The 43,829-nt window shown below is 60.3% G+C and carries 42 protein-coding genes and 1 pseudogene (1 of these 43 only partly in view); 27 read left to right on the top strand and 16 right to left on the bottom strand.

Translation table 11 applies throughout. From position 1 onward, the window contains the following. A partial coding sequence (locus Q5Y75_RS19995) for a substrate-binding domain-containing protein (protein WP_306200905.1) occupies nucleotides 1-470 on the top strand: 470 nt, incomplete at its 5' end. Nucleotides 471-476: 6 nt separating this feature from the next. Here Q5Y75_RS19995 and Q5Y75_RS19990 read toward each other — a convergent pair. From Q5Y75_RS19990 to Q5Y75_RS19975, 4 genes are all read right to left on the bottom strand, one after another. Continuing rightward, on the bottom strand, nucleotides 477-1,529 hold the full coding sequence (locus Q5Y75_RS19990) for a hypothetical protein (RefSeq protein ID WP_306200903.1): 1,053 nt from the start codon (nucleotides 1,527-1,529) through the stop codon (nucleotides 477-479). A 55-nt stretch (nucleotides 1,530-1,584) separates the two neighbouring features. Then, nucleotides 1,585-1,896, bottom strand: coding sequence for a MocE family 2Fe-2S type ferredoxin (locus Q5Y75_RS19985; RefSeq protein ID WP_306200901.1), 312 nt, complete (start codon nucleotides 1,894-1,896; stop codon nucleotides 1,585-1,587). A gap of 29 nt (nucleotides 1,897-1,925) precedes the next feature. Beyond that, nucleotides 1,926-3,059 (bottom strand): fatty acid desaturase family protein, encoded by a 1,134-nt coding sequence (locus Q5Y75_RS19980; protein WP_306200899.1) that lies wholly within the window; start codon nucleotides 3,057-3,059, stop codon nucleotides 1,926-1,928. A gap of 193 nt (nucleotides 3,060-3,252) precedes the next feature. Then, nucleotides 3,253-4,278, bottom strand: coding sequence for a LacI family DNA-binding transcriptional regulator (locus tag Q5Y75_RS19975; RefSeq protein ID WP_306200897.1), 1,026 nt, complete (start codon nucleotides 4,276-4,278; stop codon nucleotides 3,253-3,255). A gap of 183 nt (nucleotides 4,279-4,461) precedes the next feature. Here Q5Y75_RS19975 and Q5Y75_RS19970 point away from each other — a divergent pair, with 183 nt between their 5' ends. The 9 genes from Q5Y75_RS19970 (at nucleotide 4,462) to Q5Y75_RS19930 (ending at nucleotide 14,077) form a co-directional block, all read left to right on the top strand. Further along, nucleotides 4,462-5,190, top strand: a complete 729-nt coding sequence (locus tag Q5Y75_RS19970) for an SDR family NAD(P)-dependent oxidoreductase (RefSeq protein ID WP_306200895.1) — start codon at nucleotides 4,462-4,464, stop codon at nucleotides 5,188-5,190. A gap of 12 nt (nucleotides 5,191-5,202) precedes the next feature. After that, a complete protein-coding gene (locus Q5Y75_RS19965) occupies nucleotides 5,203-6,366 on the top strand; it encodes a Gfo/Idh/MocA family protein (protein WP_306200893.1) in 1,164 nt (387 codons plus the stop codon). 1 nt (nucleotide 6,367) lies between these two features. Next, the gene (locus Q5Y75_RS19960; protein WP_306200891.1) at nucleotides 6,368-7,282 is read left to right on the top strand and encodes a sugar phosphate isomerase/epimerase family protein; all 915 of its coding nucleotides are present in this window, start codon (nucleotides 6,368-6,370) and stop codon (nucleotides 7,280-7,282) included. Nucleotides 7,283-7,338: 56 nt separating this feature from the next. Continuing rightward, nucleotides 7,339-8,376 carry an ABC transporter substrate-binding protein gene (locus Q5Y75_RS19955; protein WP_306200889.1) on the top strand — a complete coding sequence of 346 codons (1,038 nt, stop codon included), beginning with the start codon at nucleotides 7,339-7,341 and terminating at the stop codon, nucleotides 8,374-8,376. Nucleotides 8,377-8,449: 73 nt separating this feature from the next. Beyond that, a complete protein-coding gene (locus Q5Y75_RS19950) occupies nucleotides 8,450-9,934 on the top strand; it encodes a sugar ABC transporter ATP-binding protein (RefSeq protein WP_306200887.1) in 1,485 nt (494 codons plus the stop codon). Continuing rightward, on the top strand, nucleotides 9,931-10,872 hold the full coding sequence (locus tag Q5Y75_RS19945; protein WP_306200885.1) for an ABC transporter permease: 942 nt from the start codon (nucleotides 9,931-9,933) through the stop codon (nucleotides 10,870-10,872). The genes Q5Y75_RS19950 and Q5Y75_RS19945 overlap by 4 nt, the downstream gene beginning before the upstream one ends. Further along, on the top strand, nucleotides 10,869-11,876 hold the full coding sequence (locus Q5Y75_RS19940) for an ABC transporter permease (protein WP_306200883.1): 1,008 nt from the start codon (nucleotides 10,869-10,871) through the stop codon (nucleotides 11,874-11,876). The genes Q5Y75_RS19945 and Q5Y75_RS19940 overlap by 4 nt, the downstream gene beginning before the upstream one ends. Before the next feature lie 12 nt (nucleotides 11,877-11,888). Beyond that, entirely contained in the window at nucleotides 11,889-12,965 is a 1,077-nt protein-coding gene (locus tag Q5Y75_RS19935; RefSeq protein WP_306200881.1) for a Gfo/Idh/MocA family protein, read from the top strand. Continuing rightward, nucleotides 12,962-14,077, top strand: a complete 1,116-nt coding sequence (locus Q5Y75_RS19930; RefSeq protein ID WP_306200879.1) for a Gfo/Idh/MocA family protein — start codon at nucleotides 12,962-12,964, stop codon at nucleotides 14,075-14,077. The genes Q5Y75_RS19935 and Q5Y75_RS19930 overlap by 4 nt, the downstream gene beginning before the upstream one ends. Before the next feature lie 90 nt (nucleotides 14,078-14,167). Here the strand turns inward: Q5Y75_RS19930 and Q5Y75_RS19925 are convergent, their stop codons facing one another. Both Q5Y75_RS19925 and aspT read right to left on the bottom strand, forming a co-directional pair. Beyond that, complete coding sequence (locus Q5Y75_RS19925) at nucleotides 14,168-15,769, bottom strand: bifunctional aspartate transaminase/aspartate 4-decarboxylase (protein ID WP_306200876.1); 1,602 nt, start codon at nucleotides 15,767-15,769, stop codon at nucleotides 14,168-14,170. Nucleotides 15,770-15,785: 16 nt separating this feature from the next. Then, nucleotides 15,786-17,489 carry an aspartate-alanine antiporter gene (aspT, locus tag Q5Y75_RS19920; protein ID WP_306200912.1) on the bottom strand — a complete coding sequence of 568 codons (1,704 nt, stop codon included), beginning with the start codon at nucleotides 17,487-17,489 and terminating at the stop codon, nucleotides 15,786-15,788. A 294-nt stretch (nucleotides 17,490-17,783) separates the two neighbouring features. Between aspT and Q5Y75_RS19915 the strand changes: the two are divergent. After that, nucleotides 17,784-18,197: pseudogene (locus Q5Y75_RS19915) on the top strand (IS6 family transposase); the annotation flags it as partial. A gap of 197 nt (nucleotides 18,198-18,394) precedes the next feature. Here the strand turns inward: Q5Y75_RS19915 and Q5Y75_RS19910 are convergent. Together Q5Y75_RS19910 and Q5Y75_RS19905 are read right to left on the bottom strand one after the other, a co-directional pair. Then, nucleotides 18,395-18,949 carry an ActR/PrrA/RegA family redox response regulator transcription factor gene (locus tag Q5Y75_RS19910; RefSeq protein ID WP_306200874.1) on the bottom strand — a complete coding sequence of 185 codons (555 nt, stop codon included), beginning with the start codon at nucleotides 18,947-18,949 and terminating at the stop codon, nucleotides 18,395-18,397. Nucleotides 18,950-19,035: 86 nt separating this feature from the next. Then, nucleotides 19,036-19,656, bottom strand: a complete 621-nt coding sequence (locus Q5Y75_RS19905; RefSeq protein WP_306200872.1) for an SCO family protein — start codon at nucleotides 19,654-19,656, stop codon at nucleotides 19,036-19,038. Nucleotides 19,657-19,746: 90 nt separating this feature from the next. Here Q5Y75_RS19905 and regB point away from each other — a divergent pair, with 90 nt between their 5' ends. From regB to Q5Y75_RS19855, 10 genes are all read left to right on the top strand, one after another. Beyond that, a complete protein-coding gene (gene regB, locus Q5Y75_RS19900) occupies nucleotides 19,747-21,144 on the top strand; it encodes a sensor histidine kinase RegB (RefSeq protein ID WP_306200870.1) in 1,398 nt (465 codons plus the stop codon). A 63-nt stretch (nucleotides 21,145-21,207) separates the two neighbouring features. After that, on the top strand, nucleotides 21,208-22,713 hold the full coding sequence (locus Q5Y75_RS19895; protein WP_306200869.1) for a PAS-domain containing protein: 1,506 nt from the start codon (nucleotides 21,208-21,210) through the stop codon (nucleotides 22,711-22,713). A 41-nt stretch (nucleotides 22,714-22,754) separates the two neighbouring features. Further along, complete coding sequence (tsaE, locus tag Q5Y75_RS19890) at nucleotides 22,755-23,237, top strand: tRNA (adenosine(37)-N6)-threonylcarbamoyltransferase complex ATPase subunit type 1 TsaE (protein ID WP_306200867.1); 483 nt, start codon at nucleotides 22,755-22,757, stop codon at nucleotides 23,235-23,237. Continuing rightward, nucleotides 23,234-24,235: an aminoglycoside phosphotransferase family protein gene (locus Q5Y75_RS19885; protein ID WP_306200865.1), complete on the top strand. Its 1,002-nt coding sequence runs from the start codon at nucleotides 23,234-23,236 to the stop codon at nucleotides 24,233-24,235. Before tsaE ends, Q5Y75_RS19885 begins: the two co-directional genes overlap by 4 nt. After that, nucleotides 24,232-24,906, top strand: coding sequence for a nucleotidyltransferase family protein (locus Q5Y75_RS19880; protein WP_306200863.1), 675 nt, complete (start codon nucleotides 24,232-24,234; stop codon nucleotides 24,904-24,906). The genes Q5Y75_RS19885 and Q5Y75_RS19880 overlap by 4 nt, the downstream gene beginning before the upstream one ends. Further along, nucleotides 24,899-27,826, top strand: a complete 2,928-nt coding sequence (gene addB / locus Q5Y75_RS19875; RefSeq protein WP_306200861.1) for a double-strand break repair protein AddB — start codon at nucleotides 24,899-24,901, stop codon at nucleotides 27,824-27,826. Before Q5Y75_RS19880 ends, addB begins: the two co-directional genes overlap by 8 nt. Continuing rightward, nucleotides 27,823-31,182 carry a double-strand break repair helicase AddA gene (gene addA / locus Q5Y75_RS19870; RefSeq protein ID WP_306200859.1) on the top strand — a complete coding sequence of 1,120 codons (3,360 nt, stop codon included), beginning with the start codon at nucleotides 27,823-27,825 and terminating at the stop codon, nucleotides 31,180-31,182. Before addB ends, addA begins: the two co-directional genes overlap by 4 nt. A gap of 61 nt (nucleotides 31,183-31,243) precedes the next feature. After that, the gene (trxA, locus tag Q5Y75_RS19865) at nucleotides 31,244-31,564 is read left to right on the top strand and encodes a thioredoxin (protein ID WP_306200857.1); all 321 of its coding nucleotides are present in this window, start codon (nucleotides 31,244-31,246) and stop codon (nucleotides 31,562-31,564) included. A gap of 105 nt (nucleotides 31,565-31,669) precedes the next feature. Next, on the top strand, nucleotides 31,670-32,020 hold the full coding sequence (locus tag Q5Y75_RS19860) for a Lin0512 family protein (RefSeq protein WP_306200855.1): 351 nt from the start codon (nucleotides 31,670-31,672) through the stop codon (nucleotides 32,018-32,020). Next, nucleotides 32,017-32,385, top strand: a complete 369-nt coding sequence (locus Q5Y75_RS19855) for a Lin0512 family protein (protein ID WP_306200853.1) — start codon at nucleotides 32,017-32,019, stop codon at nucleotides 32,383-32,385. The genes Q5Y75_RS19860 and Q5Y75_RS19855 overlap by 4 nt, the downstream gene beginning before the upstream one ends. Nucleotides 32,386-32,443: 58 nt before the next feature. On the opposite strand, the gene Q5Y75_RS19850 is transcribed toward Q5Y75_RS19855, so the two are convergent. Continuing rightward, nucleotides 32,444-32,641 carry a DUF1127 domain-containing protein gene (locus Q5Y75_RS19850; protein WP_306200851.1) on the bottom strand — a complete coding sequence of 66 codons (198 nt, stop codon included), beginning with the start codon at nucleotides 32,639-32,641 and terminating at the stop codon, nucleotides 32,444-32,446. Between the two features lie 220 nt (nucleotides 32,642-32,861). Here Q5Y75_RS19850 and hslV point away from each other — a divergent pair, with 220 nt between their 5' ends. Further along, a complete protein-coding gene (hslV, locus tag Q5Y75_RS19845) occupies nucleotides 32,862-33,419 on the top strand; it encodes an ATP-dependent protease subunit HslV (RefSeq protein ID WP_306200849.1) in 558 nt (185 codons plus the stop codon). Between the two features lie 176 nt (nucleotides 33,420-33,595). On the opposite strand, the gene Q5Y75_RS19840 is transcribed toward hslV, so the two are convergent. Together Q5Y75_RS19840 and Q5Y75_RS19835 are read right to left on the bottom strand one after the other, a co-directional pair. Further along, nucleotides 33,596-34,837: an MFS transporter gene (locus Q5Y75_RS19840; RefSeq protein WP_306200847.1), complete on the bottom strand. Its 1,242-nt coding sequence runs from the start codon at nucleotides 34,835-34,837 to the stop codon at nucleotides 33,596-33,598. Nucleotides 34,838-34,985: 148 nt separating this feature from the next. Further along, the gene (locus Q5Y75_RS19835; RefSeq protein WP_306200845.1) at nucleotides 34,986-35,381 is read right to left on the bottom strand and encodes a DM13 domain-containing protein; all 396 of its coding nucleotides are present in this window, start codon (nucleotides 35,379-35,381) and stop codon (nucleotides 34,986-34,988) included. Nucleotides 35,382-35,579: 198 nt separating this feature from the next. Between Q5Y75_RS19835 and hslU the strand changes: the two genes are divergently transcribed. Genes hslU through Q5Y75_RS19820 form a run of 3 tightly spaced genes read left to right on the top strand, consistent with a single transcriptional unit; the run spans nucleotide 35,580 to nucleotide 39,292 of the window. Then, nucleotides 35,580-36,887 (top strand): ATP-dependent protease ATPase subunit HslU, encoded by a 1,308-nt coding sequence (hslU, locus tag Q5Y75_RS19830; protein ID WP_306200843.1) that lies wholly within the window; start codon nucleotides 35,580-35,582, stop codon nucleotides 36,885-36,887. Nucleotides 36,888-36,941: 54 nt separating this feature from the next. Then, complete coding sequence (locus tag Q5Y75_RS19825) at nucleotides 36,942-38,054, top strand: alpha/beta hydrolase (RefSeq protein WP_306200841.1); 1,113 nt, start codon at nucleotides 36,942-36,944, stop codon at nucleotides 38,052-38,054. Beyond that, nucleotides 38,051-39,292: an MFS transporter gene (locus tag Q5Y75_RS19820; RefSeq protein WP_306200839.1), complete on the top strand. Its 1,242-nt coding sequence runs from the start codon at nucleotides 38,051-38,053 to the stop codon at nucleotides 39,290-39,292. The genes Q5Y75_RS19825 and Q5Y75_RS19820 overlap by 4 nt, the downstream gene beginning before the upstream one ends. Here Q5Y75_RS19820 and Q5Y75_RS19815 read toward each other — a convergent pair. Genes Q5Y75_RS19815 through Q5Y75_RS19805 form a run of 3 tightly spaced genes read right to left on the bottom strand, consistent with a single transcriptional unit; the run spans nucleotide 39,256 to nucleotide 41,548 of the window. Then, nucleotides 39,256-39,852 carry a Smr/MutS family protein gene (locus Q5Y75_RS19815; RefSeq protein WP_306200837.1) on the bottom strand — a complete coding sequence of 199 codons (597 nt, stop codon included), beginning with the start codon at nucleotides 39,850-39,852 and terminating at the stop codon, nucleotides 39,256-39,258. The two genes, Q5Y75_RS19820 and Q5Y75_RS19815, sit on opposite strands and share 37 nt — an antisense overlap. Further along, entirely contained in the window at nucleotides 39,852-40,895 is a 1,044-nt protein-coding gene (gene mltA / locus Q5Y75_RS19810; protein WP_306200835.1) for a murein transglycosylase A, read from the bottom strand. Before mltA ends, Q5Y75_RS19815 begins: the two co-directional genes overlap by 1 nt. Beyond that, on the bottom strand, nucleotides 40,892-41,548 hold the full coding sequence (locus Q5Y75_RS19805; protein ID WP_306200833.1) for a Tim44/TimA family putative adaptor protein: 657 nt from the start codon (nucleotides 41,546-41,548) through the stop codon (nucleotides 40,892-40,894). The genes mltA and Q5Y75_RS19805 overlap by 4 nt, the downstream gene beginning before the upstream one ends. 108 nt (nucleotides 41,549-41,656) lie before the next feature. On the opposite strand from Q5Y75_RS19805, the gene Q5Y75_RS19800 reads away from it, so the two are divergent. Both Q5Y75_RS19800 and secB read left to right on the top strand, forming a co-directional pair. Further along, nucleotides 41,657-42,160, top strand: a complete 504-nt coding sequence (locus Q5Y75_RS19800) for an FxsA family protein (protein ID WP_306200831.1) — start codon at nucleotides 41,657-41,659, stop codon at nucleotides 42,158-42,160. A 54-nt stretch (nucleotides 42,161-42,214) separates the two neighbouring features. Beyond that, on the top strand, nucleotides 42,215-42,733 hold the full coding sequence (gene secB, locus Q5Y75_RS19795; protein WP_306200829.1) for a protein-export chaperone SecB: 519 nt from the start codon (nucleotides 42,215-42,217) through the stop codon (nucleotides 42,731-42,733). Between the two features lie 24 nt (nucleotides 42,734-42,757). Here the strand turns inward: secB and dnaQ are convergent, their stop codons facing one another. Next, nucleotides 42,758-43,483 carry a DNA polymerase III subunit epsilon gene (gene dnaQ / locus Q5Y75_RS19790; protein WP_306200827.1) on the bottom strand — a complete coding sequence of 242 codons (726 nt, stop codon included), beginning with the start codon at nucleotides 43,481-43,483 and terminating at the stop codon, nucleotides 42,758-42,760. Then, on the bottom strand, nucleotides 43,476-43,829 hold the 3' portion of the coding sequence (gene coaE, locus Q5Y75_RS19785) for a dephospho-CoA kinase (protein ID WP_306200825.1). Its footprint extends 237 nt past the window's final position; only the last 354 of its 591 coding nucleotides appear in the window; its start codon lies beyond the right edge, outside the window — the gene reads right to left on this strand; the stop codon is at nucleotides 43,476-43,478. The genes dnaQ and coaE overlap by 8 nt, the downstream gene beginning before the upstream one ends.

Below are 43,829 nucleotides of genomic sequence, written 5' to 3'. Positions count from 1 at the left end.
ATCGACACATTGCCTATTTCGGCGGAGTGGCCAAGGCGGGCGGGCGCAGCGAGCGTATCGCCGGGTATGAACAGGCGCTTGTCGATTTCAACCTCGATCCCCCCGTCATTTGGGACTACTTTGACGACAAGATTAGCGGCCTGAACGCACTTAAGGAGCTCCACGCTGCGCATCCGGAGATCACTGCGCTGGTGTGTAATGTAGATATGGTTGCCATCGGCGCCTGCCTGGGCATCAGCCAGTTAGGGATGCAGCCAGGTCGGGAAATCTCGGTGATCGGATTTGACGACATTCAGGACGCCGCTGTTGCCACACCGCCCCTTACGACAATGGCGGTGTCGCCCTACCAGATGGGAAGGAAACTGGCGCGCGTGGTTCTGGACCGCATCAAAGACCCGCAGATGCCCAAATCCATTTCATCGGTCCCGGCAGAATTGGTCGTGCGCGAAACCACCGGGCCAGTGGGCTGAGCGCAATCAGGTCGAGCTGATCATGTCGGCCTCAATTGGCACGGACACGCTTTCTTCGCCCGCGCCACAAATCCGAAGCCTGTCTCCGACAAGGTCGATGGAACGCACGGCGGACCCACTTGGCCAGGGGATTGCCCCAATCACATGTGCGACCTCGATTGTATCGGTCGGGGTCAGCGCGACGCCTCCAACCCTGGATGCCTCATCTGTCGACTGACTGTTCAGGATATGCCCCGCCGCGCCTTCCTCAACGCCCAGGCACCCAAAATGCCGACCAGACCAGGGCGGATAGTCTCTGCCTCCGTTTGAGTGCCAGAGCATCGTCATGGGGAGCGCGCTCGCCGCGCGAAGCGACAGGAACAAGTCGCCCTCAACAGGTCGTGTAACCGCCGTCCAACCCAATTCGTGACCCGAGGCCTCTAGGCCGATGACAAAATCCTCGTGGTTTGGAAACCATGGATACCGGGTTAAATCCAAATCTCCCCCAATGCCGGGAAAAGCAGCGAGTGAGGGGCTTTCGGCAGGATAAACGAGACCTGATCTGCCCAGGTTCGGATCCGTTTCGAGTGCAACATTCGGAGTTTTCCAGCACAGTTTCGGTGAGGTGCGGATAGCTCCTCCATTCGGCAAAGCGACGTTGGCGTGATTTGCAACCGGCACATGCCCATCACCGCCGGAAAAGACATGGCGTTGATAGACGAACGGGTGGTTCGGGCGCAGCGTAATCTCCTTGCAGAGCGTGGCACCAAATACCCTCCGCCTCAGTTCGACTCTGAGGTGGTCGCCGGTATGCTTCAGCACGCGCCACGAAGAGTTTGCGGGCCAGCCGTGCAGCGCCGAGCCGCCCTCCGTGCCGCCAAAGGGCGCACAGAAAAAATCTCCGCCCAGCTTTTTCAGATGCGGTGCTATGTCGTCGGGCAGGGTCTCACTCGATCCCACCCAAGGTGCAACGTGCAGGGGCGCGATCTCTTTTTCGCCATCAGATACATGAAAGCTCTGGATCATGCCCAGGTCAGGATCGAAGGAGAGGCGGATACCTTTCGATGAAAGTTCAATCACGCAACGCCCTCCAAACTGGCCATCGTTCTAATACATCAGGACCAAAGATCACATGTCAGTCGATCTGGATCAGCACGCGGCCAGCCTCAACCCTGGCATCGTAGGTGGCGAGGTTCACGCAGACAGGCGCGCGCAAGGCTTCGCCGGTTCGATAGTCAAAAACCCCGTTATGCCGGGGGCATTCGATTTCGTTATCTATGACAAGGCCGTCCGCCAGATGCACCTGCTCATGTGTGCAAAGCCCATCGGTGCAATAGAATGCTCCATCCGGACTTCGGTAGATCGCATAAGTCCGGTCATCGTGATCCCAACGAATGACATCTTCTTCATCCACATCATCTACGGCGCATGCGTCAATCCAGGGCATCGATCATTCCTTCTATCAGCATTACGATCTTAGGCCGGGGACCGCTCTGGAACTTCACTATGCAGGGCTTCGTTGTAAGGCTGCGCAGTTGGCGGAAGCTCTTTGCGCAGCGCGTAATCCGGGTCCTGCCTCTGGCGCATGACGGCGCGCATCATTTCACGATAGGCGTCCCAGATTGAGGTGTTTGGTTTTGGTAAGTCGTGCTTGATCTGCTCATGAAGCTTCGGAAGCGCGTAATAGGGAACCATCGGAAACATGTGATGTTCTACATGATAGTTCATGTTCCAATACAGCCAGCGGCTGATCGGATTCATGTAGAGGGTACGGGAGTTCAAACGGTGGTCGATGACGTTTTCCGCAAGGCCGCCATGTTGCAAAAGACCGGTCATGACGAAATGCCAGCACCCATAAACCCGTGGCCCGCCGATCAGCAGGATCGGGATGATGCTGGCCCAGCCCTGCCCAACAACCAGCATGCCGATTGAGACGCAGAGAACAACCGCGTAAATCGCCATGTGGACCCGCGCCCAGAAGATCGCTTTGGGCCATTCGCTTTCGGGGATATAGGTCTGCTCCTCTGGCGATAGCTGACCCATCGCGTTTCGCGCCAGCACCCTCAGAGATTGCCAGGTTTCAACAACACCAACAAAAGCCAGTGCCTTCAAAACAAGATTGATCGGGTGCATCCAGGCAATCTCGGGGTCGCGACCGACGATGAGCGTATCAGTGTGGTGGCGCGCGTGACTCCAGCGCCAGTTGACCGGGTTTCGCATGACCTGAAACGAGGCGATGTGATAAACCACATCATTCATCCATCGCGTGCGGAATGCCGTTCCGTGTCCACATTCATGCCACCGGCTGTCGCATGCCGAGCCGTATAGAACGCCATAGGCAAACCAGAACGGAACGCACAACCAGGATCCCCAGAAATAGATGCCTCCGGCGGCAAACAGGATATGCAGCCCGACCCAGATCGCAGTGTCGCGCATCGCCGGGCCATCGCGCCGTTTTATAAGCGTCTTGAACATCTTACGTGGCACGTCGCTATGATACCACTGCGCCGCTGCCAACCCGATCTCAACGGCCCGAGTCCCTGATGGGCCGGTCAAGGAGTAATCCCGCGCCATTGGTGCGGCGTCATGCAAAGGGGCCGTGTCGCTCATGCGTCCTCCCCGGGAACGGCTACATCTCGAAAACGTCAAAGATATCCGGTGAAGCTTGGCAACTCCTCCCCACTTGCTCAAGAGATTTCCGCATCCGGCCCGATTGCGACAAAGAACAGGCGCCGTGTTTCGGTGCCGCCAACACAGATAACGCTGTCCGTGGGTTTGAGCACTCCGCGCCTTGCGCTCCGGCCTAATACGCAGGCGGCGCGGTGCTTGCGCGAATGACAAGCTCAACAGGCAGCGCCGGTTCACGACCGCTCTGCTCATTTGCCTTGGCCAACCGATCCAGGAGAACCTCTGCTGCACGACGCCCCAGACTGTGGCGATCCTGACGGATCGTGGTCAGCGCCGGAACAAACGAGCCTGACATTTCAATATCGTCAAAGCCCACAACCGAGATATCCTCCGGAACCCGCAGGCCGCCTGCGATCAGACCCGCTATCAGCCCAAAAGCGACCATGTCAGCGGAACAGAAGACCGCCGAGGGCCTGTCATGCATTGCCAAAATTCGATGTGCCGCTTCATGACCGGACTCTAGTGAGAAATCGCCGCGAATGATCCATTCCGGACGCACCGGCAGTCCCAATCTCTCGCGTTCAGCTACCATGCCCTCGCGGCGCGCGGTGGTGAGGACATTTCCGTCCGGCCCCGTGACATGGCCAATCTTCTTGTGACCGAGATCATGCAAATGGCGGATGGCAAGCCGCGCCCCTTCTGCATTGTCGCTTGAGATCACCGGGAAATCCTGCCCCTCCACCCATTCGCAAAGGAAGACAATCCGCCCTCCCGCACCACAGCGGGTGCATTCAGCGAGCGCCTCGGCGGACAAGCCTCCATCCAATGAGATTGCCCCGTCAATTCGGCCATCGATGAAGTACCCCGACAATGTCGCATCCTGAAGCGGGTTGCTTTCCGTATCGGTGATCAACACGGCGTAATCGGACCCCACGAACCCCTCGCTGATGCCCGCCAGAATGCCGGAATAAAATGGCTTGCCGAGATTCGGAACAAGGATCAGCACGGCGCCCGCCCGCTGCATGCGCAGATTTCGTGCCGCCTGATTGACCCGGTAACCCGTTTCCTGAACTGCGCGCAAAACGGCCTCGCGGGTACGATCGGAAACGAGGCCGGGGTTTGACAAAACGCGGCTGACCGTTGCTGTCGAAACGCCTGCAGCGCGGGCGACATCCTGAATTGTGGCCGGTTTCTGGAACATATCGATGGCCCGTCAGAGAATTTGCGGCTTGACTCGAATCTTTTGCCAAGGCGACTATGCAATCGATTTCATACGCTGAAAAGAACTTTTAGCGGACATGAAATCGATTGCACAGACTCAATGCGAAACACGAGAAGACTTGGGGAAACACATCTGCTGCCGTAAGACGATAGGATTTTTCGGGTGACCGCCGCTGTGGCTTTCGACTTCGCGGGCGCCAAGGTGCTTGTGATCGGGGCCAGTCGGGCCGGTATCGGCGCCGCCATTGCGCGCGCGTTTCAGGATGCCGGTGCAGAGGTGGAAATAACGGGTGTCGAGCCGAACTGCGCGCCACAGGATGCGGACCGTTTCGCCTATACCCAACTGGACGTCACGGACACCGAAGCGGTGAAGACATTCGCGCGGTCGCGCAGCAGCGTGGATGTCCTGATCAATTGCGCCGCAATCACCCGTCGCGGCGAAGAAATGGCGCCGGATTTCTTTTCGCATGTGCTGGATGTGAACCTGACCGGCACCTTCCGATGCGCAGAGGTGCTCCACCCTGCCCTGTCGAAGGCCCGCGGCCGTGTGATCAACATAGCCTCGATGTATGCCCGCTTCGGCTCTCCGAAAAACCCGGCTTATGGGGCGTCAAAGGCGGGGGTTGAGCAACTCACCAAGTCATTGGCAATTGCCTGGGCGCAGGATGGCATCCGGGTGAATGCGATCGCCCCGGGGTTCATTGTGACCGAGCAATCCGCCAGAGCGCGGGAAAACCCGGATTTCACCGCAGCGATTGAGGCCCGCACGCCTTTGGGCCGCTGGGGTCAACCCAATGATATTGTCGGTACGGCGCTGTTTCTGGCCTCGGATGCGGCGGCCTTCCTTACAGGTGCCTGCATTCCGGTGGACGGGGGGTATTCTGTTGTCTGAATGGGGGTGGACATGAGGGGCATAGCCGAAACCGGAGCCGCCGTCATAGGAACCGGGTTCATCGGATCCGTGCATGTGCAGGCTCTGCGCCGTCTGGGTGTTCAGGTGCGTGGCGTCCTCGGCTCCTCACCGGAGCGCGGCGCGGAAAGAGCGCGTGAAATCGGCCTTTCCCACTCCTATGGGTCATTGGAGGAGTTGTTGGCCGATGACAGCGTCAGCGTCGTGCATGTCACCTCACCCAATCACGCGCATTACCCGCAGGTGAAAGCCATTCTGGAAGCCGGAAAGCACGTGATCTGCGAAAAGCCACTGGCAATGACCTCTGCCCAAAGCGCCGAGATGGTTGAGATTGCAAAAGCTTCCGGCAAGGTTGCCGCGGTCTGTTACAACATCCGCTTTTATCCGCTGAACCAACACGCCCATGGGATGGTGAAAGCCGGTGACCTGGGAGATATACGTTTTGTCACCGGGCATTATCATCAGGACTGGCTGGCCAAACCCACCGACTGGAACTGGCGGCTGGAAAGCGAGATGGGCGGCGCGTTGCGCTCGGTCGGCGATATCGGCACGCATTGGGTGGACCTGACGAGTTTTGTCACCGGGCTGAGGGCCGCATCACTCATGGCGGAGCTGACAACCTTCCTGCCCGAACGCCAGAAACCCACCGGCCCGGTCGAAACCTTTTCCAGCGCAGCTGGCGCAACAGAGCAGGTCACGATCACCACGGATGACGCGGCCATGATCATGATCCGCTATGACAATGGTGCGCGCGGCGTGATGAGCACCAGCCAGATCAATGTTGGCCGCAAGAACTCGCTGCATTGGGACGTCGCGGGCTCCACGGCAAGCGCGGCCTGGGACAGCGAGACACCTGATCACTTGTTCTTTGGTCATCGCGACGGCCCGAACCAAACCCTGATGCGGGACTTTACGCTGATGAACGATACAGGCGTTGCAGCCGCTACCCTGCCCCCCGGACATGTAGAGGGGTTCGCGGACTCCTTCTTCAACTTCTTTCGCGCCGTTTACTCGGATGTTGTGCGGGGAGGTCGACAACACGGCAGCACCTGGGCAACCTTCGAGGATGGGCATTACGAGATGCTGTTCTGCGATGCGGTGCTGAAATCGTCACAAGAACAGCGCTGGGTAGACCTGAGCGAGATTGGAGAGCGATAAGATGAAACTGGGCCTGCTGACCGCTCCATTCGAAGATACGGAATTGACAGATGTTGCGGCTTGGTCCGGTGCCAATGGGTTTTCAGCGCTTGAGATCGCATGCTGGCCCGCAGCCGGGGGCGAAAAGCGACGCTATGCGGGAACGAGCCATATCAATGTCGATGGATTGACCGCCTCTGAGGGTTCCGAGATCAAAGGCCAGCTTTCCGAGCACGGGATCGAGATTTCAGGCCTTGGTTACTACCCCAATCCCCTGCATGCGGATGCGGATCACCGCGAGGACGTCATCAGCCATTTAAAGAACGTCATCACTGCTGCGGGTGTGATGGGTGTCGATGTCGTCAACACTTTCATTGGCGGGGACCGCTCCTTGAGCGTAGATGAGAACTGGGCGCGCGCGACCGGTATTTTCGACCCTATTGTGCGGCATGCGCAGGATGCAGGGGTCAGGCTGTGTTTTGAAAACTGCCCGATGATCTTCAGCTACGATGAGTGGCCCGGCGGGCACAACATTGCCTACAGCCCCCGAATCTGGCGACGCATTTTCGAGCAATGGGGCAATGCGGTCGGCATGAATTTCGACCCGTCACACCTGATCTGGCAATTCATCGACCAGACCCGCTTCATCAAGGAATTCGGGCCGCATATGGGCCATGTGCATGCCAAGGATCTTATGGTGGATCGCGACGGGCTTTATGAGCACGGTATCATGTCGGTGGGGATGGGATGGCAAATACCCCGGCTCTGCGGTCTTGGCGATGTGGACTGGTCCAATTTCTTTTCCGGTCTCTATCGCGCCGGGTATGATGGGCCGATCATCATCGAACATGAAGACAGATTGTTCGAAGGCACAGATGAGAAAGTGAAGCGCGGCTTTCTTCTGGCTCGGGACGTTCTGCAACCCTTCATCAAATAGAAAAGAGAGCGAAGCACCGCAAACTAAAACAGATTGTGAACTGGGAGGAACATAAAATGAAAACATTACTATCAGGCGTCGCCGCTTTTGCCGTCGCAGCATCCTTGACGCCGGCGGCTTTTGCCGGTGGCCACAAGAGCTATACGATCGGTGTTTCCAACACCGTGCAGGGCAATGGCTGGCGCGAACAGATGATCTGCGCGATGCGTGCGCAGGCGCTGGTCGAGGGCGATGTGAACAACATCATCGTGGCGCATCGCAACACCGACAGCGCGGGCCAGCTTGAAGACATCAACAACCTCATCGAAGCCGGTGTCGACGCCATTGTCCTGAACCCGTCCAACCCTGATGCTCTGAACTCTGCGCTTGAGCAGGCGATGGCGCAGGATATCGTCGTGGTCGCGGTGGATGCCGGTGTCACGGCAGAAGGTGCCTATATCCTTTCCAACAATCAGGAGGAATACGCCTATCTCGGCGCTAAATGGCTGTTCGAGCAGCTCGGCGGCAAAGGTGACGTGGTCTATATGCGCGGCATTGCTGGCGTGTCAGCCGACACCGACCGCGACAACGGTTTCAAACGCGCTTTGGAAGAGTTCCCGGATATCAAGGTTGTTCATGAGGTTTTCACCGGTTGGCAGCAGGATCAGGGCAAGCAACAGATGTTTGATTTCCTGGCGACCGGCATTCCGTTTGACGGGGTCTGGACCAGCGGAATCGACAATGTGATTGTCGATGTGTTCACCGAGTCCGGCGCGCCGCTGGTGCCGATTGTCGGCGCGGATAACGCAGGTTTCGTTCAGTATCTGACTGAGGTGGATGGTCTTAAAGGGGCTGCGGTGACCAACCCCGGTTCAGTTGGCGGGGCCGGAATTGCCCTGGCGGTCGACATTCTGAACGGCGAGGCGCCAGACAGCAAAACCGTGCTTGTCGATCCCGTTCTCTGGGAAAATACAACCGACGACGGTGTGGCCACAATTTCGGCGGCGCAGAACCCCAATCTCGATCCGGAATGGCCTGTTTCCGTGACCGTCCCGGGTTGGACCGACTATACGATGGAACAGATCATTGCCTGCGAAGGTCCGGGCGAAGGCTGATCCAAAACGAGGCTGGCCCCCCACATCGATGCCGGGGGGCCACGCGGTGACCAGCAGGCAACCAGAGATCTTCATGACAAACACAGCCCTCCTTGACGCGTCGGGCGTGGCCAAGAGCTTCGGTGCCGTGCGTGCGTTGACCGATGCGCGGCTGACGGTTGCGGAGGGCGAAATCGTTGCTCTGATGGGGGCCAACGGCGCGGGGAAATCCACCTTCGTCAAAATCATTACCGGCGCTTTGAAACCTGACGCCGGCCATGTCCTGATCCGCGGCAAACCAGCCCCGGTGGGCAGCCCGGCCGAGGCGCGCCGATCAGGTCTCGTGCCCGTTTATCAGGAACCCTCGCTCATCCCCGATCTGGACGTGGCCGACAATCTGCGTCTGACCAGCACGCCCTCGGACCCCTTCCGCCATTGGGTTTCGGAACTTGGAATCACAGATCTCGCCTTGTCGGACATGATTTGCGATCTGCCTTTGGCGACCTTGCGCATCCTTGATCTTGCGCGCGCCTTGGCCGCCGAACCCGACGTGTTACTTCTCGACGAGATGACGGCGGCACTGCCCACCGATCTGGTCGACCGCGTCCTCAAGACGGTACGCGGCAAGGCAAATGATGGGATGGGGGTGATCTATGTCTCGCACCGTTTCACCGAAATCTCAGATCTGTGTGACCGCGCAACGGTGTTGCGGGATGGTCAGACCGTCGGTGATCTCGACATTGAAGACGGTGTGGAGGATCGCGTGGTCGAATTGATGCTCGGTCAGAAACTTGATCTTGGCCAGCGGGCGATGGCCCGTACGACATTCCCTCAGGGCCAAACACCGCGTCTCAGGGTCAGGACGCTGGCCGCTGAACCGAAATTCTCCGATGTCTCTTTCGATCTCTATCCCGGCGAGGTGCTGGGCGTCGTTGCTCTGGAAGGGCAAGGGCAGGACGAGCTGTTCGACGTGCTCGCAGGTTTCGAAAAGCCCAGCGCGGGCAGGGTCGAGGTTGATGGCAAACCCGTCAGTTTCACCCATCCCGCCGACGCCATCGCTGCGGGTCTCACCTTCGTGCCGGGTAACCGTGCTGATGCGCTTCTGTCTCAACGCTCGGTAAAGGAAAACATCGCGCTGCCATTCTCCGCCCGACCGGCCAATTGGGGGCCGCTGAACCGGCGCCACGAGCGTGCGCGTGTGGGGTACGCCATCGAAAAGCTGCAGATCGACACGCGCGCGCAGGGCGAAGTGCAGCGACTGTCGGGTGGCAACCAGCAGAAAGTGACGATTGGGCGCTGGCTTGCAACCGGCGTCGAAACGCTGCTTTTGTTTGATCCCACGCGCGGCATCGACGTGCGCACCAAGCGGCAGATTTATCCGCTCGTGCGTGAGCTTGCCGAACAGGGGGCAGCCATCCTGTTCTATACGTCAGAGCTTGAAGAGGTGCCGCTCGCCTGTGACCGGGCCGTCGTCATTTTCAATGGTCGCGTGGTCGATGTGATCGACGGAGCCGAGGCGGATGAGCAGACCCTGATGCGCGCCGCCTATGGCCTGACCGCGGCAGAGGGCGCGGCGTGAGCCGGTTTCTTCGCAAACATGCCTGGGTCTCGGGCCTTGCGGCCCTGCTGGTTGTCCTTCTGATCGTCACAAAGCTCATCCAACCATCTTTCGGCGCTTCCGGGCTGGAAAGCATCGCCCGCGCCGCCCTGCCTTTCGCCTTTGCCACCGCTGGCATGGCCGTGGTTGTGATCGTCGGCGGCATTGATCTGTCGGTCGCCTCGATGATGGCCGTCTGCGCCGTGACAGCGGCTGTACTCATGGAACGTATGGCGGGCATCCCGGCGCTGATGATCGTGCTGAGTCTGGGGCTTGCCATGGGCCTGATCAACGGCGCTTTGATCGTCCTGACCCGCGTGCCCGATATCGTCGTGACGCTCGCAATGCTCTTTGTCTGGGAGGGCGCGGCCCTTTTGATCCTGGAGAGCCCGGGCGGTGCAACGGCCGATTGGCTTGAACACGCCATCCGCGGAAGTTTTGTTTTTGACGGCCTCCCCAAGGCATTGCTGGTCATCGCACTGGGCATTGCCATCATCTGGCTTCCCATCCGCCGTACCAAACTTGGGCTGTCCATTTATGCCACCGGATCGGATGAGCGCGCCGCATTCCGATCCGGCGTCGCTGTCGGGCGGACCAAGATTGCGGCTTATGCAGTTTGCGGTCTGTTTTGCGCGATGGGCGGCCTGAGCCTCGCCGCCCTGACCGGAATCGGAGAGCCTGTTCCGGGACCCTACCTGATGGCCTCGGTCGCGGCTGTGGTGCTGGGCGGGGTTGTTCTGGGCGGCGGCAAGGGTGGCTTGCTGGGACCGATCATCGCCGTATTCATCTTGCGTATCATCCGCACGATCCTGACGCTTTTGGCTGTTGATCCAAACGTCACCACGATCATAGAAGGAACCATCATGGTCGCGGTCGTGATGCTGGGAACCGCCGCATCCCTGAGAGGGGCACGACGATGAGTGCCCAGAACACAGATACCCCCCTCACCCGGTTTGGCCGTTATCTGCGCGACAACCCGATCATCCCGCTGCTGGTCTTTCTTTTCCTGATGATCGCGTTGCTTGAGGTCCTGCGCCCGGGAATAGTCATGCCGATCCGCGCTGGCCGGGACGGGCTGATCTCATCTTTCTGGGTCGGCAACCTCATCAAGTTTGCGATCCCGCTGGCGATGCTCGCGGCCTGTCAGGTGCTGACGATGCTGACTGCCGGGATCGACCTTTCTGTCGGAGTGGTTGCGACGGTGTCCGCGTTCGTCTGTGCCACCCTGAGCGCCGTCTGGGGCGTCGCGCCAGCGGTGTTTGTCGCCCTTGCCGCTGCGCTGGCAGTTGGCGTGGTGAATGGCATCGGTGTGGGTCTGGTGCGGGTGCATCCTTTGATCATGACGCTGGGAACCGGGCTGATCGCCACCGGCTGCCTGCAAGTCTATCAGCGCCTCGTCATCAATGCGGGCACCCATATCCCCGAATTCCTGGCATGGCTCGGCACCGGTCGCACGGCGGGCATGCCAAACGGGCTGATTGTCTTTGTCCCCTTCGCGCTCTTCATTCTATGGCTCATGCGGTATACGGGTTTTGGCCGCCTGCTCTTTGCCCTTGGTTCGAACGAGCATGCGGCGAAGCTTTCGGGCGTACGGGCCTGGCAGGTCTATCTGGCTCTCTATGTGCTCTCCAGCCTCATCGCGGCGCTTGCCGGTCTGCTCTATCTCGGGATGATCCGGCAGACTTCGCTGAGCCTGGCCAATCCGCTGCTTTTGCCATCGGTTGCTGCTGCGGTGATTGGCGGCACATCGATCTTTGGCGGGCGCGGAAGCTATGCGGGTGCAATCGTCGGCGCGCTGATCCTGCGCGTCCTCGATACAATGCTCACGCTCTTGCAGATGCCCGAGGGCGCGCGCACGGCGCTTTTTGGACTTATCATTCTCGCAGTTACCGCGCTCTATGTAAGGATCACCGGCACACGTTGACAGGAGGCTCCCATGTCCAAAATCCGTATCGTCGGCATCAGCTTTGACCATATGCATATGGGAGATCTGTTGCGCATGGTGCATGAACATCCAGATGCTGAAATTGCGGGACTCTTCGATCCCGACCGCGCCAGAATGCAATCCGCGATCGAAACGTTTGGCATTCCCGAGGCGGCTGTATTCACCGATTTTTACACCTGTATGACGGCTGGCCCCTATGACATGGCGATACTCTGTGCGGCCACGGCAGACCATGCCGATTACGCCGAAAAGCTGGCGCCGCATGATCTTCATATCTTTGTCGAAAAACCCTTCGCTGCGTCGACTGAGGACGCCCGGCGCATGATCGCGGCGATGGACGGGACGGGCAGACAGATGATCATCAACTGGCCGCTGCGCTGGGTCGAAAGCCATGTGACCGCAAAGCGCCTGATCGATGAAGGCCTGATCGGAGAGCTGCGCGAAGTTCATTTCTATGACGGCAATCGCGGCCCGCTCTATCATCTTGCCGACAAGGTCGAGGTCAGCCCTGCTGAGGTCGAACGTCAGAAACCCTCCTCCTGGTGGTACAAGAAGGCGTCGGGAGGGGGCTCACTTCTTGACTACCTTGGCTACGGCGCGACGCTTGGCACCTGGTACATGAATGGAGAGGCCCCGCTTGAGGTGACCTGCACCGTTGACGAAACCCCCGGCATCGAGGTCGACCAGCACGCCATCGCCGTTTGCCGCTATGCCAAGGGCCTGTCGAAGATGGAGACCCGATGGGGCACCTTCACCGATCCCTGGACGACGCAACCTCTACCCACCTGTGGGTTTGTCTTTGTCGGCACCGATGGCACGATCTCGTCGCCTGACTATGCGGACCATGTGACCGTGCAGACCCGCACCCGGCCTGCGCGGCATGATATCCCCGCCGATCCATTGCCAGAGGGTGAACGCAACGCCATCGAATATGTTCTGGGCTGCCTCGCGCAGGATAGGAAGGTGAGCGGCCCGCTTGATCCCGCCCTCTGCCTGACAGCCCAGAGGATCGTCGATACCGCCGTACAATCGGCTGCCAAAAAACGTACATTAGAGCTGCTCCAATGACCTCAGATGCCGCGGATACAGATACCTATGCCCTGAAATCGGCGGGCGTGCCCGAGATCGAAGCGCCCTCTTTGCCCTACCGTCCGCCGCGCCCCAAAGCCTATCGGCCCAGGATCGGCATGATCGGAACCGGTGGAATCTCGGCCAGCCATCTGGACGCCTATCGCAGCGCCGGTTGGAAGGTTGCCGCGCTCTGGAACCGCACCCGCAGCAAGGCGGAAGAAAAGGCTGCTGAATATTGCCCCGCAGCGAGGGTAGAAGACGATTGGCAAACGCTTCTGACGGATCGCGACATTGAAGTGATCGATATCACCTTGCATCCCGAACACCGCCTGCCGATCATCGAGGCCGCCCTGAAAGCCGGCAAACATGTGCTGAGCCAGAAGCCTTTTGTGACAGACCTCGACATTGGCGAAGACCTTGTGAAGCTCGCCGACGACCATGGCGTCAAGCTTGCAGTCAACCAGAATGGCCGCTGGTCGCCGCATATGTCCTGGATGCGCGAAGCCGTTCGCGCGGGGCTGATCGGGGACGTGCTTTCGACACATATTTCGATCCATTGGAACCACGGTTGGACCGCTGGCACGCCCTTTGATGAAATCGAGGACCTGCTTCTTTATGATTTTGGCGTGCATTGGTTCGATTTCTTAACGTCAGTGATCGGAGACCGCGCCCATAGCATCTTCGCTACCTCGGTGCGCGCGCAAGGTCAGCCCAACAAAGTTCCGCTGCTCGCTCAGGCCCTGGTGCAGCTTGATGGCGGCCAGGCAAGCCTTGTTTTTGATGGCAGCACCCCCCACGGCGCGCGCGACACGACCTATATTGCCGGAACGCGCGGCAGTCTGATGTCAGACGGGCCGGATCTTTCCTCGCAGAGCCTGACGCTGACCACGGCAGAAGGTATCGCGCGACCAGAGCTTGAGGGCCAGTGGTTCAACGATGGGTTCTCGGGCGCGATGGGCGAGCTCCTCTGCGCAATCGAAGAGGACCGCGACCCGATGAATTCAGCGCGCTCCAACCTGCAGTCGCTGGCCCTGACCTTTGCCGCAGTGCAGTCGCGCCGGACAGGCCAGGAGGTCGAAATCGGGTCGGTGCGCAAGCTCATGACCTGAGCCGCCCCCGTGCGCTGCGCCGGACTTTTCTTCGACTCAGACGCTTGTCAAAGCGCGGTTTTGCGCGGGCCGGACCCTGACAGGATGGCGCTAGTGCGATCCGGTCTCACTGCTGTAGTCCGCATGGTATTCGTCGATCACCTTGCGGGCGAATTTGCCGATGCTCGCGTAGTCATGTTCCGTCAGGTTCGCGAGCGAGACGCGGGCCGAGGGGTCAACCACCTCGAACCCTTTGCCGGGCAGCAGAACCACCCCGGTCTCATCCGCCAGTCGGAACAGAAAATCCGTGGCCTTGTTGTTCACCTCGAACCACGTGGCAAAATCGCCGCCATGCAGGCGTGCGGCCAGCTTCTTGAGGTCGATCAGCGTGTAATAGGCGATGTCGTTATCGTCCAGTTCCAGCACTGTGCCCATGTGTTTGTAGAGCGTATCGAAACGGTGCCGCACCAGACGTTTGGCGGCCTCTTTATAGCGGCCGTCAATGTCCATCAGCCCGTTCAGCGCGAACAACGTCATTTGAAGCTGTTGAGGCAGCGACAGACCCGCCGTGTGGTTCAGCGCCACCGCACGGCTGTCTGCCACAAGACGGTCGATGAAGCGCAGCGCGCGGGGTTCGGTCGTCAGGGACATATAGCGCCGGTCGAGGGTTCGTTTGGCGTCCTCGGAAAGTTTGGCAAGCGCCGTGTCGATCGCATTTTCCTCGTGCAGGCCGATCACACCAAGACGCCAGCCCGTCGCACCGAAATACTTCGAGAAGGAGTAAACGCAAAGCGTGTTGCGCGGGCAGCGGGCAAAGAGCGACACGAAGTCGTCTGCAAAGGTGCCATAGACATCATCGGTGATGATGATCAGGTCTTTTCGCGGGCCGTTCACCAGATCGGCGATCTGGTCAAGCGACGCCTGTGACAGCTTTGCGGATGGTGGGTTGCTGGGATTGACCACGCAAAACACCTTGACCGCCGGATCTTCGAGTTTCTTGATCTCGGCTTCGGGGAATTGCCAGTCATCCTCTTCATCCATGCGGATATCGACGATCTCAAGGTCGTATCCGGGTAACGGAGGAATTTCGAGATAGGGCGAAAAAATCGGCGTGCCAAGCGCGACTTTGTCACCGGCATCGACCAGGAGATTATTCTTAAGTGTCTGGAAAATATAGGTCATGGCCGCAGTGCCACCTTCGGTGGCAAAAAGCGAGAAGTCACCTTGCTGCGGGACGGGCCCGTACATTTCCTGCGCGATATAGGCTTTTACGATCTCTTCGGCATGGCTCAGCATTCTGGGCGGCACCGGATAGTTGCAGCCGAGAAAGGCACCCACCGCTTCGCTGAGGAACGCCTTGCGGTCCAAGCCAAGCTGGTCGCGCACATAAGAGATCGCCGACTGGATGAAGGTCACGCCCGGGTCAGAATCGTTATGGTTCGAAAAAGCATCAAAACGCTGGACGATACCGTCGGCGTCAGGCAGCCCCCCAAATCCGCTGTTGAGATAGGAATAAGACCTCTCTGCCTCCTGCATCGCAAACTCGCCCAGGCGCAGAAAGGCGCGCCGGGGCAAGGTGGCAAGAAAGTTCGGATTCCCGCGCCCGGCGTTCAGCATCATCCGATCCGCATCCGAGCTGGCAATTTCGATCAGCTTGTCCTTCAACTCGAACGGGCTGAGATCGGCAAGTTTGGCAATATCCAGATCGTCCATCGGACATCTCCTCGGGTTAGGGCGATGGGTTGGTGTTGATCACGCCGATGATGATCGGCCCCCAAAGCGTCAGAAAAACATTCGCGACCGCATAGGTGACGGTAAACGACACCACGGGCGTGGCATTCCCCGCCTTATCCAGAAGCGCGGCGAATCCTGGATTGGCGCTGCGCCCGCCAACAAGACAGCCAAGGGCTTCGATCGGGTTCTGAATGCGCAGCACGTAGTAAGAGAAAAAGAAAACCACGATCTGCGGAATGATGGTCACCGCAACCCCCAGGAAGAACAGCGTCAGGCCGGAGTTGCGCAGCGTTTCAAGTGCTTGCGGGCCTGCGGAAATGCCCACGGCACCGACAAACACCGCCAATCCAAAATCCCGCAAGAAATTCGAGGCCCCCACCGGCAGCGCGGCAAACCGCTGATGCGTGCTGTGCAGCCAGCCAAACAGCAATCCCGAAAGCAGGCAACCGCCGCCGGTTCCGATGCTGACCGGAATGCCCGCGACCTTGAACTCGATCATCCCCAAAAGGAAGCCGACAGCCAACCCGAGACCAAAGAAAATGAAATCGGTCACCGCTGCCGCCGAGATCTTGTAGCCGAGCAGCTTCTGCATCCGGTCCAGGTCTTTCGGCGCACCGGTGAAATGCAGCTCATCGCCCCGCCGCAGAGCCAGTTTCGGCGCGATCGGCAAATCCTGTCCGAGCCGTCGGGCGCTGGTGAGAAAGACGCCATGGCGGATGTCGGCGCCCACCTTGTCATGCACCTCCTGCAGCTCCAGCCCGACAAGATCGCGGTTGGTCAGGATAATCTCGCGGCTTTCCTGAACTAGTTCGAACCCCGCTGGCGCGATCACTTCGGGACCGAAATACTCTGCGGATTTCTGCACCAATGCGGTCGGGCCGGACAGAGCAACCACGTCGCCCGCAGCAATGATTGTGGCTTCGGACAGATCGAGTGCGGCGCTCTCGCGTATCACCGATTCGATGGCCGCATCGGCAATCGCTTCATCCGCAGCCAGAACCTGCTGCCCGATCGCGGCGCTGCCTTCGGACACCAGATAGAAGCGTGTCACCACATCGCGCACCGCGTTGAACTGCCCCGGCCCCAATACCGTGCGCCCGCCAGCCATGGTTTGTTCCAGCTTGATCGCCTCGGCGCGAATATCCCATTTCATCACCATGGGAATGAACCAGGTTGCGATCAGGATCGGGCCGAGCGAGCCGAAGATATAGGTCACCGCGTAGCCTACGGCGACGTTGGTCTCCATCGTGCGGATCAGATCGGCGGAAACATCCAGCTTGGAAATCGCACCGCTTGCCGTGCCGATGATCGCCGATTGTGTGAGCCCGCCCGCCGCCAACCCCGCAGCGGTGCCCCGGTCAAGCTGGAACAACCAGGCCGCCGCAACCACGCAGATCAGGCCAGCAAAGCACATGACAAATGCCGAGATGAGCTGGTTGAGCGAGCGCAGATTCAGGGCATGGGCGAATTGCGGGCCGCCCTGATACCCCACCGCATAGATAAACAGAGCAAAAAAGATCGTTTTGACGCCGGGGTCTATGGTGACGCCAAACTGGCCAACCCCGACACCAATCAGGAGCGTTCCCGCAATGCCGCCCAGAACGAAGCGCCCTATGGTCAGCTTTCCGGCAAGATACCCAAGGGAAATCGCGACGAATAGGGCCAGATATGGCAAGGCTTCAAAGAGCCGATCAATCATTTCGATCAAATCGTCATTCTCCTCTGGGCCCGCGCGCGTCCATTGAGGGAAGCCTATCGACCGACCTGCGCCCTGACAACCTTACGCTGAACCGGCTGGCGAGCTGCGATATGATCGCTGAAAAAACGCGGCACGCTCAAACCTTGGTAGCGATGCCCCTGTCCAATTCCTCCCGAGCCTTTTAGCTGCGCATGTACGGTATGCGTGAAAGCAGATCGAGACCTTGCTGGTTCCAGAAATGCAGCAGATCGATAAATATCCAGCTTTCCGTCAGCTTGTCGCCGCTCCGCCGATGACGAAGTCGTGATAGTCATACGAGGTAAGAAACACTGGCTTTGGCGTGCGGTAGACCAAGACGGATTTGTCCTGGATGTGCTGGTGCAGAGCCGGCGTAATTCCCAAGCAGCCAGGAGATTGATGCTAAAGCTGCTCAAGCGGCAGGTAACTGTTCCACGCGCCATGATCACTGACAAATTACGCTCCTACAGCGCAGCAAAGCGGAAGACCATGCCGAGCGTTGAGTATCGATCGCACAAAGGATTGAACAATAGGGCTGAGAATTCCGATCAGCCAACGCGACAATTAGAGAGGGTGGTGAAGCGTTTCAAATCAGCAGGGCACCTCCAGCGCTTCGTACCCATCAACGACCCAATAGCCAACCTGTTCCACCTGCCCCGCCACGAAATGACATCAGCCTATTTTCGGTAAATGCGATCACTCGCTATGGGCAAGTGGCGCGAGACTACTGAGTTGAAGGCGGGGTGAATCCCGACCGTCTTCGAGTTTCTTGCCCTCAAGTGTTTAGTTTACAGTGCTGGCTGAACAGATAGTCCCTGCTGACTCTGCTGCGGGCAGTTGACACGCCCATTGTCTGCGAGGCGATCAGGCGGGTTGCCTCGAAACCGCTACCGCGGGCTGCGTTTGGCCAATATCCGCTGCAAGGTCCGGCGGTGCATGTTCAGGCGCCGCGCGGTCTCGCTGACATTGCGGTCGCAGAGTTCATAGACACGCTGGATATGTTCCCAACGGACCCTGTCAGCACTCATCGGGTTTTCCGGGGGGGGCGGTAGCTCGTCGCTGCCCACCAGCAGCGCGTTCATGATATCGGTGGCATCGGCCGGTTTCGAAAGATAATCCGTGGCGCCGATCTTGACCGCTGCCACGGCGGTGGCAATCGCGCCATAGCCCGTCAGCACCACCACTCGGCAATCGGGGCGCTTTTCGCGCAGTACCTCGACCACATCCAGACCATTGCCATCTTCCAGCCGCAGATCGACCACGGCATAGGCCGGCGGGCGGGCGGTGGCGATGGCGCGCCCTGCAGCAACGGAGCCGGCGGTCTCGATCTCAAAACCGCGCTTTTCCATTGCCTTGGCCAGACGCCTCAGAAACGGCTCATCATCGTCAACCAGCAAAAGCGATTTGTCTGGTCCGATTTCAAGCTGAGAAGTGTCGGCCATAGTCGTTCATTCCATTGTTTTTGGGCTCGATGTGGCTGTGCCGAGTATTAACGGCGCAACCTGAAAGGTCAAACACGGCAAGTGGGTCACGCAGCGTCGAGAAAGCAGCCGATCTGGTCGGCCATCTTCTCGGGCTCGATCTCGCGGCGGAAGAACTCGACGAAGCCGTGTTCGGGCAGCACCAGATAGCTGAAGGTCGAATGATCGACCAGATAGAACTCGTCGGATTTGTCCTGCGCCTTATAGTAGGTCTTGTAGGCCTTGCTGGCCGCCTTGACCTGTTCCGGTGATCCGGTCAGGCCGATCAGCCGCTCATGCAGGTTTTCGGCATAATCCCCGACGACCTCGGGCGTGTCCCGTTCCGGGTCGATAGAGATGAAGACCGGCGTCACCATCTGGCCGCGACTTTCCAGAACATCCACCGCGTCGGCATTGCGGGCCATATCAAAGGGGCAGACATCCGGGCAGAAGGTGTAGCCGAAATAGATCAGCGCCGGTTCGGTAATCACATCCGCGTCGGTAACCGTCTGGCCATCTGCATTGACCAGTTCGAACGGACCGCCGATTGCGCCCGCCCCACCCGCGATCTGGCTGGCGCGGCATTGTGCGAATTGATCATCCGATTGTCCCCCGCGCGTCATGAACCAGGTTACGGCAAGCAAAAGCACCACAAAGACAGCGGCCAGAATGGCGTAGAGACGGGGCATGGCGTTGAACCTCTAAGAATGAGATGTTGAACATACTGGCCGTGAGACCTATCAACTTGGTCGGCCTTTGCAACGGGACATAGTTGACCAATGGCGATTTCCAATAGCAACCTCTGGCGCGGCCAGGAACGCAGCGGCTGGATTCGGCTGCGCACTTTGATCCTGCTGCGCTGGATCGCGATCATTGGCCAGTTGGGCGCGATCACCGTAGCCCAGCGCGTCTATCACCTGCAGCTTGAGTTGGCGCTGTGCTATCTGGCCGTCGGCATTTCCGTGATCGGCAACCTGATCGCGATCTTCATCTTCCCCGAAAACAAGCGCCTGACCGAGTTCGAGAACTTTCTGATGGTCTTGTTCGATCTGCTGCAACTGGGCTCACTGCTCTATCTGACCGGGGGCCTCAACAACCCGTTTGCATTGCTGCTTCTGGGGCCGGTGACGATCTCGGCGAATGTGTTGGGGCTGCGCTCGACCCTGATCATCGGGGGGACGGCGATTGTGCTGGTCACGCTGCTGTCCGAGTTCTACCTGCCACTGCGCACCGCAAGCGGGATGATCCTGCAGGATGCTGATATCTTTGTTTTTGGCAACTGGATTGCCATTATCATCGCTATTGTCTTTCTGGGCCTCTATTCCTACCGGATCAGTACTGAGGCGCAATCCATGTCCGAGGCGCTGTCAGCGACACATATGGCGCTGGCCCGGGAGCAGAAACTTACCGATCTGGGCGGCGTCGTTGCCGCCGCCGCGCATGAGCTGGGCACGCCGCTGGCAACGATAAAGCTAACCAGTTCTGAATTGATCGAAGAGCTGGATGACCACCCGGACCTGCGCGAGGATGCCGCGCTTATCCGCGAGCAGGCGGATCGATGCCGCGATATCCTGCGCAATATGGGCCGGGCCGGGAAAGACGATCTGCATTTGCGGCAGGCCCCGCTATCGACCGTGATTCACGAATCCGCCGAGCCGCATTTGGATCGTGGCAAAGAGGTGCATTTCCACGAAGGTCCCGGTGAGGGTGGCGACATGCAGCAACCCTCGATCCTGCGCCAGCCCGAGGTGATCCACGGGCTACGCAACCTGATCCAGAACGGCGTCGATTTCGCCCGCAGCGCGGTCTGGATCGAATCCGAATGGACCGAGGACAAGATCGTCATCCGCATCATGGATGACGGGCGCGGCTATCCCCCGCATTTGATCCGCAGAATCGGAGATCCGTTCATGCGGCGCAGACGCAGCGAAAGCGAGCAGCGCACGAGGCCGGAATATGAGGGGATGGGGCTGGGCCTGTTCATTGCCAAGACATTGTTGGAACGCAGCGGGGCCACGCTGTCCTTTGCCAATGGCTGGGACCCGAACCAAACGCTGAGCACATCGCCCGAGCGGTTGGGGGCCATCGTGCAGGTGGCCTGGCCGCGCAACAAGATCGACGCACGCATGGGCGAAAATCGTGTTCCCGTCGGCCACAACCAGCAGATCCCCGTCTGATTAAGCGGCTGTTAACCTCTATGGGTCCAGTGTCGCGGATACGGTTTCGGCAAAGGTTCGGATATGGCGACAGGCGATTGGATCACCCTGGCAAGCATCTGCTTGCTTTCTGCCATACTGGCCGCGCTGTGGATATCGCCCAAGCGCGCATTGGCAGGCCCCGCCGGACATCTGCTGCGCTTCAATCCGCGCCGCAAGACGGTGTACCTGTTCGATGGCGAGGATCTGATCGGAATGTCCGATAACGGCCCCGAATTGCAGGATTCGGTGGTTGATTGGGACACGCTCCATGCGCATTTGTCGGTTGATTTCCCGGGATTTCCCGACAGCCCGGAAAAGGTCCGCTCGCATGGTGAAATCCGGGTGCCTCCGATCGATGGCAGCAACCAGACCGAGGTGTTATGTGAATGGATCGACGGGGTGACACGGGTGGAATTGCGCGCGGCCCGTCCCGACACGGCTTGCGACGAGACCGCCCCGATGCGGCTCGCCATGGACAAGGCGCCGTATCCGGCCTGGTATCTGGACGGGTCCAACCGGGTGACATGGTGCAATACAGCCTATTCGATGCTGGCGCGAAAAGTGCGCGACAACCGGCCCCGGCTGGAAGACCCGTTTTTTCCCGATCCGCAGGCCCTGGGCGTGCTGGGTCGCAAGAAACGCATCAGCATCGAAACCGAGGATGGCCAGCACAAGCTTTGGTATGATTTCACCGCGTTGAAACAGCAGGGCGGCTTTCTGTGCTATGCGGTCGACGCCCATGCCGTGGTCGAGGCCGAGGTGGCGCGGCGTGATTTCGTTCAGACCCTGTCGAAAACCTTCGCGCAGCTCTCCACCGGTTTGGCGATCTTTGACCGCAATCAGCAACTGGCACTGTTCAACCCTGCATTGACCGACCTGACCGCGCTGCCCATCGATTTCCTCAGCGCGCGCCCCAGCATCGCCAGCTTTTTTGACCGGTTGCGCAACAACAACATGATGCCCGAACCCAAGAGCTATAGCAGCTGGCGCCATCAGATCGACGCCTTGCTGCAGGCGGCCGCTGACGGGCGCTATCAGGAAACATGGTCGCTGCCCTCAGGCTCGGTCTATTCGGTCAGCGGACGGCCACATCCCGATGGTGCTGTGGCCTTCCTGTTCGAGGATATCACCGCCGAGATCACCCTCACCCGCCGCTTTCGCGCGGATATGGAGCTGGGCCAGACCATCCTCGATCATCTGGACGACGCCATCGCAGTGTTTTCCGCCGATGGCGCGCTGAGCTATTGCAACCGGGCCTTCCGCACCCTCTGGGAAGTGGACCCGGATGAAAGCTTCGACCAGATATCGGTGCTGAATGCGACCCGGATCTGGCAGGAACGCTGCACCGCTACGCCGGTCTGGGGTGACATCCGCGACTTTGTCGCCGCGCGCGAAAATCGCAGCGATTGGTGGGCACAGGTGAAGCTTCGCAAGGGGCATCCGCTTGCGGTATCGGTCAGCCCCCTGCCGAACATGGCGACGATGGTAAGTTTCTCTCATGAAAGCACCGTGGCTGAGGCGGAAAACAAGCAGCTCACGCGGGCCTGAACCCGCTTGCAGCCGGGTTGCGCCAGCGTCATTGTGGCGCCATGAATTCGGGCAGCCCATCGATATTTACCAAACACACACGCTCCCCCGCGCAAACAGCTGCGCTGGCCCAGAACCTGGGTCCAACGCTGGAGCCGGGGGATTGCCTGCTGCTCATCGGTCCGATCGGCAGCGGCAAGACTCATTTCGCCCGCCACCTGATTCAGAACCTGATGACCGAGGTCGAGGATGTGCCCTCGCCCACCTACACGCTTGTCCAGACCTATGAGACCCGCCTGGGCGAGCTGTGGCATGCCGACCTCTACCGCCTAACCAGCACCGGTGAAATCGAAGAGCTGGGCCTGAGCGATGCGTTCGAGACCGCGATCTGCCTGATTGAATGGCCCGATCGCCTGGCAGAGCTGACGCCAGACAACGCCCTGCAGATCAGTTTCGACACCGATCCCGATCAGGCTGAGGCGCGCGATCTGAACTTTGCCTGGAGCGATCCGAAATGGCAGCACCGTCTGGACGGTCTGGCATGAGCGCACGCGACGCGCTGCTGGCCGCTTTTCTGCAGCATGAGGGCGTGCAGGATGCGCAGACTCAAGCACTTGCGGGGGACGCCTCGAACCGCCGTTATCTGCGCCTGACCGACCCGGCGGGCAACCGGCTGATCCTGATGGATGCGCCGCCGGAAAACGGCGAAGACGTCGGACCGTTCCAATCCATCGCGCGGCATCTGCGCGACATCGGCCTGAGCGCGCCTGTGATCCACGCCGCCGACCCAAAAGCAGGGTTCCTTCTGCTCGAAGATCTGGGCGACGGCCTTTTCGCGCGCCTGATCGAACGCGACGCGGCGCTTGAAAACAGTCTCTATCAAGCGGCAAGTGATGTATTGATCACATTGCGATCCGCGCCGGTTCCTTCGCTGGCTCAGCCCGATGCCACCCATCTCGCTACCATGACGGGCATCGCATTTGAGAAATATGCCGAAGCGATCACCGGGCGCGATCAATCGCAGGACGCTGCTGAATTCCAAAGCCGTTTCCACAAAATCCTCGACCAGGTTCTGTCAGACCCGCCCGTTCTGGCGCTGCGGGATTACCACGCGGAAAACCTGATCTGGCTGCCGGATCGCGACGGCCCGGCCCGCGTCGGCCTGCTGGATTTCCAGGACGCGTTTCTGTGCCACCCCGCTTATGATCTCGTCTCGCTTCTGCAGGATGCCAGACGCGATGTATCACCCCGGACAGAGGCAGAAACGATCCGCTATTACATCGAAGGCACGGGTTGTGACGCCCACCCTTTCACCACCGCGTATGCCGTGCTTGGCACCCAGCGGAACCTGCGCATTCTGGGCGTGTTCGGGCGGCTTTGCCGCGATTACGGCAAGCCGCATTATGTCAAGCTGATCCCGCGCGTCTGGGGCCATCTGATGCGCGATCTCTACCATCCGGCGATGCAATCCGTGGCGGGCTTGCTCCGCAACAGCCTGCCCGAGCCAACACCGGAAAACCTGTCCAGGCTGAGGCGCCCATGACCAATATCCTTCTATTTGCCGCCGGTTTTGGCACAAGAATGGGCACCCTGACGCAGGACCGCCCCAAGCCACTGATCCTGGTCTCCGGCCGCGCGCTGATCGACCACACGCTGGATCTGGCACACGCCGTCAATCCGGGCCTGATCGCCGCCAATCTGCACTACAAATCCGACATGCTCGCCGCGCATCTGGAACCTCAGGGCGTCACCGTGAATGTCGAAGAGCCGGACATTCTTGAGACCGGAGGCGGACTGCGCGCGGCTCTACCTCTGCTTGGTCCAGCGCCGGTGGTGACCATGAATACCGATGCGATCTGGTCCGGCCCCAACCCGGTTTCAGACCTGCTGAACGCGTGGAAACCTGACAGGATGGATGCGCTGCTGATGTGCGTGCCCACGGAACACGCGCTTGGACATACCGGGAAGGGTGATTTCACCCGCGATGAGGCTGGCCGCATCACCCGTGGCAGCGGGCTGATCTATGGAGGCGTGCAAATTCTGAAAACCGAGAGGCTGGCCGAAATCGACGCCGAGGTCTTTTCGCTCAACCGCCTCTGGGACCTGATGCTCGCGGACAAGCGCCTGTTTGCACTCCGCTATACCGGTCGCTGGTGTGATGTGGGCACGCCCGAGGGCATTACGCTGGCCGAAACACTGCTGGCCGATGTTTGAGCCACGAGACACCCCGCGCGTCTATGCCGTCCCGCCCGGCGCGGATTTCCCCAAAGCGCTGGTCGAAGGGCTGCGCGCGCGCGCGGCGGGGCAGCCGCCCGAAGCCCTGGCGCGCACCGATCTGGTGGTGAACACGCGCCGTATGGCGCGGCGGGTGCGAACGCTATTTGATGCGGGGCCGCCCTGCCTGTTGCCGCGCTTGTCGCTGGTCACCGGATATGCCGACACGGCTGTCAGCCAGCCCTTGCCTCCGGCCCTGCCAGCGCTGCGGCGACGGTTGGAACTGACGCAACTGATAGGCAACCTGATCGACCGGCAACCCGATCTGGCCCCCCGCGCCTCGCTCTTCGATCTGTCCGACAGCCTCGCCGCGCTGCTTGACGAGATGCAGGGCGAAGGTGTCTCGCCCGAGGCAATCCGGGCGCTGGATGTCAGCGATCTGTCCGGCCATTGGGCCCGCACGCAGAGCTTTATCGGCATCGCCGAGCAGTTCCTGCAAGCAACCGACACCGCTCTGGACCAACAGGCCCGGCAACGGCAACTGGTCGAACGCCTGAGCGCCGAGTGGCAGCAGAGCCCACCGCAACACCCGGTCCTTCTGGCCGGATCTACCGGCTCGCGTGGCACGACGATGCTGCTGATGAAGGCCGTTGCCCAGCTGCCGCAAGGGGCGCTGATCCTGCCGGGGTTCGACTTTGACCAGCCGCGCCATGTCTGGGACAAGCTCGACGATGCGCAGTCAGCAGAAGACCACCCGCAATACCGGTTCGCGAAACTGCTGCGCGATCTTGATTTGACGCCAGCCGACGTGCAGCCCTGGACGGGGGGCACCGCCCCCTGCCCGCCCAGAAACCGCCTGGTCTCCCTGGCTTTGCGCCCCGCGCCGGTTACCGATGCCTGGATGAGCGAAGGTCCGGCGCTGACCGATCTCACACAAGCAACCGATGACCTGACCCTGCTCGAAGCGCCCTCGCCCCGATCCGAGGCGCTGGCCATCGCGCTGCGTCTTCGCGCGGCGGCCGAAACCGGGCAAACAGCGGCGCTGATCACCCCGGACCGCATGCTGACCCGGCAGGTCAGCGCCGCACTGGATCGGTGGAACATCCTGCCCGATGACAGCGCCGGTCTGCCACTGCAGCTCTCGCCGCCGGGCCGGTTCCTGCGACATGTGGCGAGCCTGTTCACCAAGCGACTGGATGGTGAAGTGCTGCTGATGCTGCTCAAACACCCGCTCTGCCATGATGGCGCGGAACGTAGCGCGCACCTGCTCAACACTCGTGAGCTGGAATTGGATCTGCGACGCAATGGGCCGCCCTTCCCCGATGCGGCTAGCCTTGCCGCGTTTGCCGAACGCAAAAAGATCGCGCCGGACTGGATCGGCTGGATCGTTCGCCATTTCTGCGACCAGCAGGTTTCGGGACCCCTGCCGCTCGACACCTGGATGCAGCGACTGCGACAGTTGGCCGAGGGTATTTCCGCCGGGCATGCCGGGGGTGAAGGCGGTCTGTGGGACAAGAACGCAGGCCAGAAAGCGCGGACGCTGATCGAATCGCTAGAGCGTGAGGCGCATCATGGTGGCGACCTGTCCCCCCGCGACTTCGCCGATCTGCTTGGCGCATTGCTGGCGGGCGAAGAGGTGCGCGACCGCGACGCCCCTAATGAAAGCATCATGATCTGGGGCACGCTTGAAGCGCGGGTTCAGGGGGCCGATCTGTTGATTCTTGGCGGGCTGAACGACGGCAGCTGGCCCGAGGCGCCCAGCCCCGATCCGTGGCTGAACCGCCAGATGCGCCACCGGGCAGGATTGCTGCTGCCTGAACGCCGCATCGGATTGTCGGCACATGACTTCCAGCAGGCCATCGCCGCGCCAGAGGTCTGGCTGACCCGCGCGACCCGTTCCGATGACGCCGAAACGGTGCCGTCGCGATGGCTCAATCGCCTGACCAACCTGCTGCGCGGCCTGCCCGCGCAAGGTGGCGATCAGGCGCTGACGCAGATGCGCGCGCGCGGCCAAACCTGGCTGCATCGCGCCGATCTGCTGGAGGCCGCGCCAGTGCTGCCCCCGGCCCCGCGCCCCTCGCCCCGTCCGCCGGTAGCGGCCCGGCCCCGGCAGCTTTCTGTTACCGAGATCAAGCATCTGATCCGCGATCCCTACGCGGTCTATGCCAAACATGTGCTGCGGCTACGGCCCCTCGATCCACTGGTTCAGGCACCGGACGCGCTGCTGCGCGGGATCGTGATCCACGACATCCTCGAAGCCTTTATCAAGGACAGCCTGCGCGATGGAGCGATCCTGCATCGCGACGCCTTCCTGAAACGCGCACATGCCTTGTTAGAGACACATATTCCCTGGCCCACCGCGCGCAAACTCTGGCTCGCCCGATTGGCGCGCATTGCCGATGCCTTCCTCGCAGCCGAGGTTGAACGCCGAAGCGACGGCGGTCCGATCGCTTTTGAGGCGCGTATGAAAAAACGCCTCGATCCGCTCGATTTCACGCTGGTGGGCCGCGCCGACCGGATTGATCAGACCGAGAGCGGCGCGCTGCGTATCTACGACTATAAAACCGGCACCCCGCCCAGTGAAAAACAGCAAGCGCGGTTCGACAAGCAATTGCTGATCGAGGCGGCGCTGGCCGAAGAAGGCGGGTTCGAAAGCATCGACCCGATGCCAGTGGCGCGGGCTGTCTTCATCGGCATGGGCGGCAGCTATTCCGAGGTGCAAGCGCCGCTGGAAAGCGAACCACCCGCCCAGGTCTGGGCCGAGCTACGGCAGTTGATCGAAGCATATTTCCAACCTGATCAAGGCTTTACTGCACGCCGAATGCTGCATCGCGATACCGATCAGGGCGAATATGATCACCTCGCCAGGTTCGGCGAGTGGGACCGCACCGCCATCCCCAACCCCGAGGATCTGATATGAGCGCCCGTAACGACGCCACCGAACGGCAGGTGCAGGCAGCGCGGCCCGATGCCTCGACCTGGCTGGCGGCCAATGCGGGCTCGGGCAAGACGCGGGTTCTGACCGACCGGGTGGCGCGGCTTTTGCTCAGCGATGTCGAGCCGCAGCACATCCTGTGCCTGACCTATACCAAAGCCGCCGCCAGCGAGATGCAGAACCGGCTGTTTAAGCGGCTGGGCGAATGGGCGATGCTGGATGACGCACGACTGCAAGCTGAATTGACCGATCTGGGCCTAGAGGGCGCGGTCGATAGTGCCCGTCTGGCCCATGCCCGCACGTTATTTGCCCGCGCCATCGAAACGCCCGGCGGGCTCAAGATCCAGACCATCCATTCCTTCTGCTCGGCCCTGCTGCGGCGGTTCCCGCTGGAGGCCGGGGTCAGCCCGCAATTCTCCGAGATGGAAGACCGCGCCGCCGGGCTGCTGCGCGCGGAAATTGTCGAAGACTTCGCCGATGGTGATGAATCCGCAATCGTGGATGGCATCGCACAGTTTGTGACCGACACTGATCTTGATGCGCTTACGCAGGCCATCGCCCAGAACCGGACCGGGTTTCAGACAATACGCGACTGGGCGGGGCTGCTTGACCTGTTTGACTTGCCGCAAGGGTTTGACGAGCAGGCACTGTCGGGCTCGGTCTATCTCGGCGGCGAGGTGGAGTTAATCCGCTCGATCCGCCCGATCCTGACCGAAAGCGGCGGCAATAACGCCAAGGCCGCCGCCAAGCTTGCTGCCTTCTCCGAGGCGACGCTGGTCCAATTGCCCATTCTGGAAAGCGTTCTGCTGACCAGTGCCTCCGCCAAGGAACCCTTCAGCGCCAAGATCGGCAGTTTCCCGACCAAACCGGTGCGCGAAGGGCCGCTGGCGGGCCAGATGCCACAGCTTGAGGCACTGATGCAGCGGGTGGAGGATGCGCGCGAACGGCGTCTGGCCCTGACCGCAGCCCGCAAGTCTTTTGCACTGCATCGCTTTGCCGCTGCCTTCCTGCCGGAATATGAACGCCGCAAACAATTGCGCGGCTGGCTGGATTTCGACGACCTGATCTACAAGGCGCGGCACTTGCTGAACGATCCCGCCGTGGCCGCCTGGGTGCTCTACCGTCTTGACGGTGGCATCGATCACATCCTGGTTGACGAGGCGCAGGATACCAGCCCGGCGCAATGGGATGTGATCGAGAAGCTAGCGCAGGAATTCACCGCCGGAGAAGGCGCGCGCCCGGATGTGGAACGCACGATTTTTGTGGTGGGTGACAAGAAACAGTCGATCTATTCCTTTCAGGGTGCCGACCCCGATGCCTTTGATCAGATGCAGGCACAATTCGGGACAAGACTGGAGAGTTCAGGCTCTAAATTATGGAAATCAACGCTGGAATACTCCTTCCGCTCGTCTCCTGCAATCCTGCGGCTGGTCGATCTTGTGTTCGCCGAGCGGCCTGACGCCGGGTTCCGGAAAGAAGCGCAACATCGTGCCTTCAAAGGCGACCTGCCGGGCCGGGTCGACCTTTGGCCGGTGATCGAAAAGGTCGAGGAAGACGAGGATCGCGACTGGACCGACCCGGTGGACCGGCCCGGCGCGCAGCATCACACCGTTGTTTTGGCGAAGAAGATTGCTGGCAAAATCAAATCCATGATCAGAGACGAAATCACGATCCCCGAGGCTGGCGACAGGTCCGGGACCTTCGTGCGGCGCAAGGTGCGTCCGGGCGATTTCCTGATCCTCGTGCAGCGCCGCTCAGACCTGTTTGCCGAGATCATCCGCGCCTGTAAAAAGGCCGAGCTACCCATCGCCGGTGCCGACCGACTGAAAGTGGGCGCCGAGCTTGCCGTCAAGGATCTGGCCGCGCTTCTGAGCTTTCTGGCAACGCCCGAGGACAGCCTGTCACTGGCCACGGTGCTGCGGTCTCCGCTCTTTGGGTGGAGCGAACAGCAGCTCTTCGACCTGGCGCATCGCCGCGAAGAGGTGTTCCTGTGGCAAGCGCTGCGGGGCAGGGGTAAGGAATTTCCACAAACGCTCGCTATGCTCAGCGACCTGATGTCCCAGACCGATTTCCTGCGGCCCTATGACCTGATCGAACGCATCCTGACCCGTCATGACGGGCGGCGCAAACTGCTGGGTCGGCTGGGGGCCGAGGCTGAGGACGGGATCAACGCGCTGCTGTCACAGGCGCTTGCTTATGAACGCAGCGACGTGCCCAGCCTAACCGGATTTCTGGTCTGGATGCAGACCGATGATCTTGAGATCAAGCGCCAGATGAGCGGGGTTGGCGACATGATCCGGGTGATGACGGTGCACGGCGCCAAGGGCCTAGAGGCCCCGATCGTCATCCTGCCGGATACCGGCGCGCGCCGTGCACCCACCGATGCCGAGGTGATGCGGGCAGGGGATACGCCTGTCTGGCGGGTGCCGAAAGATGCCTCGCCCGCATTGATCGTTGAAGCGCGGGCAGAGGCGCGCGAGAAGCAGATGAATGAGCGTTTGCGCTTGCTCTATGTGGCTCTAACACGGGCAGAAAAGTGGTTGATCATTGCGGCAGCGGGGGATTTGGGCAAGGCGGGTGACAGCTGGTACCAGATGGTGCAGGGCGCGATGGATCCGGCTGGTGCGACAACGCTGCCGGATGGGCAGACCCAGCGTTTGGAACATGGCGATTGGGACGGTTTGCCGTTTGTTGAGGAAACCGAGGCCCCGAAGCCCAGCGCTGATCTGCCCGATCTGTTCCTGCGAGATCCGCCCGAACCCAAGCCGCAGCCAAAACCGATCAGCCCGTCCGACCTGGGCGGCGCAAAAGCGCTGCCGGGCGATCAGGGTCAGGACGAAGACGCCGCGAAACGGCATGGTACGGCGGTGCATCTGCTGTTGGAGCATCTGCCGCGATATGATTCTGCGGATTGGCCTGCGCGCAGCGAAACCCTGCTGCCCGATCATGACAAGGCAGAGCGGGATCTGGCGCTGAGCGAAGCCAGCGCGGTTCTGCAAAATCCAGCTTTGGCCCCCGTCTTTGCCCGCGAGACTCTGGCTGAGGTTGGTATAACTGCCCCGATGAATGGCCATCGCATTCGCGGTATCATCGACCGCCTGATCATCACCCCGGATCATGTTCAGGCCATTGATTTCAAATCGAATGCCACGGTTCCCGAGACCCCCGAAGCCTGCCCCGAAGGCCTGCTGCGCCAGATGGGGGCCTATGTCTGCGCGCTGGAGCAGGTCTATCCCGGACGGCGGATCGAGGCCGCTATCCTGTGGACACGGACGGGCAGCTTGATGTCCCTGCCACACGATCTTGTGACGGCTTCGTTGCACCGCACCCAGATATCTTGACGTTACATAGAAGGCTACCTAGGTTCACTGCCCAGACCCTTTCCATTCAGGAGACATCATAATGTCCACCGTAGCCGTCACCGACGCCACTTTCGACGCAGAGGTCAAGAACTCCGACATTCCCGTCGTTGTGGATTTCTGGGCCGAATGGTGTGGTCCCTGTAAACAAATCGGCCCCGCTCTGGAAGAGCTGGCCAGCGAGTATCAAGGCAAGATCAAGGTTGCCAAGGTAGATGTCGACAGCAACCCGAATTCCGCCGCCGCCATGGGCGTACGCGGTATTCCGGCGCTGTTCATCTTCAAGGACGGCCAGGTGGTGTCGAACCGCGCAGGCGCGGCCCCCAAGGCAGCGCTACAAAGCTGGATCGACGATTCGATCTGAGCCGGGCCTGACCCGATCGATCAAAGGCGTCCAGCGGGGCGCCTTTTTTATTGCCACCGGCAGTCCGTTGGTGAAACTGCGCGCAATGGATTGAGGAGGGTCAGCATGGCCAAGACACGGGTTCTCGTAGAGTTCGGCATGGGCACGTCGCTCAGGCGCGCGGATTATACCGAGGCGGCGGCGCGCGCGCTCAGGGATGCGCTGTGGCGGAACTCGGTCAACATGGCCGAGCTTTTTGGCTTTCCCAAGGAGACGATGATCGTCGAGGCCCAGATTGGCGTGCAACAGCCCGATCAGGTGGATGTCAGCGCGCTCACCTCGATCTTTCCTTACGGGCAGGTGCAGATCACGGTGGCCGAGGGCGGTCTGGATATCGACAAGCCCGATGGCGCAGGCCGCACGGTCATGGCCAATGCCGCAATTTCTGTCTTTTTCGATATGGAGCCTGCGCAATGAGCATGAAGCGCATCATTCTGGAAATGGGCTTTGGCACCAACCTGCATGGTATGGATTACACCAAGGCCGCACGCCGCGCGGTGCAGGACGCGCTGCATCATTCCTCGATCACCGTGATGTCGTCACTGGGCATGGACCATAAAGAGATGCAGGTTAAGGTGACCATCGGCGTGCAACAGCCCGATCTGGTCGATTGCGATCTGGTGGCTGCCGACCTGCCCCGCGGCAAGGCCCTGTCGGTGCGCGCGGTCAAAGGTGGTCTGGATGTGGATGACCTGCCGACAGGGGATCGCCATATCATGGCCACCGCCGCGATCGAGGCGTTTCTACCGGATCAGCAGGGCGCATATAAGCTGACCAGCTAAAGAAAAAGCCGCCCGGGAAACGAGCGGCTCATCTATCTTCGCGGTACTGAAATCTGGATCAGATCTGCGCGATTTCTTCGCGGGTCAGACCGATATCGTCCAGTTGCGCGTCGGTCAGGCTGGACAGCTCGCGGCGGGTCAGGCGGGCTTCGTTCCAGTCTTTGAGCGGGCGGAACGCCGAGGCGATTGCGTCCACAACGTGGAGGATGGTGGTTGCGCCCAGCGGCGCGTGTGCTTGTACAGAGGCATTTGCCATTGCGCTGTTCCTTTGATGTGCGTTTTCCGATCTCGTCGGTATGAGGTTCATCTAGACCCACCGGGTGAGACTCACAATTGCCCATTCGACAGCCCCGAATTGCACGCCGTGCATAACAAATAGGCAACGTCAAAACCGGCTCGCCTCTCACACAGAGACGACGCCCCTTGTGCGCCTGCACCGCCCGATCCATATAGGCGACGATCAGATGGAGGCATTCATGGCGGATAACGACTTTCCCGGTTGGCACGGCACAACGATTATCGGTGTCAAGAAAGACGGCAAGGTGGTGATTGCCGGGGATGGGCAGGTCTCACTTGGCCAGACCGTGATCAAGGGCACAGCGCGCAAGGTGCGCCGGCTCAGCCCCGGTGGGTTTGACGTGGTGGCCGGATTTGCCGGATCAACGGCGGATGCCTTTACCCTGCTGGAACGGCTTGAGGCCAAGTTGGAGGCAACGCCGGGGCAACTGGCGCGCGCCAGTGTCGAGCTGGCCAAGGATTGGCGCACCGACAAGTATCTGCAAAAGCTAGAAGCGATGCTGATTGTCACCGACGGGACCGACATGTTCGTGATCACCGGAGCAGGGGACGTGCTGGAGCCTGAACATAACGTGGCCGCCATCGGCTCTGGCGGTAACTTTGCCCTCGCCGCCGCACGCGGCATGATGGACAGCGACCGCAACGCCGAAGAGGTGGCGCGCGCTGCGATGGCCATTGCCGCCGATATCTGCGTTTACACCAATGGCAACCTGACCGTGGAGGCCATTGGGGGCTGAGTTTCTGCCCTCAGCCCCCGGGCTCCGCGCGTGAGTGGTGGTGCCCTTGCTTCGCGCTTCCGGGGGGATGCACGAAGACTTAAATGACATGATGGGGGCCGAGGCGGTTTTGTAGCCCTGCTCACAACACGCTGATATGGCGTGTATGCGCGCGTGAGGCTGCGTGAGCGCGCATCCTATTCCAGAAGCGTCTTCAGTTCTTTGCTGCGCCACCCGCGATAGGTGCCGATCAGACCCAGCGTCGCCGATACAAAAACGACGTAAAACGGCAGCCTTATATCGACGCTCATCAGCCCGCCGCCGATCAGCGACATGACCCCACCCGCAAGGCAGAACACCGCCGTAGTCACGCCCATGACCCAGCCCTGATCGCCCTCGGCCACGCTGGAGGAAAACAGGCCCAGCAAGGTGGGGTAGGCGACCCCGAAGAAGAAATAGAACAGGAAGACCGGCACATAGGTCAGGGCTCCGTAGGGGCTGAAGGCAAAGCCCAGCGTGCAGACCATCATCGTTATCAAAGAGACGCGCAGGATGGCGTGCTTGGAAAACCGCTCCTGCGCGGGTTTGACCAAAAAGGTGCTGGAAAAGGCCAGCGCCACACCAATGGTCACCATCAGGACGCTGGCCCCGACCACCCCGTAGCCAAAGGCGCTGGTCTGAAAGTTCTCGGCAAAGACATAGAACGTAACATTGGCGATCATGAAGAACGCGTAGACCGGCAGCAGTTTCAGAACCAGCGGGTGATCTTTGACCGCGATCAGGCTGTCGGTGATGTCGGCGGGTCGGAACACAAAAGGCGCGCGTTCCGTGCGCAGGTCCTTGAAGAAGAAGAGCACCAGAAAGATCGCGATCAGAACCAGCAGGAAGGCCCCATAAAAGGGGGTCTTGAACGAGGCCGCCTGACCGAACAGCGCCAGGTTCGACAGCGCCGCCCCGATCAGCGGCCCGCCCACCAGACCAAAGCTGATGCCGGTGACGATATAGCCCATGTTGCGGTCGCGATCGGCGGCATCAGTGCTGCCATCAATCATCGCCGCCTGCGCGATGGGCTGGTTTCCGGCGGTGAAGCCGGTGATGCTACGCCCCAGGATCAGCAGCAACAGACTGTCGAGATAAAGCGACAGGATCGTCAGCGCATAGCCCACCAGCGCCCCACCTAGGCAGATCAGCAGCGCGTTCTTGCGCCCGATCGCGTCGGACACTTTCGAGACATAGACGACGCCCAGAAACCAAGCGAGAAAGAAGCACCCGATCACCAGCCCATAATAGAAATGCCGCCGACCATCCGGGGTCCCCTCGGGCAGGAACCCGGAAGCGGGCAACATGATCAGCGAATTGATGATCGGAAAGACCAGTCCTTGACCAATCAGATCGACGAAAACAACAAAAAGCAGGGTGATTTTCGCGATTTTGGTCATAAACGTGCCCCGCGCCATTGGATGATCCCGGGGCCAGCCTAGCAAATAGCTGGATTATTTCCATAATTTCCGGGTGACACCGGTATCAGCACGTGAAAAGGGGCCGAACCACCGTTCGACCCCCAGACACATAGCAGGTGAGTGGCGCTCAGTTAATCTTGGCTACGCCCAGCGGAACACCGGCAACCTCGCACCAGATATAGACCTCGTTATAGGCCGAAGCGTCCCAGGTTTTGGGCACGGCATATTGCTGCTTGCCGGTCAGGTTCAACAACGCACCCAGCTTGGTGTCGGGATCATAGGTGCCGTCCTTGCCAAAGGCGACGCGAGGGTCGGGGCCCCCATCCAGCGAAAAGTCATCGCCCAGTTCAACGATATACCGGTCACCTTCCTTGAAAACCCGGACCGAGCCAGACGTTTCGTGATTGGAGCGGCCCTCAAAGCTGCCCTTGGCAGCACCGGCGATGGCGGTGCCCGCGGTGGCAAGCGTCATGGCCGCGCCCGAAGCGGCGGCAGTGATAAACAATGAACGGCGGGTCAGCATGATGGGGGTCCTTCCTGTCGAGATGTTGGCTTGATTGCCTTGTGGTGATCTGTAGGCGGGTTGCGAAAATAAAACCGCGCATCACAAACCCCTGAAAACGCGTGTTCATTCCGTGTGAGCGCGTGAGATTGCCGTGATCTGCTTGCGTTTTCGCGCGCCATGCTTAGGTTCCCAGCGAAACAATGAGACCGAGAGATCATGACCGACCTGACGCCCCGCGAAATCGTATCCGAGCTGGACCGTTTCATCATCGGCCAGCGGGACGCCAAGCGCGCCGTCGCTGTGGCCCTGCGCAACCGCTGGCGGCGCAAGCAACTGAGTGATGATCTGCGCGATGAGGTCTATCCCAAGAACATCCTGATGATCGGCCCCACCGGCGTCGGCAAGACCGAGATCAGCCGCCGTCTGGCCAAACTGGCCCGCGCGCCCTTCATCAAGATCGAAGCCACGAAGTTCACCGAGGTCGGTTATGTCGGCCGGGATGTGGAACAGATCATCCGCGATCTGGTCGATGCCGCCATCATCCAGACCCGCGAATACATGCGTGAAGACGTCAAAGCCAAAGCCCACGCCGCCGCCGAGGAACGGGTAATCGAGGCCATTGCCGGGTCCGACGCCCGCGAGTCGACCCGCGAGATGTTCCGCAAAAAGCTCAAGGACGGCGAATTGGATAATACAGAGATCGAGCTGGAGCTGACCGACAGTTCCAACCCGATGTCGATGATGGAAATCCCCGGCCAGCCCGGTGCCAATATGGGTATGATGAATCTGGGCGATATCTTTGGCAAAGCTTTTGGTGGGCGTACCGTCAAACGCCGCATGACCGTGGCGGATAGTTACGAGGTTTTGATCAGCGAAGAAGCTGACAAGCTGCTGGACGACGAAATCGTCAATCGCACCGCGATGGAGGCAGTCGAACAGAACGGCATCGTCTTCCTCGACGAGATCGACAAGGTTTGCGCCCGCACCGAGGCGCGCGGCGGCGATGTCAGCCGCGAAGGCGTGCAGCGCGACCTGCTGCCGCTGATTGAGGGCACCACTGTCAGCACCAAACATGGCGCAGTGAAGACCGACCATATCCTGTTCATCGCCTCGGGTGCCTTCCACATCGCCAAACCCTCGGACCTGCTGCCCGAATTGCAGGGTCGCCTGCCCATTCGGGTCGAGCTGCGGGCGCTGACCGAGGAAGACTTCGTGCGCATCCTGACCGAGACCGACAACGCGCTGACCCGGCAATATACCGCGCTGATGGGCACCGAAGAGGTGACCGTCACCTTCACCGATGACGGTATCGCAGCACTGGCCAAGATCGCTGCGGATGTGAACCAGAGCGTCGAAAATATCGGCGCGCGCAGGCTCTATACTGTGATGGAGCGGGTCTTCGAAGAGCTGTCGTTCACCGCGCCCGACCGGTCCGGTGACGCGGTCACCGTCGATGCCGGGTTTGTCGAGGCAAATCTGGGCGAATTGACGAAATCAGCCGATGTCAGTCGCTACGTTCTCTAGACCTCGGCGTGGAATCGTCTAGCGTGGGGCCGCATTCAAACCGGAGTTTTGTTGATGCGGCCTCTATTGCTCGGACTTTTTGCGATTATCCTGACCGCTTGTGTCGACCGCAGCGTCAATCCGGTCGTGCCCGAGGCGCTGGATGTCGGCGAGCCCTATACTGTCTTCGTGGCATCGAGCCGGGCGAAGGAAGCAGACGGAACCTATGGCTTTCGACGCTCTGATCGTCTGAGCCTGCTTGAGCTTACCGTCTCGATCCCACCAGCCCATCAGCCTGGCGATCTGAGCTTTTCCTACGCCAACCCGGATCCTGAGCAACAGTTTACGCTCGCCGGTCAGAGGGAATTTGCAACGCAGCGCGATTTCAATGCGCGCGTGAGCCAGCGGATGCGCAGCTTTGATGCCAACAACCGCGAGGTCGTGATCTTTGTCCACGGCTATAACACGACCCAGGTTGAAACCGCCTTTCGTGCCGCGCAGATGGCGCATGACGTGGAAATCCCCGGCCAGATCATGATGTATTCCTGGCCCAGCCGTGGCCGTGCCTATGGCTATGCCTATGACCTCGACAGCATGCTCTTCGCGCGCGACGGGCTGGAGAGTTTTGTCAATCAGGTCAAGGCCGCCGGGGCAAAACGGGTCATATTGGTGGCACATTCCATGGGCTCGGCCCTGACGATGGAAATGCTGCGCCAGGCCGAGCTCAAGAACCCCGGCTGGGCCAGTCGCACCTTCGAGGGCGTGATCCTGATCTCACCCGATCTGGATATCGATCTGTTCCGCGAACAGATGGACGAGATTTCCGACGTGCCGCAACCCTTTGCCATTATGGTCTCGGAAAAGGACAAGGCACTGGGGTTTTCCGCCCGCTTGCGAGGAACCGCTGACAGCGAACGCTTGGGCAACATCAGTTCGATTCAGAAAATCGCCGATCTGCCGGTCGAAGTCATCGACACCACCGCGTTCAATGAAGACGCTGCCTCGTCCCACTTCGTCGCGGCGACCTCGCCCTCACTTCTGGCGATGTTCAAAGCGACCCGTCCTTTGAGCCAGGCGCTTGAAACCGAAAACTCTGGGATCGAGTCCTTGTTTCCTGCAACGCTGCGCAATTCCTCCGGTGCAACATCGGTTACGCTCACCGCACCACCTTCCGGCGAAGACAGATGAGCGATGGCGGGTTGCGCGGATACCTGATCCGCAATGCCCGGTGGCTCGGTGCGGGTGGGTTGCTGACCTTTCTGTCCTGTTTCGGCCAGACCTTTTTCATCTCGGTTTTTGCCGGAGAGATTCGCGCTGAATTCGACCTCAGCCATGGTGGCTGGGGCGGAATCTACGGGATCGCCACGGCACTATCGGCCGTTGTCATGATCTGGTCCGGTGTGATGACCGATTGGTTTCGGGTGCGTATCCTTGGCCCGGTCGTGCTGCTCGGGTTAGGCACTGCCTGCCTTGGCATGGCCCTGAACAACTGGGTCTTCCTGTTGCCGGTCGTGATCTTTGGCCTACGCCTGTTCGGGCAGGGGATGAGCTCGCATATCGCGCTGGTGGCGATGGCGCGCTGGTTTCAGGCGACGCGGGGCAGGGCGCTGGCCATTGCAACGCTTGGGTTTGCTTTTGGCGAGGCCGTGCTGCCATTTGTTTTTGTCAAAGCCATGACGCGCTTTGACTGGCGTGATCTCTGGGTATTTTGCGCGCTTGTCTGCGTCGCGGGGATTCCGGTTCTATTGTGGTTGCTCCGTCGCGAGCGCACGCCGCAGAACCTGGCTAAGGGCGAGTCGAGTACCGGCATGAACGATCATCACTGGACTCGGGGCGAGGCCATCTCGCATCCCTTGTTCTGGTTCATCGTGCCGTCCATCCTGGGTCCGTCCGCCTTTATGACAGCCACGTTTTTCCATCAGGTTCATCTGGCCGAGGTCAAGGGATGGGAGCATCTAACATTTGTGTCCATGTTCCCCGTCTATACCGGGTTATCGATCCTGACCGCCATCGCCACCGGCGTGGCATTGGACAGATGGGGCACCGCGCGCATGATGCCGCTGTTCCAATTGCCTATCATCCTGGGTTTTCTCATGTTCGCATTTGGCAATGGCGTCGGGGCGCTCCTGCTGGGATTTGTGCTGATGGCACTGACAACGGGGGCAAATGCAACCCTGCCCAGCGCCTTCTGGGCCGAATTCTATGGCACCGCCCATATCGGAGCCATCAAGGCGCTTGCCACGGCGGTCATGGTGCTGGGATCGGCCATCGGCCCGGTTCTGACCGGCGTGCTGATCGATGCCGGAATCGGGATGGAGACGCAATTCCTCTGGTTTAGTCTCTATTTTCTGATAGCCTGCCTGCTGGTCCAGGTCGGTATCAGCCGCGCTCAGACCCCGCCGCGCACGCGTCGCAGATACACGTAATAAGCGCCATCGCCACCATGGCTAATATGCGCAGGCGTAACCTGAAGCACCGCTTGCGCCAGAGGCGGCAGTGACAGCCATTGCGGCACCTGATTGCGCAGCACGCCGCGCGGTGTTGGGATCGGGCCGGGTTCATCGCGATCCTTGCCCTTGCCGGTGATCACCAGCACCAGCCGTTTGCCGGAGCTTTGCGCCGAAAGGATGAACCGCACCAAGGCCGGGTAGGCCGTGTCGACCCTCATCCCATGCAGGTCCAGTCGCCCCTCGGGCTTGATGCGGCCGCGCTTCATCTTGGCGAACGCCTTTTGATCCATTTGCAGGGGCAAGGCGGCAAGGCGATCCGTGACAGCGGGCTTCAAATGGGGGCGCTGGGGTTTCTGCTTGGCCGATTGGCCGATATCAAACGCCTCGATCCGGGGCGGGGGTGTCTTGGCGAGCTTGGGTTTGGGCATCACACCCGATCGCACCGGTTCAGCCTGCTGCGGATGCATCCGTTCGGCACGCTCGACCACCTTTTTCCAAAGGTCGATCTCGTCCTGACGCAGTTTCCGCCGTGTCATCACAGCCCATCCGGTGCCAGCGCATAGGCGCGTTGAATGGGCAGCAGGACCACCATCCGGCCCGGGTCCCTGAGTTTCCCCGCAGCTCGACCGGCCTGGTCACCGGTACCAAAAAAGATATCGGCCCGCTGCGCACCCTTGATGGCCGATCCGGTATCCTGCGCGATCATCAGGCGGCGGATCGGATCGGCGCCGTCTTTCTCCACCCAGACCGGCGCGCCCAGCGGGACAAAGGCAGGATCAACCGCAATGCTGCGCATGGCCGAGACCGAGCGATTCATCGCCCCCAGCGGACCAACGTTGGCAGGCAAACGTTTGAGCTCGCGAAAAAACACATATGAGGGGTTGTGAAACAGCAGCTCAGCCCCAGCCGCCGGATTGCTGCGCACCCACCGTTTGATCACCTCGGCGCTGACCTGATGCGCGGCGAATATGCCTCGGCGCACCAACTCGCGTCCGACAGAGCGGTAGCTGTGCCCATTGGCCCCACCATAACCCACACGGACGGTATCGCCATCGGGCATACGGATGCGGCCAGATCCTTGGATTTGCAGAAAAAACAGCTCCACCGGATCATCGACCCAGGCGATTTCGAGCCCACGGCCCTCCATCACGCCGCTGGTCAGAATATCGCGGCGATGCAGCCATGGGCCAGCCTCCCGCGCCTCAGGCGGCATCTTGTAGACGGGGTATTGGTAAGGGCCACCGGGTCCGCGCGCACCATTCAGTTCCGGTTCAAAATAGCCGGTGAAAAGCGGATCGACGCCATCCTCGATCAACACGGGACGAAAGAAGAGTTCAAAAAACGCCCGCGCTCCCGCCGCGCCCTGTTCCCGGCCCAACGCGCAAAGCGCGCGCCAGTCGGGATCATCCAGATCGCCACAGGTGTTTAGAAAAACCGAAAGAGCGGCGGAATGATCATCCGCCGCCCAGTCATCCAGACTGTCATAGTCCAGCACGGTATGCGTGGTTTCCGCCTCTGACGAGGTTCCCGCAACCATCACGACACCTGCCAGAAAAACCGACCGGAGCGCTGCAATCATGCGTCCGTGGCGACAAGCAGCCAGTTGGGGTCATCGGTGCCCATGGTGCGGGCAAAGGTCCAGGTGTCTTTCTGGCGTTTGACCGTGTTGGGGTTACCCTCGACGATCTCGCCATCGCTATTGCGCACGACCGAAGTCAGTTCCCCAACAAAGCGCATGCTGATCTGCGCCAGGTTGGTGTCCTTGTCGAATTTGACATCCGCAACAGTGGTCTCGCGCACGCCGACGAATTCGGACTCGATGGTCAGGCCCTGATCCTCGCGGGCCGAGACGACCGAGACAAAGGTTTCAAACACATCCTCGGCCAGAAATGGCTCGATCTCTTTGAGGTTGCCATGCTCGAACCCCATGACGATCATCTCATAAGCGCCCCGCGCGCCCTGCACGAATTCACCGACCGAAAAGGCCGGTTCGACCCGCTTCATAGCCGTAAATGCCTCGGCCTGATCGCTGCCTTCGGCGACGTGATCGGTGATGTCATGGTCGGGTCCGCCTTCGATGACTTCGAAGTCGCGCCCCGCGCGCCCTTGAGGCTGCTGCGGAACAGGCGGTTTTTCAAAGCCTTCGCGTGTGCCCAGAACACTTCTGAGGCGCAGGATCAGGAAGATAGCAATGCCGGCCAGCACAAGAAGCTGGATCAGGGGAGAGTTCATTTTGTCCTCGTCTTAGACGTCAGGCTTTGTAAGCAGAGCCTCTCGTCATTATGTAGGGGCTAGGCGGGGGCAAGTCCACCGCTCAACCCTACGGAAAGGACCCTGAAAATGTATCTGCTGCTGGCGTTTCTGCTGATACCGGTCATCGAGATCGCGCTGTTCATCCAGGTGGGCGGTCTGATCGGGCTGTGGCCAACGCTGGCCATCGTGGTTGGCACAGCGTTTTTGGGCACCTGGCTGGTAAGAACACAAGGCCGTATGGCCATGGGAGAATTGCAGCGCGCGTTTTCCGAACTGGACGATCCGACCGAGCCGCTGGCGCATGGTGCTATGATCCTGCTGTCCGGGGTACTGCTGCTGACACCGGGGTTTTTCACCGATGCCATCGGCTTTGCGCTGCTGATCCCGGGCGTGCGGGTGGCGGTATTCCGCTATCTGCAGAAACGGATGGTGGTCACGCAGTTCCGGATGGGTCCGGGTCCCGGCATGCGCGCGGATTTCCGTGACCGGGGCAAAGGCGACGTGATCGACGGCGAATATGAAGAGGTGGTTCGCCCCCGCGACCCGAATGCAACGCCATCAGGCTGGGTCGAGGGTCCTGACCGCCATTGAGGTGCATGGGCCAAGCTGCTAAGCATTGGCTGGTTTTTATTCAGGAGTGGTTTCATGGCCGAAGACGACGCTGCAGCAGATCAGGAACAGCAGCAGCAGCCCCCGCAGGTCCAGATGCGTGTACTTGCGCAATTCATCCGGGACATGTCCTTTGAGAATGTCATGGCGCAAAAAGGCGCGTCAGGTCAGATTGAACCGGACATCAATGTTCAGGTTAGTGTCGATGCCCGCCGACGTCAGGTCGAACACCAATATGATGTGACGCTCAAGCTCAACATCACCAACAAGGCCAAGGGCATGGATGATATCCTGTTCCTGATGGAGCTGGATTATTACGGTATCTTCCATGTCGAGGGCATTCCCTCAGAGCAGTTGCAGCCGTTTCTGCTGATCGAATGTCCGCGCCTTCTGTTCCCCTATGTGCGCCGGATCGTCAGCGATGTGACCAGCGATGGTGGCTTCCCGCCGCTGAATCTGGATCAGATCGACTTCGTCCAGATCTATCGCCAGCGCCTTGCCCATGTGCAGGCACAGGCTCAGGCACAGCAAAAGGATCAAAAGGCTGACGCCTGATTTTGCATCCCGCGCCTGACCGGATCAGGCGCGGGACCACAGGGCCTTTTCGCCCAGTTTTTCTACAAAAGCTTCATGCGCGGCGCGTTCTTCATCGCTGATCCGTGGTGGAAGCGCTGCGTTGCGCGGCTGCGGGCGCCAGTTGTCTTCGCTGGATGATCCGCTCTGACCTGTTGCGTTGGACAGTCCGAAATCGGGTTGCCGCCCGCCGATCAGCTCCAGATAGACCTCGGCCAAAATCTCGGAATCGAGCAACGCCCCGTGCAGCGTGCGTGCGGTGTTGTCGATATTGAATCGGCGGCACAGCGCGTCCAGCGTGGCGGGCGAGCCGGGAAACCGTTTGCGGGCGATGGCTAGCGTGTCGATGGCCTGCTCCCACGGGATCTCTTCGACCCCCATCCAGCGCAGCTCGGCATTGAGGAATTTCATGTCGAAAGCCGCGTTGTGGATGACCAGCTTTGCATCCCCGACAAAGTCGCGAAACGCTTGCCCGATCTTCGCAAAAACCGGCTTGTCCTTCAGCAGCACTGCCCCGGGGGCGGGTGTTTGCGGCGGCTCCAGCAGATCGGGCCCGATGCCGTGTACCTCAAACGCCTCCTGCGGCATGGAGCGTTCGGGATTGATATACTGATGATAGGTGCCGCCCGAGGCGACATGGTTCCAAAGTTCCACCGCACCGATCTCGACAATCCGATCGCCACTTTGCGGATCGAATCCTGTGGTTTCAGTATCAAGTACAATCTCACGCATTTGCCAGCCCTGTCCGTATCTGCCCGACAATCTTTGTAACCTGCCGCCGGGCGTGATCCAATGTATCTGTGATGATGACATAATCCGACCGGGCACATTTTTCGTCATTCTGCATCTGTTTCGCCCGGATCTGTTCGAACTGCGCCTCGCTCATGGTGCCACGCTCCAGAACCCTTTGGCGTTGCAAATCGGCGGGGATCGTCACGCAAGCCACCGCATCCATTGCCGCATCCCCGCCGGTTTCGAACAAGAGCGGGATATCGAAGACCAGGATATCAGCCTGCGCCAATTGGCGAAACGCGGCGCGGTCCTGCGCCACTAGCGGATGAACGATGGATTCGATCTC

The sequence above is a fragment of the Ruegeria discodermiae genome (assembly GCF_030758345.1).
Lineage (GTDB): Bacteria > Pseudomonadota > Alphaproteobacteria > Rhodobacterales > Rhodobacteraceae > Ruegeria_C.
The sequence above is the reverse complement of the archived record's forward strand: the minus strand, read 5'-3'. Positions and strand labels throughout refer to the sequence as shown.

Bases quoted from the DNA above. Each gene is read 5' to 3' on its own strand.
- Q5Y75_RS19985 (WP_306200901.1), bottom strand. From the start codon at position 1,896: ATGCCCTGGATTGACGCATGCGCCGTAGATGATGTGGATGAAGAAGAT.
- Q5Y75_RS19980 (WP_306200899.1), bottom strand. From the start codon at position 3,059: ATGAGCGACACGGCCCCTTTGCATGACGCCGCACCAATGGCGCGGGAT.
- Q5Y75_RS19975 (WP_306200897.1), bottom strand. From the start codon at position 4,278: ATGTTCCAGAAACCGGCCACAATTCAGGATGTCGCCCGCGCTGCAGGC.
- Q5Y75_RS19965 (WP_306200893.1), top strand. From the start codon at position 5,203: ATGAGGGGCATAGCCGAAACCGGAGCCGCCGTCATAGGAACCGGGTTC.
- Q5Y75_RS19960 (WP_306200891.1), top strand. From the start codon at position 6,368: ATGAAACTGGGCCTGCTGACCGCTCCATTCGAAGATACGGAATTGACA.
- Q5Y75_RS19955 (WP_306200889.1), top strand. From the start codon at position 7,339: ATGAAAACATTACTATCAGGCGTCGCCGCTTTTGCCGTCGCAGCATCC.
- Q5Y75_RS19950 (WP_306200887.1), top strand. From the start codon at position 8,450: ATGACAAACACAGCCCTCCTTGACGCGTCGGGCGTGGCCAAGAGCTTC.
- Q5Y75_RS19940 (WP_306200883.1), top strand. From the start codon at position 10,869: ATGAGTGCCCAGAACACAGATACCCCCCTCACCCGGTTTGGCCGTTAT.
- Q5Y75_RS19935 (WP_306200881.1), top strand. From the start codon at position 11,889: ATGTCCAAAATCCGTATCGTCGGCATCAGCTTTGACCATATGCATATG.
- Q5Y75_RS19930 (WP_306200879.1), top strand. From the start codon at position 12,962: ATGACCTCAGATGCCGCGGATACAGATACCTATGCCCTGAAATCGGCG.
- Q5Y75_RS19925 (WP_306200876.1), bottom strand. From the start codon at position 15,769: ATGGACGATCTGGATATTGCCAAACTTGCCGATCTCAGCCCGTTCGAG.
- aspT (WP_306200912.1), bottom strand. From the start codon at position 17,489: ATGATTGATCGGCTCTTTGAAGCCTTGCCATATCTGGCCCTATTCGTC.
- Q5Y75_RS19910 (WP_306200874.1), bottom strand. From the start codon at position 18,949: ATGGCCGACACTTCTCAGCTTGAAATCGGACCAGACAAATCGCTTTTG.
- Q5Y75_RS19905 (WP_306200872.1), bottom strand. From the start codon at position 19,656: ATGCCCCGTCTCTACGCCATTCTGGCCGCTGTCTTTGTGGTGCTTTTG.
- regB (WP_306200870.1), top strand. From the start codon at position 19,747: ATGGCGATTTCCAATAGCAACCTCTGGCGCGGCCAGGAACGCAGCGGC.
- Q5Y75_RS19895 (WP_306200869.1), top strand. From the start codon at position 21,208: ATGGCGACAGGCGATTGGATCACCCTGGCAAGCATCTGCTTGCTTTCT.
- tsaE (WP_306200867.1), top strand. From the start codon at position 22,755: ATGAATTCGGGCAGCCCATCGATATTTACCAAACACACACGCTCCCCC.
- Q5Y75_RS19885 (WP_306200865.1), top strand. From the start codon at position 23,234: ATGAGCGCACGCGACGCGCTGCTGGCCGCTTTTCTGCAGCATGAGGGC.
- Q5Y75_RS19880 (WP_306200863.1), top strand. From the start codon at position 24,232: ATGACCAATATCCTTCTATTTGCCGCCGGTTTTGGCACAAGAATGGGC.
- addB (WP_306200861.1), top strand. From the start codon at position 24,899: ATGTTTGAGCCACGAGACACCCCGCGCGTCTATGCCGTCCCGCCCGGC.
- addA (WP_306200859.1), top strand. From the start codon at position 27,823: ATGAGCGCCCGTAACGACGCCACCGAACGGCAGGTGCAGGCAGCGCGG.
- trxA (WP_306200857.1), top strand. From the start codon at position 31,244: ATGTCCACCGTAGCCGTCACCGACGCCACTTTCGACGCAGAGGTCAAG.
- Q5Y75_RS19860 (WP_306200855.1), top strand. From the start codon at position 31,670: ATGGCCAAGACACGGGTTCTCGTAGAGTTCGGCATGGGCACGTCGCTC.
- Q5Y75_RS19855 (WP_306200853.1), top strand. From the start codon at position 32,017: ATGAGCATGAAGCGCATCATTCTGGAAATGGGCTTTGGCACCAACCTG.
- Q5Y75_RS19850 (WP_306200851.1), bottom strand. From the start codon at position 32,641: ATGGCAAATGCCTCTGTACAAGCACACGCGCCGCTGGGCGCAACCACC.
- hslV (WP_306200849.1), top strand. From the start codon at position 32,862: ATGGCGGATAACGACTTTCCCGGTTGGCACGGCACAACGATTATCGGT.
- Q5Y75_RS19840 (WP_306200847.1), bottom strand. From the start codon at position 34,837: ATGACCAAAATCGCGAAAATCACCCTGCTTTTTGTTGTTTTCGTCGAT.
- Q5Y75_RS19835 (WP_306200845.1), bottom strand. From the start codon at position 35,381: ATGCTGACCCGCCGTTCATTGTTTATCACTGCCGCCGCTTCGGGCGCG.
- hslU (WP_306200843.1), top strand. From the start codon at position 35,580: ATGACCGACCTGACGCCCCGCGAAATCGTATCCGAGCTGGACCGTTTC.
- Q5Y75_RS19825 (WP_306200841.1), top strand. From the start codon at position 36,942: ATGCGGCCTCTATTGCTCGGACTTTTTGCGATTATCCTGACCGCTTGT.
- Q5Y75_RS19820 (WP_306200839.1), top strand. From the start codon at position 38,051: ATGAGCGATGGCGGGTTGCGCGGATACCTGATCCGCAATGCCCGGTGG.
- Q5Y75_RS19815 (WP_306200837.1), bottom strand. From the start codon at position 39,852: ATGACACGGCGGAAACTGCGTCAGGACGAGATCGACCTTTGGAAAAAG.
- mltA (WP_306200835.1), bottom strand. From the start codon at position 40,895: ATGATTGCAGCGCTCCGGTCGGTTTTTCTGGCAGGTGTCGTGATGGTT.
- Q5Y75_RS19805 (WP_306200833.1), bottom strand. From the start codon at position 41,548: ATGAACTCTCCCCTGATCCAGCTTCTTGTGCTGGCCGGCATTGCTATC.
- Q5Y75_RS19800 (WP_306200831.1), top strand. From the start codon at position 41,657: ATGTATCTGCTGCTGGCGTTTCTGCTGATACCGGTCATCGAGATCGCG.
- secB (WP_306200829.1), top strand. From the start codon at position 42,215: ATGGCCGAAGACGACGCTGCAGCAGATCAGGAACAGCAGCAGCAGCCC.
- dnaQ (WP_306200827.1), bottom strand. From the start codon at position 43,483: ATGCGTGAGATTGTACTTGATACTGAAACCACAGGATTCGATCCGCAA.